Annotated in this window: 38 protein-coding genes and 1 pseudogene (1 of these 39 only partly in view); 26 read left to right on the top strand and 13 right to left on the bottom strand. The window is 60.0% G+C overall.

The features are described from left to right. The 3 genes from B5520_RS17015 to B5520_RS17005 form a co-directional block, all read right to left on the bottom strand. Window positions 1-383 (bottom strand): MFS transporter (locus B5520_RS17015; RefSeq protein ID WP_139386249.1); only part of this gene is annotated, 383 nt, incomplete at its 3' end. A gap of 346 nt (window positions 384-729) precedes the next feature. Continuing rightward, entirely contained in the window at window positions 730-1278 is a 549-nt protein-coding gene (locus B5520_RS17010; RefSeq protein ID WP_079598256.1) for an AAA family ATPase, read from the bottom strand. Next, window positions 1275-1922 carry a bifunctional 4-hydroxy-2-oxoglutarate aldolase/2-dehydro-3-deoxy-phosphogluconate aldolase gene (locus B5520_RS17005; protein ID WP_079598255.1) on the bottom strand — a complete coding sequence of 216 codons (648 nt, stop codon included), beginning with the start codon at window positions 1920-1922 and terminating at the stop codon, window positions 1275-1277. Before B5520_RS17005 ends, B5520_RS17010 begins: the two co-directional genes overlap by 4 nt. 172 nt (window positions 1923-2094) lie before the next feature. On the opposite strand from B5520_RS17005, the gene B5520_RS17000 reads away from it, so the two are divergent. The 6 genes from B5520_RS17000 (at window position 2095) to B5520_RS16970 (ending at window position 7844) form a co-directional block, all read left to right on the top strand. Continuing rightward, a complete protein-coding gene (locus B5520_RS17000) occupies window positions 2095-3075 on the top strand; it encodes a Gfo/Idh/MocA family protein (protein WP_079598254.1) in 981 nt (326 codons plus the stop codon). Beyond that, entirely contained in the window at window positions 3068-4063 is a 996-nt protein-coding gene (locus B5520_RS16995) for a LacI family DNA-binding transcriptional regulator (protein WP_079598253.1), read from the top strand. The genes B5520_RS17000 and B5520_RS16995 overlap by 8 nt, the downstream gene beginning before the upstream one ends. After that, on the top strand, window positions 4060-4644 hold the full coding sequence (locus B5520_RS16990; protein ID WP_079598252.1) for a VOC family protein: 585 nt from the start codon (window positions 4060-4062) through the stop codon (window positions 4642-4644). Before B5520_RS16995 ends, B5520_RS16990 begins: the two co-directional genes overlap by 4 nt. Then, a complete protein-coding gene (locus B5520_RS16985; protein ID WP_254865612.1) occupies window positions 4641-5546 on the top strand; it encodes a sugar phosphate isomerase/epimerase family protein in 906 nt (301 codons plus the stop codon). The genes B5520_RS16990 and B5520_RS16985 overlap by 4 nt, the downstream gene beginning before the upstream one ends. Further along, window positions 5543-6538 carry a Gfo/Idh/MocA family protein gene (locus B5520_RS16980; protein ID WP_079598251.1) on the top strand — a complete coding sequence of 332 codons (996 nt, stop codon included), beginning with the start codon at window positions 5543-5545 and terminating at the stop codon, window positions 6536-6538. Before B5520_RS16985 ends, B5520_RS16980 begins: the two co-directional genes overlap by 4 nt. Before the next feature lie 331 nt (window positions 6539-6869). Next, window positions 6870-7844 (top strand): shikimate dehydrogenase family protein, encoded by a 975-nt coding sequence (locus tag B5520_RS16970; protein ID WP_217700337.1) that lies wholly within the window; start codon window positions 6870-6872, stop codon window positions 7842-7844. A 782-nt stretch (window positions 7845-8626) separates the two neighbouring features. Here the strand turns inward: B5520_RS16970 and B5520_RS16965 are convergent. The 3 genes from B5520_RS16965 to B5520_RS16950 form a co-directional block, all read right to left on the bottom strand. After that, entirely contained in the window at window positions 8627-9412 is a 786-nt protein-coding gene (locus B5520_RS16965) for an SDR family NAD(P)-dependent oxidoreductase (protein ID WP_079598250.1), read from the bottom strand. Between the two features lie 352 nt (window positions 9413-9764). Further along, complete coding sequence (locus B5520_RS16960; protein ID WP_079598249.1) at window positions 9765-10142, bottom strand: hypothetical protein; 378 nt, start codon at window positions 10140-10142, stop codon at window positions 9765-9767. 834 nt (window positions 10143-10976) lie between these two features. Beyond that, a complete protein-coding gene (locus B5520_RS16950; protein ID WP_079598247.1) occupies window positions 10977-12365 on the bottom strand; it encodes an MFS transporter in 1389 nt (462 codons plus the stop codon). An 882-nt stretch (window positions 12366-13247) separates the two neighbouring features. Here B5520_RS16950 and B5520_RS16945 point away from each other — a divergent pair. The 4 genes from B5520_RS16945 (at window position 13248) to pntB (ending at window position 18351) form a co-directional block, all read left to right on the top strand. Next, entirely contained in the window at window positions 13248-14651 is a 1404-nt protein-coding gene (locus B5520_RS16945; RefSeq protein ID WP_079598246.1) for a flavin-containing monooxygenase, read from the top strand. 339 nt (window positions 14652-14990) lie between these two features. Further along, complete coding sequence (locus B5520_RS23270) at window positions 14991-15113, top strand: hypothetical protein (RefSeq protein ID WP_176156901.1); 123 nt, start codon at window positions 14991-14993, stop codon at window positions 15111-15113. A 209-nt stretch (window positions 15114-15322) separates the two neighbouring features. Beyond that, window positions 15323-16876, top strand: coding sequence for a Re/Si-specific NAD(P)(+) transhydrogenase subunit alpha (locus B5520_RS16940; protein WP_079598266.1), 1554 nt, complete (start codon window positions 15323-15325; stop codon window positions 16874-16876). Between the two features lie 71 nt (window positions 16877-16947). Then, window positions 16948-18351 (top strand): Re/Si-specific NAD(P)(+) transhydrogenase subunit beta, encoded by a 1404-nt coding sequence (gene pntB, locus B5520_RS16935; RefSeq protein ID WP_079598265.1) that lies wholly within the window; start codon window positions 16948-16950, stop codon window positions 18349-18351. 482 nt (window positions 18352-18833) lie between these two features. Here the strand turns inward: pntB and B5520_RS23075 are convergent. From B5520_RS23075 to B5520_RS16920, 5 genes and pseudogenes are all read right to left on the bottom strand, one after another. Beyond that, window positions 18834-18932 (bottom strand): annotated as a pseudogene (locus tag B5520_RS23075) (transposase); the annotation flags it as partial. A 1139-nt stretch (window positions 18933-20071) separates the two neighbouring features. Next, window positions 20072-20437 (bottom strand): hypothetical protein, encoded by a 366-nt coding sequence (locus tag B5520_RS22940; RefSeq protein WP_217700335.1) that lies wholly within the window; start codon window positions 20435-20437, stop codon window positions 20072-20074. Beyond that, on the bottom strand, window positions 20434-20700 hold the full coding sequence (locus B5520_RS22935) for a hypothetical protein (RefSeq protein ID WP_217700334.1): 267 nt from the start codon (window positions 20698-20700) through the stop codon (window positions 20434-20436). The genes B5520_RS22940 and B5520_RS22935 overlap by 4 nt, the downstream gene beginning before the upstream one ends. After that, window positions 20701-21315 (bottom strand): MFS transporter, encoded by a 615-nt coding sequence (locus B5520_RS22930; RefSeq protein WP_217700333.1) that lies wholly within the window; start codon window positions 21313-21315, stop codon window positions 20701-20703. A gap of 92 nt (window positions 21316-21407) precedes the next feature. Next, window positions 21408-22409: a phosphotriesterase family protein gene (locus B5520_RS16920; RefSeq protein ID WP_079598245.1), complete on the bottom strand. Its 1002-nt coding sequence runs from the start codon at window positions 22407-22409 to the stop codon at window positions 21408-21410. Between the two features lie 261 nt (window positions 22410-22670). On the opposite strand from B5520_RS16920, the gene B5520_RS16915 reads away from it, so the two are divergent. From B5520_RS16915 to B5520_RS16840, 16 genes are all read left to right on the top strand, one after another. Further along, window positions 22671-23297 (top strand): TetR/AcrR family transcriptional regulator, encoded by a 627-nt coding sequence (locus B5520_RS16915; RefSeq protein ID WP_176156900.1) that lies wholly within the window; start codon window positions 22671-22673, stop codon window positions 23295-23297. Window positions 23298-23498: 201 nt separating this feature from the next. Then, window positions 23499-24278: an HpcH/HpaI aldolase family protein gene (locus tag B5520_RS16910; RefSeq protein WP_079598243.1), complete on the top strand. Its 780-nt coding sequence runs from the start codon at window positions 23499-23501 to the stop codon at window positions 24276-24278. Further along, entirely contained in the window at window positions 24275-25378 is a 1104-nt protein-coding gene (locus B5520_RS16905; RefSeq protein ID WP_176156899.1) for an NAD(P)-dependent oxidoreductase, read from the top strand. Before B5520_RS16910 ends, B5520_RS16905 begins: the two co-directional genes overlap by 4 nt. Before the next feature lie 56 nt (window positions 25379-25434). Continuing rightward, complete coding sequence (locus tag B5520_RS16900; RefSeq protein WP_176156898.1) at window positions 25435-26661, top strand: cytochrome P450; 1227 nt, start codon at window positions 25435-25437, stop codon at window positions 26659-26661. Between the two features lie 55 nt (window positions 26662-26716). Continuing rightward, on the top strand, window positions 26717-26905 hold the full coding sequence (locus B5520_RS16895) for a ferredoxin (RefSeq protein ID WP_079598240.1): 189 nt from the start codon (window positions 26717-26719) through the stop codon (window positions 26903-26905). Window positions 26906-26971: 66 nt separating this feature from the next. After that, window positions 26972-28189, top strand: a complete 1218-nt coding sequence (locus tag B5520_RS16890) for an NAD(P)/FAD-dependent oxidoreductase (RefSeq protein WP_176156897.1) — start codon at window positions 26972-26974, stop codon at window positions 28187-28189. Beyond that, the gene (locus B5520_RS16885; RefSeq protein WP_217700332.1) at window positions 28186-28971 is read left to right on the top strand and encodes an SDR family NAD(P)-dependent oxidoreductase; all 786 of its coding nucleotides are present in this window, start codon (window positions 28186-28188) and stop codon (window positions 28969-28971) included. The genes B5520_RS16890 and B5520_RS16885 overlap by 4 nt, the downstream gene beginning before the upstream one ends. Window positions 28972-29049: 78 nt before the next feature. Continuing rightward, on the top strand, window positions 29050-30714 hold the full coding sequence (locus tag B5520_RS16880; protein ID WP_254865610.1) for a flavin-containing monooxygenase: 1665 nt from the start codon (window positions 29050-29052) through the stop codon (window positions 30712-30714). Window positions 30715-30751: 37 nt separating this feature from the next. Next, window positions 30752-31711, top strand: a complete 960-nt coding sequence (locus B5520_RS16875; RefSeq protein WP_079598237.1) for an alpha/beta hydrolase — start codon at window positions 30752-30754, stop codon at window positions 31709-31711. A gap of 66 nt (window positions 31712-31777) precedes the next feature. Continuing rightward, window positions 31778-33556, top strand: coding sequence for an FAD-dependent oxidoreductase (locus B5520_RS16870; protein ID WP_254865609.1), 1779 nt, complete (start codon window positions 31778-31780; stop codon window positions 33554-33556). 18 nt (window positions 33557-33574) lie between these two features. Beyond that, complete coding sequence (gene acs / locus B5520_RS16865; RefSeq protein WP_079598236.1) at window positions 33575-35545, top strand: acetate--CoA ligase; 1971 nt, start codon at window positions 33575-33577, stop codon at window positions 35543-35545. 45 nt (window positions 35546-35590) lie between these two features. Further along, window positions 35591-35866, top strand: coding sequence for a hypothetical protein (locus B5520_RS16860; protein WP_079598235.1), 276 nt, complete (start codon window positions 35591-35593; stop codon window positions 35864-35866). A gap of 905 nt (window positions 35867-36771) precedes the next feature. Next, complete coding sequence (locus B5520_RS16855) at window positions 36772-39045, top strand: ATP-binding protein (RefSeq protein WP_176156896.1); 2274 nt, start codon at window positions 36772-36774, stop codon at window positions 39043-39045. 818 nt (window positions 39046-39863) lie between these two features. Next, the gene (locus tag B5520_RS16850; protein WP_079598233.1) at window positions 39864-40133 is read left to right on the top strand and encodes a hypothetical protein; all 270 of its coding nucleotides are present in this window, start codon (window positions 39864-39866) and stop codon (window positions 40131-40133) included. Between the two features lie 340 nt (window positions 40134-40473). Next, entirely contained in the window at window positions 40474-41649 is a 1176-nt protein-coding gene (locus B5520_RS23070; RefSeq protein ID WP_079598232.1) for a helix-turn-helix transcriptional regulator, read from the top strand. Beyond that, complete coding sequence (locus tag B5520_RS16840; protein WP_079598231.1) at window positions 41646-42731, top strand: helix-turn-helix transcriptional regulator; 1086 nt, start codon at window positions 41646-41648, stop codon at window positions 42729-42731. The genes B5520_RS23070 and B5520_RS16840 overlap by 4 nt, the downstream gene beginning before the upstream one ends. A gap of 95 nt (window positions 42732-42826) precedes the next feature. Here the strand turns inward: B5520_RS16840 and B5520_RS16835 are convergent, their stop codons facing one another. Both B5520_RS16835 and B5520_RS16830 read right to left on the bottom strand, forming a co-directional pair. Then, complete coding sequence (locus B5520_RS16835; RefSeq protein WP_079598230.1) at window positions 42827-44317, bottom strand: aldehyde dehydrogenase; 1491 nt, start codon at window positions 44315-44317, stop codon at window positions 42827-42829. A 2-nt stretch (window positions 44318-44319) separates the two neighbouring features. Further along, window positions 44320-45128 carry the 3' portion of an NAD(P)-dependent alcohol dehydrogenase gene (locus tag B5520_RS16830; RefSeq protein ID WP_079598229.1) on the bottom strand. 307 nt of this gene lie beyond the right edge of the window, so the window shows 809 of its 1116 coding nt (coding positions 308-1116); its start codon lies off the right edge, out of view — the gene reads right to left on this strand; its stop codon occupies window positions 44320-44322.

Raw genomic sequence — 45128 nt, 5'->3', positions numbered from 1 at the left:
AGAACAGGTGCTGCGTAGCCGATCGTCGCGAATGAAGGGGTGAGGCCGATGATCAGAGAGCCGAGCGCCATCCCGGAGATGGACAGCGTCAGGATAAGCCGGCGGCCGTAGCGGTCGGCCAGCGGCGAAATGATGATTCCGCTGAGCGGGCGTATAACAAAACCGACTGCGTAGGTGAGCAGCGCTGCGACAAGGGACGCGAACGGGTTCTCGCTTGGGAATATCTGTCCCGCGAACACCGCTGCCAGCAGCCCGTAGATGTACCAGTCGTACCACTCCACAAAGTGGCCGATCGTGCCTGCCACCATGTTGACGGAGCGCCGGGGCGGCTCGGGCACTTCCGGAAGGCCCGAGCTGTCGAGCGCATCTTTTGAGGTCTTCATTGAACTCTCCATACTTTCACGTTTGCTGAGGAGCGGTTAGGGGTTGAACCGGAGGCGATCGGTCCTCCGGCTTTTCACCGGAGTCAATAAGATCGATTGCTGAGATCGGTTGCAGAGATCGGTTGCAACAACACTAAGGGCGACAAAAGCGAGTTGTCAACGTTTTTTGTGAGCCGTGTCGCAGGTTCTGGCATTGCAGCCTCTGGGGGAGGGCAACCGCTTTGTGCACTGGGGGCAGACGTGCTGCCTCGGCCGGTTTAGGGGTGGTGTGGCCCATTCATGCTGCGGGCTGCAAGAGCGGCCCGCGTGGAACTGACCGAAATGAGCGGCTCTGGCGGTTGGGCCGTCACCCCTCTGCCGGAAGGGGTGTCTCGTTGTTGAAGTCCAGGTACTGCACGCCGGACCACGCGCATTCCAAACTCCCGTAGACGGACCAGTACTCATCCCAATGGGAAAGTTTCCACTGGTCCCGTTCCAGGCCGCGGCGGATAAGCCGGTCCCGCAGAAGGTCCTGGGGGACCCTCACCCGCACCACCGTGGCCGCAGAGGGTGGCCAATGGAACTTTTCTGCCGCGCGCGTCAGGAAATCCGGTTCGTCGAAGTAGGCTCCGAAGGGGGCATCGAGCACGACGGAGCGGCCCAGGCGAAGGTTCGCCCCGGCGACGTCCAGAAGTGTCTCGTATTCGAGGGGCAGCAGGTTGTCGCGGTAGTAGTCGTTGGATTCCCGGTCGGTGGGGTCGTGTCCGGCTGCCTTCAGCGCGAACTCGACGAAGCGTCCGCATACGCGGTCCTTGTCCAGGTATGCCGCGCTGTGTTCCTTTGCCGTTTTCTGCGCGACCGTCGTTTTTCCGGACCCGGCCGGGCCAATAACAATAAAGACGCTGGGGACTGTCATCGGCGTGCCTCTGCCACTGCTGCCAGGAACTCCTCGGCAGCTTTGGTGACGCGGCTAAAGTCGCCGTCCGGCTGCCATGCTTTTGTCACGTAGCTGCCGACGCCGACACCTGCAACGCCCGCCGCGAACCATTCGCCGACGTTCTGCACGGTCACGCCGCCTGCCGGCATGATCGGCAAATGAGCGAGCGGAGCGAGTACGGACTTGGCGTAGGGGATGCCGCCGGCCTCGGTGGGGAAGAGCTTGAGGATGTCAGCGCCCGCCTCGGCGGAGTTAACCAGCTCAGTGGGTGTGTAGGCCCCGCTAATGGTGGGTATCTGGTACCGGTTTGCTGTCCGGATCATCGCCGGATTCAGCTGGGGACTGACCAGGAATTCAGCCCCGGCGCGGATGCACTCGTAGGCCGAGTGCTCGTCCAGCACCGTTCCGGCGCCGATCGCTACTCCATTGGCCCCATGCCTGGCGGAGAGCCGGCGGATTACATCGACGGCGCCTGGGATCGACAGGGTGATTTCAAGGGCGCGGAAGCCTCCGGCGATGGCAGCTTCCGCAACGCGTTCTGCCACGTCGGCGTTCTCGAGGCGGACGATGAGGACGGCGCCGGATTCATCGATGGTCTGCAGGGTGCGGAGTTTCTTGTACATGTGTGCCTTTCTTGGGGCCCGGGCATGTTGATGCTCAAAGTTGCCTGGGCCACTGTTGAAGTGTCGTTGACAAACTTTCCCACCATCCATACTGTTATTGCAACCGATCTCAGCAACCGATCTCATAGATGCGCTGAGAGCAAGACCCGTACTTAGCAAAGGAGCTGGCAGGGTGAGCAAAACACGCACAATCATTCTTGGTGCTTCACACTGGCACACTCCGCTCTATGCAAACGCCATCGCTGAAGTGCACGACGTCGTTGGCGTCAGTGACGACGACGTATCCCTAGTCAAAGGGCTTGCCGATGCCTGGGAAGCTCCGGTGGAAGCTGACTGGCGCAAGCTGGTTGACCTTCCCAATATTGGGCTCGCCTACGTTTTTGGCCCTCACGATGGCATGGCAGAGAAGTGTCATGCCCTGATCGATCGCGGTATTCCATTCGTGGTGGAAAAGCCACTGGGAACGTCCCTTGCCGAACTTACTGCCGTGCGCAAAGCCGCCGAGGCAGCCGGTGTGCCCGCCACCGTCCCACTGATCCAGCGGGACGGCCCCACCGACCGATGGCTCGCCAAGGCAGGCCGGCCAACATATCAACGGACCTCATTTATTGCCGGCCCGCCCTCCCGCTACCTCAATAACGGCAATAAGTGGATGCTGAACCCGGCCAAGGCCGGCGGAGGGTGCCTGGCGAACCTGGGCCCACACTTCGTGGACCTGTTCCTGCAGGGCTGTAACGCAACCACAGTTCGTGTGCAGTCCCGGCTTTCATCAACGCTGCACGGCGGAGACGTGGAGGACCACGCTAGCCTCATCATCACTACACCGGAGGGACGCGAAGCCATCGTGGAGGTCGGGTACGCCTTCCCGGGCTCGCAGTTGAAGCGTTACTGCAGCTACACCTCGGTCGGTGAGGCAGGATACGCCTCCGTCAACTCCGATGGTTCTGCCACATTCACCGCGTTGGACGGGACAAGCGAGTCCGCCACAATCAACGTGGACAGCGACCCTCTCTACGATCCGTTCGTGCGGCGGGTCGCCCAGACGCTGGAAGATGGATTCCAGGGCTTGCCGACGCTGGCCCAGCTCGAAAACGTCATGCGCCCCATTTGGCAGGCCTATGACGACCAGCACGGAGGAAGAGAACATGCCTGATCTGAGTATCGACGTCGTCGCCAAAGCCGCCGGTGTCCACCGGTCCACGGTCTCCCGGGCATTCTCCCGCCCGGAAGCGGTAAAAACTGAAACCCGCGAGCACATCCTCCGTGTCGCCGAGGGGCTGGGCTACACGATGAGTCCACTCGCCCAGGCACTTCGGACAAAGACCAGCACCTTCATCCCGCTGATCGTCCCTGACATCACCAACCCGTTCTTTGCAGAACTGGCCAAGACGATGACACAGGCCGCCGATGAGCGCGGCTACCAGCTGCTGCTCTGCGTCACCAACGGGGACCCTGCCAAGACCGAGGGATACTTCATCGCCATGCAGGCTATGTATGCCCCCTTCGGGATCGTCGCACCCTCTACAAAGGTCGACACCGCGGCGCTGAAACGCTTCGACTTCGGCCACAAAGTCGTCGTGATCGACCGGGTGGAAGGCGACGATGCGGTCCCAACGGTCACCGTCGACAGCCGCCGCGGAATCATGCTCGCACTGGACCACCTGCATGCACTGGGGCACACGTCGATCGGCTACGTGTCCGGCATCGCCGGAACGCACACCGCCCAGGACCGGATGGACGCGTACCTGGAACTGTCCGCCGAGAGCGGCAGCGCACCAGTCGTGCTGGACAGCGGGTCGGATCTGGATGCGGGCACGCGCGGGGCAGAGCATTTCCTCGAGATGGAGAAACCCCCAACGGCCATCATCGCGGCAAATGACATGGTCGCCTTTGCGGTCATCTCGGCCCTGGGCCGAAGCGGAGTGCGCGTACCCGAGGACGTGTCGGTCATCGGTTTCGACGGCCTGGCCCTGGGCGCCCGGTTCAACCCTCCCCTGACGACCATCCGGCAACCCATCGCCGACATGGGACACATCGCCATCGAACTGGCCGAGAAGCAGAACATCGACGGCTCCGTGGACCACATCGTCCTCGAACCTGAACTTCTGGTCCGTGCCTCCACTTCAGGACCACGCAAATGACCGCGCAGACTAACGGCGCCCCCGCAGAAACACTCCGGCGGTTGCCGGGACTCCAGCACACGGACCACGTCGGCCTGACCGTCCCCAACCTCGAGGAAGGTATCCGGTTCTTCGTCGACGTGCTCGGGGCCGAGGAACTGTACCGCTCCGAACGCGGGCCGGACGAAGAATTCATGCCCACAAACTTCAACGTACCGGCAGATGCGAAACTAACGCTCGCCATGCTCCGCCTGCCCCCGAACCTCAATATTGAACTCTTCGAGTGGAGCAGCGCTGAGCGGCGCGACACCCCGCCACGGCACTGCGATGCCGGCGGACACCACCTGTGCTTCGTCGTGGACGACGTAGACGAAGCGATCACCGTGCTCCAGGAAACACCTGGAGTCCGGGTGCTCGGTGAGCGCAAAGAAGTCGCAGGCGACAGCCCGCGCGTAGCCGGCAACCGCTGGACCTACTTCCTTACCCCCTGGGGCCTGCTGATGGAGATCGTCGACCGGTCCCGCGTCGCAGCCCCACCCCGGCTGGTCGGTCCTGCGGACTGGGCAACGGCTCCAAACACTTCCCGAAAGGACAACCAATGATGCGGCTTGCAGGTCACACACTCGGAACCCCGGACCACACCGTTCCCCAGGCACTGGCGCTCTTCAAAGCCGCCGGCCTCGACGCCGCGGAAGTCATCTACCAGGACGACTACACCTCAGGACTCCCTCTGGGGGACCGGCGCGCCGCGATGGAGGCATTGAAGGCTGCCGACGGCGAAGGCGTGCCGATCGTAGGCCTTACGCCATACACGACAGCCATCAACTCCCTCGATGACGTGGAGTGGCGCGGCGCTGTCGATGAATTCCGGGGCGCCATTGAAACCGCGCACATGGTCGGGGCTGACCGGGTCCGTGTCTACGCCGGGTCCTGGCACGCCGGAGACTCCGACCATCCCCGGCGGTGGGCAAGACTCGTGGATGCGCTGCAAACCCTTGCACCTGAAGCTGAACAAGCAGGCGTACGGCTGTGCGTTGAGAACCACTTCGGCACAATGACCCAGTCCGCGGCCGAGACCGCAGCCCTGGTCCGCGAAGTCGCGCACCCGGCCATCCGCGTTCTGTACGATCAGGCGAACCTGACATTCACCCACGACGAAAAGTTCGAACAGGCCCTCGCTGTCCAAGGCGACCTGATCGGACACGTGCACGTGAAGGACCTTGTCTTCACCGATCCCAACGCCGCGTTCCGCGCAACCGAAACAGCCCGGGTTAACGCTTCCGAGCGGGCCGTACGGTCCCGCGTCGTAGGAAGCGGCGTCGTTCCCTGGCCCCAAATTCTCGCCGGGCTGGTGCAGCACGGCTACGACGACGTGCTCAGCATCGAGCTTGAATACCGCTGGCACCGGCAAGACCTTCCCAAGCCCGAGGACGGATTCAGGGAATCAGCCCACGTCCTGCGCGCCATGCTCTCTGACCCCGCCCAAGTAAGGAACGCCCGATGAACACCAACCGCCTCCGCGTCGGCGTCATCGGCGCCGGAAACATCGCCACCATCGCCCAGCTGCCCACACTCGTCCAGCGCGAAGACGTTGAGCTGGCCGCCCTGGTGTCCCGCCGTGAGGATCCGGGCAGCCTGGTCCGACGCTGGGGCTTCGGCTCCGCATACAAGTCCGCCGAGGACATGCTGGATTCACAGGACCTGGACGCAGTCTTCGTCCTCACACCCCGCTCCGAACACGCCCACGCGGTCCAACTATGCCTCAGCCGCGACGTCGACGTCTTCTGCGAAAAACCCCTCGCTCCGGCAACCGAGGAGGCAGAACGCCTCGCCGACCTCGCCGATGAGCGCGGCCGCATCCTGATGGTCGACTTCAACCGCCGCTACGCCCCCGTTTACACCGCCGGCCGTGAGCTGTTTGGCACGAAAGGTGCTACTTTCTGCGTCGCACAAAAGAACCGCCCAGGATCCGAATACCGCGCAACGTTCGAGAACGCCATCCACATGGTCGACCTGCTCCGCTGGTACTGCGGCGGCGAACCAGTGGACGTGGCCGCACACGCAGCCGGTGACGACCCGTGGGAAGAAGACGGCGTCGCAGCCATGATCCGCTTCAGCACCGGCAACACCGGAGTGCTCATGGCAGCCCGGACAGCAGGAGCCTGGAATGAAAAACTCGACGCCTACGGCGACGGCAAGACCGTGGAAGTCAGGGCACCGGAAACCGTCTCGACCACCGTCCGGGGAGTCACCACCTCACGGGAGCTCAGCGCCGAGGCCTACGGCTGGGCAACAGCAACCGACACGCTCGGCTTCTCCGCCGCCGTCCACCATTTCCTGGACCGGGTCGCCGACAGGGCGCAGCCACTGACCTCCGGCCGCGACGCCGTCCATACCCAGCGGCTGCTCGACCGGATCCTCGCCGCCTCCGGACTGCCCACAGAAGAACAACAAGGCCGGCAATGGGCCAGCCACGCCGTTAGCGGCAACAGCTAGTCAGCACCGGCACGTACGCCACCCTGGACCGGGGGATTGCAGACAACAGGCTTCAACAGTGCAGCAGAAGGTCAGGGCGCGGAGCGACGCCCACTAAAAGCAGCCGCGCCCGGAGCCATGGCACACCCTTTGGGAAACACCTCAAGTAAGGACCTAGAAAGATGAAACGAGCAGACCAAGTCGTTCTGGTGACCGGATCAAGTGGCGGAATCGGCGATGCAGTCGTCAGCGCACTCACAGCCGAAAGGGCCCTCGTCATAGGTGCCGACCGTGGCCCGAAAGAGGGCCAGGAACTCACCGGCTTCTTGTCATCGAAGTCGTCCAGGTCCGCGTGGCTCCCGATATCTTGCAGGACAGGCTGCGCAAGCTCGCACAGTGGGACGAGTACGGGGCTGAGCACGGCGACCAACTCTGCTCCTGGACAGATGTTCCAGTGACGGAGCTGGGTGCACCGCGCGAACGGGCGAACCCGATGATCAGCGGAACGACGACGCTCATCGCGCACCTGGGATATCCCACGCACACGTTCAAGTCGTCTCTGATCTGCAACCCATGGTTTGAAACGCACGCGATCGATGCAGTCGTCGTCCCCATGGGGATCAAACCGGAGGACTACCCCGACTTCTTCCGCTCCGTCTTCACGCTAACCAACATCCGAGGTGCGCTTGTCACCATGCCGCACAAGGTGGTCACCATGAACCTCGTCGACGAGGTCAGCCCAACCGCCCAGATCGCCGGTGCCACCAATGCCGTCCTCAGGCGAGATGACGGATCACTGTTAGCCGAGCAGTTCGACGGAGCAGGTTTCGTCCGCGGCGCGCTGCGCAAAGGATTCGACCCTCACGGCAAGCGGGCCCTGGTCGTCGGCAACGGAGGCGTGGGCTCGCCGATCGCCGCCTCACTGGCGGGCCTCGGACTTGCCGGCATCGGTTTGTTCGACCCCGATACAGGCGCCTCCGACACGCTCGCCCAGCGCATCAGCGCCCACTACCCTGACGTGCAGATCGCCATGGGGTCCAAAGATCCCGAGGGCTACGATCTGATCGTCAACGCCACCCCGCTCGGCATGAGGGACGGTGACCCCATGCCTGTCGACATCGACCGGATCACCCCCGGCTCCTATGTCGGGGACGTCGTGCTGAAGGCCGAAATGACCCCATTCCTGCAGGCCGCCAAGCAGAAGGGATGCACAGTTCAGGTCGGCAGCGACATGCTGTTCGAGATGATCCCCGCTTACCTCGAGTTCTTCGGATTCGGCACTGCGACAGCCGAAGAACTCCGCACAACAGCGCAAGCGCCCTTATGAAGAAAGGCCTCCGTGACGATGAGGTAGGTGTGAGTCGACCCAAGGCATCCCTCAACCGATAAAGATCCCTTGCGGATGACCGCCCGAAGCCGGCCTCGAGTGGCCACCCCGATAGTGGTGGCTTACTCGGTTCGGGCGATCGTCCTAATTTGCATTTCTCGGAGAGGGCACGCGCAGCTCTTACGCTGGTATCAGAATAGAGCGAAATTCCGCTTCCCTGACAGTGGCTCCATGATGTTCTCAGAATCCACCCTGACAGTCGCCGGAAGCTCGAAAACACCGAAAGTCCATGGAATTGCCACCTACGAAGTCCATTTCGGGCAATGGGCGGCCATGTCACCTGATGTAACTGGTCGGACGTCGCAGAACAACCCAGAGCCCACCCCACACGCCGAGTCCTCCCACGTCAGCCCGCTCCGACGTCAGGTTGGGGTGTAGCTCAATCGGGATGTGAGGTTCCACCGGACTGCGCCTGTTTCCGGGAAGCGTGAACTTAAAGGTGTCCCCGACTCTCTTGTGTTGTCGTCAACCGGCTCGTTGCTGGCCTTGGCCAGGCATCCCCGAAGTACCGGTGTCATTACATGCTCACGAGGGCAGGAGAAGGACGCCCACGGCTTGGAACGATTCCCCCGGATCCCGCTGTGTGCAGTCCAGGATCGCGTCACCGCAATCCGGGGGGGAGGCTGAACCGATCGCTGCGTTCAACGCGGCGTTGGGCGTGTGCTGAATGGCTGAAAGTGCCGCCGATTCGTTGCCGGACGGCCACCGAGGAAACAGGGAGGCTATGGGTTGACGGAGACGCCTCCGTCAACGTAGAGATCCGCGCCGACGATGAAGCTGGCGGCGTCCGAGAGCAGGAACGCGGCGGCTTCGGCGATCTCGCCGGGTTGCCCGAGCCGCCCAATGGGCTGCGCCTTCTTCACCACCTCCGCCGCCGCCGGGTTCTTTAGTCCCCCGGCGGCGAGGGGCGTTTCCGTCGAGCCGGGGAGGATGGCGTTGATACGGATGCCCTTGGCGGCGTAGTCCCAGGCGGTCTGTCGGGTGAGACCGAGCGCACCGTGCTTGCTGGCGACGTACGCGGGAAGTCCCGGGTACGCGAAGCGGCCGGCCGTGGAGATCGTATTGACGATGGACCCGCCCCCGTGTGCGAGGAAGTACTGGATCTCGTGCTTGAGGGAAAGGAACACCGCATTGAGGTTCACTGCGATGACCTTCTGCCACGTCTCGAAGCTGGTCTCGGCGATGGACCCGTGGGGACCGATGATGCCGGCGTTGTTGAATGCGCCGTCGAGACCACCGAAGCGTTCCGCCGCGGTTGCGACGAGGTTCTTCACGTCTGCCTCGTTGGTCAGGTCCGTCTTGACGAACACAGCCTCGCCGCCAGCGTCCGCGATGAGGTCCGCGACGTCGTTACCGCCCGTCTCGTTGACGTCCGCGATCGTGACCTTGGCTCCGCGTGCGGCGAACAGCAGCGCAGCTTCCCTGCCCATGCCGGAGCCGCCGCCAGTGACGATGATTCTCTTCCCGGTGAGGTTGAGTCTGCTGTATGCGGAAGAAGGATCAGTCATTATTGTTTTTCCTTAGAGTTTGACCTGGGAGCCTGACGAGCAATAGGTGCTAAAGCAGCCTGAACATCGCATGCGTTGATTAGGGGAATCGGAGGCATAGCCGCTTGTGACGGGTCGGGTGTAGTGCCGTGAAAATATCGAGCAGTAAGGGACGTAGGAGACGTTGAGGAGTCGCAGCGATTGTCGGGAAAAATCATCCTGGACCCCGCTGTAAAAAATATTAATGAACGCGCTTACACGGAGTTTCGAGCTTTAGGTATGCGCTGCGAAGGATTTCTATGGCTCTCTATCGGAAGGAAAATGGTCAAGTGAGCCTCCTTGTAGGAGTTCAGTCCCTGTATCCAAGCGAGTCCTAGGTTGCGGGCATAAAGTAGTCTCGTTGCATCGTAATCTTGCCCGTCTCATCGAACTGCCACACCCACACGAGAATCGCGTGGATGTCGCCAGCCCCGTTTCGCCGTGTGGCTCGCCACTTACATTCAAAGATGCCGGTATCACTGGAAAAATGCGTTCCGATGGTTTCGGTGATTTCTACTCGCTCCATGACGTCCCGGACACCATCTGATGCGGCAAAGTACTCATCCTGCCCACCGCTGCGCCCACCCGGAATCTCCACCCAAATCATCTTGTTCGCATAGAATTGCTTGATGTTGTGTGGCGGGGTGTTATACACGTCAAGGAATTCTTTAACGAATCCTTCGAAATCGCTTGCTGATTGCACTGCTGCCATTTTCTTGGCCTCCTCTGAGGAACTGTTTATTTCCTTTTCGCTTACGTTTTTGCCGTAGCGATATTTGGCGTTCTATACCGAGACGACACCCAGCCGCTGGTATTGAGCGGTCAAGCAACACCAGTAACTTCAGCATTGACAACGCGGATTGTCAATGCTCTATTCTTTTTCCTGGCGAAGAGACCGGGGCGGCGAGGCGAGAGGATCGAATGTGACAATCTAGGTGGCCGGTTCCATGTGGCGGGGCAGGACGGCGGACGAGTGTCGAGCCGCCCGCAGAGGCCAGTCAATGGAAGCGGCCCACCTCGTCACGTCCGGTGGAATAGGCACCCTGGGGGTTCGGGCCACCTGCCGGGAAGCGGACCTCACCGAGCATTACTTTTACGGGAACTCCGAAAACTGTCAACGACCGCATCAGCTACATAGATGACTGCGTCCGGGCCGAGGCTCTTCAGGCCATGCAAGAGGCCATGATAGAGGCCGAGCCGGGACTTCCTGCAGCGGAGGCGGCGATCAGGGCCTTTGTGGACTATCTAACCGGGGGTCCGAGACGTGCGAAGATCTTCCTGATGGAGGCCGGGGTACTCCTGGTCGAGGCGGAGATAATTCGAGACCTGGATACGAGCAGACAGATCAAACCGTTGACGCTCGACTCTAGACACCGGCACCAGCTGAACACGTCGTCATGCGGTAACCAATCCGCTAATATCAGCTGACCTGCCAGGGCCGAAAGGACGGCTCACCACCACTCACACCACGACCGGCCTCCCTAGGATGAGCGGCCCCCGGAACCAAAGCCAGGAGCCGCTTGTCCATTCCTCTTGACAACCGTATCTAAATGTCGGCGGCGATCTCTTCGAGTGAACGATTCTTCGTTTTGACGCCCATCAGGAGGATGGCCGCAGAGACTACCAGGCAAACTATGATCGCCCAGCACGCGGCGACCGCGCCGTACGACGCGAGGACCGGAATGACGACGAGCGGGGCCACGGCGCCCCCTAGGTGTCCGATTCCGTCACAGATTGACGCTGCGGTGCCCCGCACGCTCGTGGGAAACACCTCGGCCGTATACGTATAGGCGGGCGTGACCATTATGGCGATGCCGAGAGTGGTGCCCAGCGAACCAACGGTTGCTGTCCATTCACCCCAGCCAAGGACCATCAGCAGGACGGAGAGGGCAAAAATCATCACACCGGTGATGACGATGTTGCGGCGCTCGAACCTCTCGATTATCGCGAAGACCCCGATCGCGCTGACGATCGGCATGATTCGGCCCAAAACAGTGATGAAGAGCGCATTACTCGTCGTGATTCCCAGACCTTCCAGAATGAGCGTCTGGTAGCTATAGAAGCCGTACATGCCGATATAGAAGATGAACCAGAACGAGAGTACGAGCCACAATCGGGGGAGTAATCCGGAGTTGATTAGGGTTCGGAGCGGGCCCGTCAGAGACTTCTCCTTGGTTTCCTGGAGGTATTCAGCGTCAGGGGAGAGTTCTTCGCCGCCAGCGCCCACATACAAGTGGGAGGCCGCGCTGCGGGCTTCACTGTGGCGTCCCTTTTCTTCTAGCCAGCGAGGGGACTCGATGAGATGGTTTTTGTTGATCAAGGGGACGACCAAAAGGACCAATCCGCCGAAGGCCAGAAGATAGCGCCATGCGGACCCTGGCATGGCGGCCAATATAGGCAACGACACGAGCCCGGCGACGAGCAGCAACGGAGCCTGGAAGAGGAAGATCCGGGCCAGATAGCGTCCTCGTTGATTCGCCGGTGCCACTTCTCCGATGTAGGCCGAACAGATTGCTAGGACTGCGCCCATTCCGCAGCCGGCGAGGAAGCGGAAGAAGGAGAACGACTCAACATTCCACGAGAAGCCGCTGAGCAAGCCTCCGATGCCAAGCGTGATGAAGGTAAGGCGCAATCCCAACTGGCGCCCAAACTTGTCGGCGAGGTATCCGAAGGCATAGGCGCCTACCGCGTAGCCCACAAGGTTCCACACCACAGGCCAGGCGAAGTCTGCAGCAACCATGCCCAGACCGGAACGAAGGCCCGGAATGACGAGGGAAAAGACGGTGACCTCATAATTCGAGAAGAAGTACGCGCAGAATAGCGCGAGCCCCGCCCCTTTGGAAAGGCCGACCCGTGGCATGGAGTCGATAACTTGGCTGATAGTCCGTCTGCCGACGAGTTCGCTGGCAACGGTAAAGTTTTGAGGATTCGACATAAGTTCTCTTCTGCAGGGCCGACGAGTAGTCGGCGGGATGCGGGATGAACGGGAGCGGCAAACTTGTGCCCACCTAAAGCCGAGCAGCGAAGCCGACGCCGTAATGTTTGGCAGCTACGTATTCTCATGAACTCTGTAGAGGCCTGAAACTACGAAGCTTTGGGGAAGAACATCGTCGAGCTTCCTTTAGCCGGCTCGTCTTACGCGACTTTGGTGTTGCGTGGATCACGTGCACGGCTATTCCAACACTGACAATGCGGGTTGTCAAGGCTCTCGTATAGGCGAAAGTTCGGCCGGCAGATATCTCGCTGGCGGCCAGTTCCTCGTGCTGCAGCTGCGGGAGTGTTACAAACTGTAGGACATTGACAACGGACGTTTTCCATGTTGTATTTGTTAGCCAAGGCAGCAACAGGCGGAAGCGTTCGGCTGTATCCCAGCTGACGCCATCCGTGTGGCACTACGCGTCAGGCGGGACGAAGTTCGGCGTCTCGTTCGCTGGCGGTAGCCGTCTACAGCAGAGAGGCTGGAGAAATGGCGAAACCATCTTGGCCCCTTTTCGGGATACATTTGAAGATTTTCAAGTACAAGGCGAAATCGGACGCCGTCTATTTGGATATGCGATGGCAGTGATTGCTGCCAGAACGTGTAATCCTGGCATCACCAACGCCACGCGGCGAAAGTGCGAGACGGTTTGCCGGGATCAAGTAAACAGCAAGAGGTTGACGTGCACGCCGCACCCAATCAGTAGCGGCGGGGAGCATCCGCATGCCGAGAACAGCAGGCAGGGCGCCAGGCCGCTGGATCAGGGAGTCTGTCCTGAGTCGAGTCTCAAGCCTACGGGGCCTATAGCCCACCATCAACACAATCGACAAGGAGTGACCTATGTCTAGGAACAATCAGCGGAACGTTTCCGAGCGATATTGTGTCGTCGGCGCCGGCCCGTCAGGCCTCATCGCGGCTCGGGCGCTCTTGCGCCGTGGCATCGAAGTGGACATCGTGGATCGGAATCCTACAATCGGCGGCGTATGGGAAATTAGTCACGCCGACAGTCCCGTTTACGAATCGTGCAATTTTATTTCGGACAAGAAGCATAGCGGTTTCATCGGTTTTCCCTTGCCCGACACTTACCCCGACTATCCGCGGTGGGATCAAATTCGTGATTACGTAAGGATGTTCGCAGACGCCTATGATCTCACTGGCCGCGTTGAATGCGGGCTTGAAGTGACTTCTGCTGCACCGATCTCGCCATCGGGCCGAGATGGCTGGCGGGTCCGGTTTGCCACGGGGGAGGAGCGTGAGTATCGGGGTGTGATTTGGGCCTGCGGACAGCAGCACACAGCCTACATGCCTACGCTTCCGGGCGCCGAGACATTCACCGGGGAAATCATCCACAGCAGTGAGTACAAGAGCCACGGAACGTTCTCTGGTCGGCGAGTTGTCGTTGTCGGAGGCGGTAACAGTGGTGTGGACATCGCTTGCGACGCAGCCTCCGTCGGAGCCAGTGCAGCGCTCTCTCTGCGCCGTGGCTACTGGATCCTGCCGAAGCGCGTCTTCGGACTCCCATTTCAAAGCGTACTTGATGGGACGATACAGGTGCCGGCTGAGCTCGGCGTCCAAGTGCCCGAGGACCTGGCCGAACGGCGTGCATGGATTGTCAGGACTTTCGGTGACTACGAGAGGATGGGACTTCCCATTCCTGACGAGCCGTTCGGGGCGAGCCATTCCACAGTTAATGACCAGATCGCCCACTACCTTGCGCACGGATGGCTTTCGATCCGGCCGGACATCGAACGCCTCGACGGTAATGATGTCGTGTTTGTCGACGGCACGCGAGAGGCGGTGGACATCATTGTCATGGCGACAGGTTTCACGCTGTCGATCCCGTGGCTGACTCCCGAGCTCGTGGATTGGGTCGAAGACCAGCCATACTTCCACGTTGGTTCCATGTCACGAGTGGTGCATGGGCTATACGCCTGTGGGCTCGTACATTTCGGGGCCAACACATACGTAACCTGGGACCAATTGTTTCAGGTCGCGGTCGCCGACATTGTCGCGGAACTTACCGGAGAAGGCGCGGAGCGTGCGGCTAAGATTCGCGAGGAATACCGACCGAACCTCAAGGGTGACCTCCCTTTGCGGAAGGTACATCGCAATATAAATCATTACGACATCCAGGCTCTGCGGAAAACATTCGCGGAGCTTCGGGACGAGTTTGATATCGAGGTCCCGGAGCAGGGCGATCTCGATTTCTACCCAATGCATCCCGCCCTTGCGGACGTTCATTAGCACCCTGCGTTGCATAAGGTTGCGTCAACCATCAAGCGCCGAGCGCGTAGGTTTACGTTGGTGTGGTCTCATCAAGTCGAGGGCCACTTCCGAAGACGGCGCCAAAATATGAGGACGACGGCAACATCTGGTTGCTCGACACCGGGGTCGACGACGTCTTGAACGTTATTTGGCAGGCTCTCCACGGCAGAAATTGCTTGGCATGCCATCCTCGGCAGCTGAAGCCTCCATCGGCAGTGCCGCTAACTCGACGACTGGTGAAGCCGTCAGCGCGTTCGTGGTGCTGCTGCACGCTAATACCATCAACGACCCAGGGCCGTCGTCATCCTGCGCAACCAGGTGGGCAAGGAGGACGGTCCACTTGCGAAACCGGGCCAAATCCTGGTTGTTCCCGAGTTGCCTAAGACCCGCTCTGGCAGGATCATGCGGCCCATCACTCGAGGACATCACCGAAGAGCGTGAAGTCGGCGAGGCGACACCTTGGCAGACAGCGCAGTCCTAGTCTAGATGGCCAGCTCCTAAGGGGCATAGATACACCTGCAAGGTCTGAATCTGAAATGACAAAATGCTGGATTGCTTGCTGACTGGCTTGAGGAACTGGATTGATGTGTGCCGCTCGGGCGGGGGGTTTTCTCGGCGAGTGATTCGGTTGGATGAAAGAGAGAGTGAACGTGACACGTATTGGCGTCGTGGCCGAGTTGGGTCGCGAGAGCCGGGTGGCGGCGACGCCCACCACGGTGAAGCAGTTGTTGGGGTTGGGCTACGAGGTTGTGGTTGAGAAGGGCGCGGGTGAGTCCGCGTCGTTCCGTGATGAGGCTTATGCCGAAGCGGGTGCCCTGATTGTGGGTGCCGATGAGGCTTGGGGCAGCGAGGTGGTGCTGCGGGTTAATCCGCCCACTGAGGATGAGCTCGGCCGGCTGGCCGTGGGGGCGACGCTGATCGGGTCGTTGAGTCCGGGCTTGCGGCCGGAGCTGGTGGAAGCGTTGGCCGCGCGTCCGATCACGGCGCTGGCGTTGGATGCGGTGCCGCGGATCTCGCGGGCCCAGTCGATGGATGTGCTCAGTTCCATGGCGAACATCGCCGGGTACCGTGCGGTGATCGAGGCAGCGCACGAGTTCGGCCGGTTCTTCACCGGACAGGTCACCGCGGCGGGCAAGGTCCCGCCGGCCAAGGTCCTGGTCGCGGGCGCGGGCGTCGCCGGATTGGCTGCGATCGGTGCCGCGTCCAGCCTGGGCGCGATTGTCCGCGCGACGGACCCACGACCAGAGGTCGCCGACCAGGTGAAATCCATTGGCGGGACCTATCTTAAGGTCGAGGTCGCCGAAGAGATGAAGTCCTCCGACGGATACGCAAAGGCGACGTCCGAGGCGTATAACGCTCGGGCCGCGGAAATCTACTCCGAGCAGGCAGCGGATGTGGACATCATCATCACCACAGCCCTGATCCCGGGCCGTCCCGCTCCGAAGCTCCTCACCGCCGAGGACGTGGCGTCCATGAAGCCGGGCAGCGTGATTGTTGACATGGCCGCTGGGCAGGGCGGCAACGTCGAAGGCTCCGTCGCCGGGGAACGGATCGTGACCGATAACGGGGTGGTGATCCTGGGTTACACGGATCTTCCGGCGCGCCTCCCGGCCCAGGCCTCCCAGCTGTACGGGACGAACCTGGTGAACCTGCTCAAGCTCCTGACCCCGGACAAGGACGGTCAGCTTCGGATCGACTTTGATGACGTGGTGCAGCGTTCGGTGACGGTGGTGCGCGAGGGTGAGAAGACCTGGCCGCCGCCACCGGTCCAGGTTTCGGCCGCACCCGCGGCCAAGACCCAGCCTGAGGTTGCGGAAAGTCCTGCGCCGAAGAAGAAACAGGGCCTCAGCGCCGCCGGTAAGGCCGGGCTGTTCGCCGCGGGCATCGCCGCGCTGTTCCTGGTCAACGCGGTTGCCCCGGCGCCGCTGCCGCAGCACTTCACGGTCCTGATGCTCTCGGTCGTGGTCGGCTTCTACGTGATCGGGAAAGTCCACCACGCCCTGCACACCCCGTTGATGTCCGTCACGAACGCGATCTCCGGAATCATCGTCGTCGGGGCCCTGCTCCAGGTGACCTCCGAGAACATCGTCATGCAGGTGCTCGCCGCCGTCGCGGTGCTGCTGGCCAGCATCAATATTTTCGGCGGCTTCGCTGTCACCCGTCGCATGCTCGCGATGTTCTCGGCCGGGAAGGCACGTTCATGAGCGCCGCCATGCACGCAGCAGCAGCAACGATTACGAGGAGCTCTACCGTGACTGACACCGTCTCCGGTCCGTTGACCGCCGACTCCATTGCGGGGGCGGCCTATATCGTCGCGGCCCTGTTGTTTATCCTCAGCCTCGCCGGGCTGAGCAAGCACGAGAAAGCCCGAGCAGGGGTCATCTACGGCATCACCGGCATGGTCATCGCCCTCGCCGCCACGATCTGGCTCACTCTGCAGGGCGCCTGGGGTGCCGGCGCCGGCCTGACCGGCCTGGTCCTGCTCGTGGCGGCGGTAGTGGTCGGGGGTGCGATCGGGCTCTGGCGCGCCCGGGTGGTCGAAATGACAGGCATGCCCGAGCTGATTGCCCTGCTGCACAGCTTCGTGGGTCTCGCCGCCGTGCTCGTGGGGTGGAACGGACACCTCGAAGCTCCCTCGTTGTCTTCGGAGCTGATGGCGATCCACCACGCTGAGGTGTTCATCGGCGTGTTCATCGGCGCGGTGACCTTCACCGGCTCGATCGTGGCGTTCCTTAAACTCTCGGCACGGATGAAGTCCTCACCCCTGATGCTGCCGGGCAAGAACGGGATCAACCTCGGGGCGCTGGCCGCGTTCATTGCCCTGACCGTCTGGTACGTCAACGACTCCCAGCTTTGGCTCCTGGTCGTCGTCACCGTCCTGGCCCTGGGTCTGGGCTGGCACCTGGTGGCCTCTATCGGCGGCGGCGACATGCCCGTGGTGGTGTCCATGCTCAACAGCTACTCCGGTTGGGCCGCCGCCGCGGCGGGCTTCCTGCTCAACAACGAGCTGCTCATCATCACCGGTGCCCTGGTGGGTTCCTCCGGCGCGTACCTGTCGTACATCATGTGCAAGGCCATGAACCGGTCCTTTATCTCCGTGATCGCCGGCGGCTTCGGCATCGCCGCCCCCGCCAGCAAAGGGGACACGGATCAGGGCGAGCACCGCGAAATCACCGCCGAAGCCACCGCGGAAATGCTGACCAATGCCTCGTCCGTTGTGATCACCCCCGGCTACGGCATGGCCGTCGCGCAGGCCCAGTACCCCGTCGCTGAACTGGCCCACCAGCTCCGTGAGAAGGGTGTGAACGTCCGGTTCGGCATCCACCCGGTCGCAGGGCGCCTTCCCGGGCACATGAACGTCCTCCTCGCCGAAGCCAAAGTCCCGTACGACATTGTCCTGGAAATGGACGAAATCAACGACGACCTCGGCGACACCTCAGTGGTCCTGGTCATCGGCGCGAACGACACCGTCAACCCCGCCGCCGCCGAAGACCCCGGCAGCCCCATCGCGGGCATGCCAGTCCTCAAAGTCTGGGAAGCCGAAAACGTCATCGTCTTCAAACGCTCCATGGCCGCCGGCTACGCAGGCGTCCAAAACCCCCTGTTCTACCGCGACAACTCACAAATGCTCTTTGGCGACGCCAAACAACGCGTCGAAGACATCCTCCGCGCCTTCTAACCGAGACCACCCGACGGAACCGGAACGCTAAAACCACTCAATCCTCCTGGTCGGCAATCAGCCAGCCCCAACGTCTGCTAAGAGGTAAGGCAATGCCCAGACGAACAGATTCTCCGGACAGCCGGGACCAAGACGAGAACCGAATCGACGCAGAAAACCAGATCATACTCCCAGAAAAGACACCACGTAGCAGACTGAGCCTCCACATCGATGACATCTGTTCATCTCCGTGGGTCGGACTCCATTACCGGCACGAGTTTCTCCTCCACCACCGGCACGAGTTGTTGTAGGGGCCATCTGGAGAGGGAATGTCTCTAGCTCCTTTAACGGCGAGGATAAGCGTGCTGGCTGCGGAGGTCTTGGGGTCGTCGATCATGACCCGGTATACAACGTCGGATAGTCGGCGTTGAGGATCGCAGTGCTTCCATGCCGCCGTCCCGCCTGCTTACGGCGGGCTAGGAGTTCCCGCGCGCCGGGCGTGCATGGGTCAGCGCGATCCGGTGCAGCGCCGCGTTCAGCTGTCTATTCCCGGTTCGGGAGAGTCGGTGCCGGGCCTTGTTCGAAGACCACGCTGGCAGCGGGGCAGTGCCGTTATGGCGTGCGCATGCGTCCTCGAGCGGAACCGCGTAACGCCGGCGGTGTCTCCCAGGATCTTCGCCGCCGTCCAGGACCCACAAGACGATCCCCAGCAGTGCCGGAGCGATGACTGGGATCCGGCAGCTGATGTTGGGCAGGTCCGGTGCTTGATCGCCCAGACGAAGAAGGTTCAGATGGCGTGCCTGGTGGTCGGGCCGTCGGCCAGCCATGCTTCGACGTCGCCCTGGAGACAGCGGCGACGGTCCGTTCGTGGTGAGCCGTAGCCAAGTCAGGAATTTGATGGCTTCGGTGATTTCTTGCTTGGCGCTGTGCACGTGCCCCCGGTAGGTTTCCCGTCTGTGGAGAGGGTCCGGATGCCGAAGGCGGTGCCAGCGGTCGAAGGACTCACAGGTCGTCGAATGTCTGGGTCTTCGATGTCGTTCATCTTGCTGGTGAGCCGCCGCTGAAAGAGAGCGAGGTAGTAACCGCGGTCTGGGAGTAGCTTGTGGCGGAGAGCAGGCTGGGGATGTGTTCAACCTCGGGCTGTTTGGATCCCTGTCCAGTGCCGTGTGGTTGAGGGGATCTCGCCGGCAGCCAGCCGCGCTAGCAGATCGCGGACCCCGTCCTTGCGCAACCAGGCCAGGATGCTTTCGGGGCGTTGGGCTCCACAGAGGGCCGTAAGGAGTTTCACCGCTACCGTTTCAGAACTGGCGGCTGCTTCATTCACGCGCAGCAGCACGGTTAGGTCGTCCCGAAGTGAGCAGCCGGGCAGGTGTCCTGGCCGTAGTGTTAAGTTTCCGTGCCGCAGCAGGTGCAGTGGTAGCCCTGCATGATGCCCGCTCATTCAAGCGGACCGGTTCGTTGCCGTGGGCGCTGGGAGTTGCCGAGGAGGGGTCGGGCAACCGATTCCTGCCCAAAGCGGATCGGTAGGCGAACAACAGTCCATGCTGACCAAGCGCTTCCAGAGTTTCAGCCGAAGACCACAACGTCCGGATGACATCGTGGGCCGGTCATGGTCACCGACTGCCCCGGGCAATTGGAGTAACGAAACTACTGCTGAGCCAGTTTGTTTACCCATCTGAAAGGCAAAGAATCTGGTGCGACCAAGATGTCGAGCGCCCGAGTCAATTAACTAGCGTGACCGCTATCGCGCAACGTGTGGCGCATTGTCCTGCTGCGCGTCGAACTGTTGGACCTGGCCGTATTTGAGGGTGAACCGGTAAGGGCCCATGAACAGTAGGCAGACGATGCTTATAGCGATCATCCCCAGGAGGGGAATCAGAGCTGCCGCAGAGGTACCGAAGGCCTGATGAAGCTGACCGAGGATGAAGATCCGGACAGCAGATCCCTGGGCGTATCGGAAATAGATGAATCCAAGAACCCGTCCATACGAGTGCTGGGGGAAGTAGCGACTGGCCATGTAGGCGGCGACATCACCTTCAGCACCGAGCCCTAGCCCGATCAGGACGGCACTCACCATGAGCGTGCCGACATTGATGGAAGTGATCATGAGAAAAGCGCCCACCCCAGCAACGCGAAGATGACGATACCCACAGCCGGGGCGTACAAGCGGTCAAGAAAGTAACCAACAAGCAGGCGGGCACCAATGGAGGACAAGCTCAACGTAGACAGGATGGTGACGGCCGTTGCCTGGTCAATCCCCTTATCTGTGGACATGGCCACAACCTGTGACAGGAGCCCGAACGCGGAAGACGACACCAAGAGAATGGCGATGGAAAGCAACCAGAATTGGCTGTATTTGCGGGCGATCACTCAGAGGCTTTCAGCAGCGGTCCGGCCTTCCTGCCGTGCCTTCACTCGCTCTGCGTCGTGCGCGGCAGGCATTCGCGTAACGAACGCGTAGACGGAACCAGGAATGATGACACACAGCAACCCGATGATGATGAAGGACAGGCGCCATCCACCAATGCTGAGGAGGGAGTTGGCCAGAAACGGCATGACGAATCCACAGGTGCCCAAGCCCGCCATCAGGATTCCCAGTGCAATTCCCCGCTTGTCCGAGAACCAGGCGCTGAGGACTCCAGCGTGGACGACTGGATTCGCCGATCCTGAAGCGAATCCGATCAGGGCACAGATGAGGTAGAAAGCGACTTCCGTGTCTTGTAGTGTGCCGAGCGCGAGGATGCCGAGTCCGAAGATCAGGGCCATAAGAGCGGCCGGAATCCTAGGGCCCCATCTATCCGTCAGGAAACCTAGGATGATGACGCTGATTCCGGCCAGGCCAATCTGGATCGACAGTCCATTGGAAAGGATGCTCCTCTCCCAGCCGAGTTCTTTGACCATGGCCGCGCCGAGAACGTTGAACAGTACGTTCACTGTGGTGGTGCCGAAGACAAGCGTTATAAACCGGTGGCGACGTAGAGCCATCGGCTGCGTGAGGAGTTTTGAAGGCCAGGGCCAGGATGTGCTGGAAACTTCATCGTTTCTTCTTGAAAAATATGCGGTCGGCAGTCTTGGGGTTAGTAAGCGTCGTTGTTTCCCAGCAACCGCGCCGGATTTTTCACCATCATGGTGTCGATCTGCTCATTCGTGAGGCCGTTGGCTTGGAAGGCCGGAATGATGGTGTCGGAGATGTGGGTTGGAACCCATTCAGCAGGCAAATCCTCCCATGTGGGGGGGAAGAGTTCCCACCAGTCGGCGTAGACGACAGAGTCGTGCGCCAGAAGAATTTGATCGGCGTAGCCTTCACGGCAGAGTTCGACCACTGTCTTGACCTTGGCGTCAATGCCGGGCTGGCCCGGGCGGTAATAACCGAAGCGGTCGGCCCCGATGAAGGCCCCGGTGTCAAGGATTCGCCGCAGGTAGTCGAAATCGCTGCTATCGCCTGAATGGCCGATAACCACGCGCTGCGGATCGACCCCCTCCGAACGGAAAATCTCCAACTGGGCCAGGCCGGTCTCATAAGCTGCGTTTGTGTGCGTGGTGATCGGCACTCCCGTCTCGCGGTGTGCCCGGGCTGCTGAACGAAGAATGCGCTCGATGTTGGGCGTGGCGCCCTCGGCGTCAGTGGTGACCTTTATAATGCCGGCTTTGGCCCCGGTGCCCTGAATTCCTTCGGTAATGTCCTGAAGGAACATCTCGAGGATGACATCCTTGCGCGGAACGCCCCCGGCGGTGCGCTCCGGCCTGAATTTGTAGAAAAACGGTAGCTTGTCGTGCGTGTAGAGCCCCGTTGCAGCCACGATGTTGATCGGCACCTGCCTGTTGACCTCGATAAGGGCGGGGAGGTCACGGCCGTGGTCGATGGTCGTGCAGTCGATGATGGTCCCGATGCCGCGACGGGCCACTTCTGCAAGTTTCTCTGCAGCGTATCTGATCGCGTCTTCTCTAGTCCCCTGCCAGCTGAGGGCGGGGAAATCCCGTTGAATCTCAGGAGTCACGCTGAAGACATGCTCATGGGCGAGAGTCGCTCCGAGCTTGTCGGGGCTGACCGGGCCTAGGACCGTCTGGACGTCTCCCATGGTGTATGTGCCTTTCTGTGGGTGGCCGGAAATCCGGTATGCAGATGCAAGCTCGCGCTAAAGAAGCGGCATGCAACGATTAGCCGACTAAATGTGTGCGGGTATGTTTGAAGGCAGCGAGTCTCTAGTATCTCTACTGTTGTGCCCATCACACATAAGCATTCTCCGCAATGACAACGACTGTTGTCAACCATGCGGACAAAGATGCTGCGCGCAGGGCGGAAGCGGGGGGTACTCCGTCAAAGATGAGAGGATCGTATTGTGACGACCCAACAGACGGTAGGTTCAAATTGGCGGGGCAAGACGGCCGGGGAGCGCCAAGCTGCCCGAAGGGTACTCCTGCTGGAGGCGGCACTAAACCTGCTTGGCGCCAACGGCGTCAGCTCCTTGGGTGTCAGGGCCATCTGTCGGGAGGCAGGCCTTACCGAACGCTATTTTTACGAGAGTTTCAAGTCCCTCGACGAGCTGGTGGGGGAAACCTATGATGCGGTAATCGATGGTGCCTACCAGGCCATGCAGGCAGCCATGGTGGAGGCCGGGTCGGGTTATCAGGCTGCCGAGGCCGCAATCCGCTCATTTACCGACTACCTCACCAGCGACCCCAGACGGGCCCGGGTCTTCCTTATGGAAACTGAGGTGGCGGGCACTCTCGCGTCCCAACTGCGGCGGAAGCTCGACCGTAACCGGGGTCTCTTTATCAGCCTGCTGAAGGGCCTCAGCGACGAGCCCATAGATGCCCTCGGCCTGGAGCTGAACGCCAGGGCCCTGATGGGGTCTCAGACAAGGCTCTTCCTGGCATGGATCTCCGGCTCCCTGGATATCTCCAGGGAGCGATTCATCCAACATACCCTCGAGGTCTTTAAGGCTGTCGCCGCCGTCCGTTCCTAAGACGCCCCTCGCCCCCAGCGTCACCCAGTTTTTGTGCTGCCTGCCTACTTTCCTAAGAGTCGTTGGCTAACCGCCGCCTTAGGAATGTGCACGCACTATTGACAATGGCCGTTGTCAATGCTGAGATTACTTGCAAATATGATCTGCATCTCACACCGAGTGATCTGACTCCGATTCCGGATCACCAGGAAGGCCTCTGCTATGAACCCATTTCTTGACAGGCTAAGTGCCAGCCCCGCGTTCGGTGGCTGGATCATGCTGGAATCCGCCCTTGGCGCCGAGCACATGGGCCGGTCCGGCTACGACTTCCTCGTAGTGGACTCCCAGCACGGGGAGGTGTCCTCCTCAAGAATGCTGCAGCTGTTCCAGGCTGCCGGCGCTGCCGGCACTCCCGTCATCTCGCGGGTTATCTCGCCGGAACCGTATCTGATCATGAGGTCTCTGGACATGGGGGCGGACGGAGTGATTGTGCCAATGATCAGCACCATGCAGCAGACTGCAGAGGCCGCGGCGGCCTGCCGCTACGCCCCGGATGGGACGAGGTCCTACGGCCCGGTCCGGCCCGGCGCCGGTGGTGTGGAACAAGCAAATAGGCGCGTGATGTTCATGCCGATGATCGAGACTCTGGAGGCTCTGGATAACCTCGAGGAGATCACGGCAGTTGACGGTGTCGACGCCCTCTTCATAGGGCCGTTTGACCTCGGCCTTCTAATGGGTATTTCTCCCGGGGAAGTGCCACGCGATTCGCAGGTTCTAGCGGCGGTTGAGCGGATCGTTGCCGTAGCAAGCAAGCGAAATATTCCAGTGGGCTCGGTCGCCGCCGGTGAGGAGCATGCCCGGGCCTTGCTCGAGCGGGGAGTCAGCTTTCTGAGTCTCGGTTCAGACTCCACTTTCGTCCAGCAGGGGGCAACAGCGCGCCTTGCATTGGCGGGCCGGCTCCGCTCTCAGCAGTCCGCACTCATGGAAGGACAGGTCGCGTGAACTCGAAGCGGCAAGTACTCATCCCCACGACATCGAACAGCCCTGCGGCGGATCAGCTTTTCACTAACGCGGGGTTTGAGCTGAATTACGGGCTGACGGCAGCCCAAGCCGTCCAAATTCAAGAAGCCCCCGACCGGGATAGCCAGATAGCGGCGGCAATCGAGGCTGCCTTTGGCAGGCATCTGGAAACGGCTTCCGCCCTTCAGGCATTGGGTATCGGCGGCCATATTCCGGTGACGGCCGCAGTCCTGGACCGGGCGCCCAACCTCGAGGTCGTCTATATCGGCGCGGCAGGATTCGACCTGATCGATGTTCCGGCAGCAACCCAGCGGGGCATTCTCGTGGTCAACGCTCCCGGTGGTAACGCAACCGGGGTGGCTGAACATGCGATCGGCCTCATGCTGTCGCTGAGCCATAAGATAGCTGTGGCGGATCGCCAGGCCCACCTGACAGGACAGTGGTCATCCCGTCAGGAACTGAAAGCTGCACACCCACCGCTGAGCGTGCTCGGGGGAAAAACCCTTGGGCTCATAGGATGCGGGCACATCGGCCGCGAAGTAGCACGCCTCGCCCAAGCCTTCGGGATGCGCGTGCGAGCATACGACCCGTTCATGGATGAGTCCGTCGCTGCGGAACTCGGTATTGCCCGCTCGGTAACCCTTGACGCTCTGCTGGGCAGCTCCGACCACATTTCACTGCACACACCACTAAATGACGAGACAAAGAATCTCATCGGCCCGAAGCAGCTGGAACTGATGCTGCCCCACGCGTGCCTCATCAATACCGCACGCGGCGGAACAGTCGACGCCGATGCCCTTGCCGTTGCCGTGGCAGAGGGGCAAATCGGCGGAGCCGGACTCGACGTGACAGAACCCGAGCCGTTGCCGGATGGCCATCCACTGTTCAGCTTGCCCAATGTCATCCTCACCCCGCATATCGGGGGCGCGTCCCCGGAAATGCTCGAGCAATCCGCAGTGACTGCCGCGACTCTCGCCGTCCAGATATTGCAGGGAACGCCTCCTGGCAGTGTTGTAAACCCGGAAGCGCTCGAAGCATATTTCATCAACCGGAGCACAAAGGTCTCGGCCGGAGCTGTCTAGGACCTGCCTTCACCGCGTGTTCGAACCGCCACTCCATGCCAGATAAGAGGTCAGCCATGACTGCAACAACCGAAACCGAATTCGAGTTTGATCCCTTCGATGCAAGCGTCATCGAGAACCCTCTGCCGTACTACCAGACACTCCGCGACAAGCATCCTGTTCACTACATGCCCAAGTACGACACATGGGTCGTCTCCAGGTTTGAGGACGTCTACGACGTCCTCGCGGATCCTGACGGCAACTTTATCAGCACCGAAGGAACCGTTGTCGGACTTGAGGTCCTGACCGCCCACAACCCCCCCGGAACCGTAAAACAGCCCCAGCTGGAGCCTCTGGACAAGTTTCCCCGCCTGAACGACCCGCTATATAGCTCTATCCGCCAGGCCGTGGGTAACCAGCTTCGGCCTCGTGCGGCCCTGCGTCTTGAACCGTTCATCCGGGAACAGGCGCGGCAGCTGCTCGACGAGTTGGTTCCAAAAGGTGGATTTGACCTCACCATCGATTACGGCGGCCAGGTCGCTGCCCGCACCATGTGCCTGATCCTCGGCCTGCCCCTCAGCGACGCTTCCGAGCTGCTGGATGCCGTGAATTCCTATACAAAAAAGGATCCGGTAACAGGTGCGTTCAAGCCCGAAGGCATGGAACGCATTAATCGTCTGGCGTTGAAGACCGTTTTGACCCGGCGTGCGGCCGGTGCCGATGGTGCCGTTCCCGGGGTGGATTCCCTGATCAACTACGACTACAACGGCCGCTTTCTCTCTGACGAAGAAATCGCCAGCCAGCTGGTCATCATGCTCATCGGCGGAAGCGAAACTGTTCCCAAAGTCGTTGCCCATGGGCTCCTGGAGCTGCAGCGCCATCCCGAGCAGCGGCTCGCAGTCGGAAATGACCCGGAGAATCTGAAAACTGCTTTCGAAGAGATGCTCCGGTACTGTGCCCCGGCACAGTGGTTCCTTCGGACGGCAGCCAAACCCGTGACCATCGGCGGCCACAGAATTCAGGTGGGCCAGCGTGTCATGCCGCTAAACATGTCGGCCAACCTGGACGAGCGCGAATTCGACAACGCGTCTGAGTTCATCTGGGACCGGAATGCCAGTCGCCATATCGCTTTCGGGCAGGGCATGAAATTCTGCATCGGCTCCCACGTAGCCCGGCTGGAAGGACGCGTCCTGCTGGAGGAATTCATCACGCGCTGCCCTGACTACATCATCGACGAGGAATCTGCAGTGCGCCCCCCGTCGAGTTTTCAGTGGGGCTATTCACACCTGACCGTGCGCGTCTAGCAATAACTCCGGCCGGCAACCGGCCGGAACTCCCGCTTGTAGAAAGGAAAATCACATGGAAATTCACGTTAATTGGGGGATGTGCGAAGGCAACGGAGTGTGCGCCATTGAAGCGCCCGCCGTGTTCGACCTGGACGATGACGACAACCTCATCGTGCTCGACGAAACCCCGCCGGAATCCCAAAGGAAACCCCTGGAAGCAGCTATCCGGGCATGCCCCAAACGGGCGCTCAAGATCGTCTAACTAGGTCGCCTCCGCAGTTTTGGGGCACCGCAGGCATGCACAAGATAGGTAAAGCAGAAAATGGCAATGGAAAATATTGTTGTTGTGGGAGCATCACTCGCTGGCCTGAGCGCCGTGCGGGAGCTCAGGGCGGAAGGGTTTTCCGGGAGTATCACCGTCATCGGCGACGAGCAAATCAGGCCCTATGACCGTCCTCCCCTGTCCAAGCAGATCATCACCGGTAAGTTGACGGCCAGCGAGATCTCTCTTGAGTCACCAGACGAAGAGCTCTCGGCTGAGTGGAGGCTTGGTGTAACCGCAACGGCATTAGACCTTGCAGGCAAAAGGGTTGCACTGGACTCAGGCGAGTCTTTGACCTTCGATGGTCTCGTAATTGCAACCGGTGCCCGTCCACGGCAAATGCCCGGTTCCAAGCTGCGCGGGGTGTTTACGCTTCGGACGCTGGCTGAAGCAGAGGAACTCCGTCATACACTGACGGAGGGTACCCCGAGGGTCGTCATCGTAGGCGGCGGATTTATCGGCGCAGAACTCGCCGCATCCTGCCGGTCGCTGGGCCTTGAGGTAAGCGTAATTGAGGCGGGGCCCACCCCCATGGGCGCCGTTCTTGGTGACGTGATCGGCTCAGGCCTCGCTGCCCTGCACCGCAACAACGGCGTCAACTTGCTCCTAGGCTTGGGTGTGGAGGAGCTGATCGGTGAAACCGAAGTCCGTGGTATTCGTATGCTCGACGGCTCCACGATTGAAGCTGACATAGTCGTCCTGGCCATCGGAGTGGTGCCCTCAACAGATTGGCTCGTAGGGTCAGGGCTGAAAATGGACAACGGTGTTGTCTGTGACGCTTCCTGTCTTGCCGCCCCCGACGTGGTCGCAGCCGGAGACGTCGCCAGATGGCCGAATCAGCTCTCGGGAGAATTTCGGCGAGTGGAGCACTGGGACAACGCCATCCGGCAAGGCGAGCACGCAGCCCGGCGCCTGCTCGCCGGGAGTGACGACGAGAAGATTTTGGCCTATGAACCAGTCCCGTGGGTGTGGTCGGACCAATACGACCGAAAGTTCCAAATCGTGGGATCACCAGCTGGTCACGACGAAGTCCGACTGGTTCAGGGCACAGAACACGATGAGCGCTTCATAGCGCTGTACCGCAAGGACCGCCACGTCAGCGCCGTCTTCGGATCAAACCAGACGCGGAAGGTGCTGGCCTACCGCAAGCGGATACAGGATCGCTTGTTGTGGGCAGACGCTTTAGCCGAGTTGGATCAAGCCCCGCAGCCGGCGTCGGTATGACTACTGTCCGCGCAAAAGACCTGGCGAAAGAAGCTGAAATGACGTTGGCAGGAAAAACCGTTGTGGTGACGGGAGGCGCATCTGGAATCGGTGCCGCCGTTGCCCGACTACTCGCCAGAGACGGGGCTGCGGTCGTCATTGGAGACTTGTCATCGGACGGTGCATCCGTCGTGGAGTCCTTCGCCCAGGACGGTGCAGTTGTGGATTTCATTCGCACTGACGTTACAGACGAGCAATCGGTCGCCCGGTTGATGGATGACACCATGGAAAAGTTCGGAAGACTGGACGTGCTGGTCGCCAACGCAGGAGTCCCGGAACAGAAGGGGCCAGTACACGAACTGGATCTCACCACTTGGCAGCGCGTCCTCGACATAAACCTGACAGGCGTCGTCCTCTGCAACAAGCACGCCGTTGCAAAAATGCTTCAAAGCGGCGGTGGTTCGATCATCAACATGGCGTCGATTCTGGCGCACGTCGGGCAGGCCAATAGCACTGCCTACTCCGCTGCCAAAGCCGCGGTCGTTAACTTCACACGGTCTGCAGCGCTGACCTACGCCCAACAAAACATCCGCTTCAACTGCGTCTCGCCGGGATACGTCAGTACTCCGCTGCTTGCTGAGCTACCGGCAACAACTCGGGCCCAGATGCTGGGAAAAATGCCCATTGGCCGGCTCCTCCAACCAGATGAAATTGCGGAGGTTGTCCGGTTTCTCGCCAGTGACCGTTCGTCCAGTCTCACAGGCTCTGTCATAAACGCAGACGGCGGATACACCGCCGCGTAGGTCCAGAAGGGCAACGCCCGGGTCGGTGCTGCCGGCAGCCCTTCGCCCTGCATCAAAAAATCTCAACGAGGAGCTAACGTGCAAAATTTTGAAATCGAAACATCAAGGGGCTACGACGCTGTGGTAGTCGGAGCCGGCCTAGCGGGAATATACGCGCTCTACAAACTGCGCCAGCAAGGACTAAAAGTCAAAGTTTTGGAGGCAGGAAGCGGAATAGGCGGAACCTGGTTCCATAACCGCTATCCAGGGGCGCGTTGTGACATCGAGTCCCTGGACTACTCGTACTCCTTCGATAATGACCTGCAGCAGGAGTGGAAGTGGACCGAACGGTACGCATCCCAGCCCGAGATCCTGCGGTACGTAAACCATGTAGCAGACCGGTTTGAATTGCGTGAGCACATCCAACTGGATACAAAGGTTGTCTCCGCCGTCTTCGCAGAGGACGACAATGCCTGGACCCTTACGACGGATTCAGGCCAGGTTTATCAGGCGAAGTATGCGGTAATGGCTACCGGGGTGCTCTCGGTTCCCCAGGTGCCGTCAACCACCGGGCTGGAAGACTTCACGGGGGAGTGGTACCACTCCGGCGACTGGCCCAACGATGGGGTAGACGTGCGTGGCAAGAGGGTGGGCGTCATAGGAACCGGGTCCTCCGGCACCCAGATGATTCCACTTCTTGCGGAACAAGCAGATGAGTTGATTGTTTTTCAGCGGACCGCTAACTTCTGCATGCCAGCCCAGAACCGTCCGATGGATCCGGATGTCGAACAGGAATGGAAAGCGACCTACCCAGAGCGTCGGCAGTTCGCGCGCCAGTCCGGTTTCGGTCACAACCAGGTGGCCAATCCAAAGTCCGGCAAGGACGTCACAGCCGAAGAGCGCCAAGCCGAATTTGAGAACCGGTGGCAACTGGGCGGGCTGTACATGATGAGGGCATTCAAGGACATCCTGACTGATAAGGATGTGAACAACGAGGCCTCGGAGTACGTACGCAGCAAAATCCGCAGCATCGTTGCCGATCCCAAAACAGCAGAAGAACTTTCACCTCGCGAGATGCCCCTCGGCACCAAGCGACTCTGCTCAGGCACTGGCTACTACGAAACATTCAACAGGGAGAACGTCACCCTGGTGGACGTGAAGGAATCCCCAATTGAACGCGTCATACCGACGGGAGTGCGAACCTCCACCGCCGATTATGACCTCGATGTGTTGTGCTTTGCCACTGGTTTTGACGCGATGACCGGGGCACTCAACCGGCTTAACCCGGTAGGCCGCGACGGACGCGAGCTGAGGGATTACTGGGCGGCAGGACCCCGCACTTACCTCGGCCTGACGGTCAATGGGTTCCCGAACATGTTCATCATTGCTGGCCCGGGCAGCCCGTCAGTCTTCAGCAACATGGTCACCTCAATCGAGCAGCATGTGGAATGGATCGCAGACGCTATCGAGTATCTCGAATCGAACGGGCTGACCAGCATCGAAGCAGACTTCGAAGCAGAGGCAGGCTGGATCGAACACGTCAACGAAGTCGCAAACGGAACTCTCTATAGGGACTTCAAGGCCACATGGTTCTACGGGGCAAACGTTCCTGGGAAGCCCGTTGTGTTCATGCCATATCTTGGCGGCGTTGGTAACTACTGGAACCGAATTACCCGCATAGCCCAGGAAGGCTACGAAGGATTCCTGCTCGGAGGGCGCCGTCCAGCGGAGTCAATCTCGAACTCCTCATCGGCAGGAATCTAACTGCTGTCGACTCCGCCAGAAACTTAGAGAGATTTTCATGGACGAAGAACTATATGATCTGCTCGCTTCGATGGCGGCTGCAGGCAGACGCCCGGTCAGCGATGGCACCCCCCAGCAGGCGCGCGACCAGCTAGCGGCCCGCCGCCAGGGTCCATCGCGTGGTTTGCACGGCATCTACGACTGCACGGCAACTGCCGGAGGCTGCAGTGTGCCGGTCCGCATCTATAACCCCGAGCCAAATCCTGTTGGTGTCATCGTTTACGTTCACGGCGGCGGATGGGTGATTGGGAACATCGAGAGCTTCGATAACGTCGCGAGGGACCTCGCCTATCACGGCGGGGCTCGAGTAGTGAGTGTGGACTATGGCCTAGCTCCAGAAAATCCCTTTCCTTCTGCTCTGAATGAGGTACAGGCGGCCATCCAATGGGCAGCTGCCGAGTTTCCTGGAGAGCCCTTGGTGGTGGCCGGCGACAGTGCCGGGGGCAACCTCGCCACTGTCGCCGTGCGCAAGCTTCGTCAGCAAGGAGTGGTCAATGTAGCCGGGCAAGCGCTGATTTATCCGGTCACGGACAGCGATTTTTCGCGGTCTTCTTATCAGGAGATTCCCCCGGTTCCGACACTTCTGTCGAGGCAGGAAATGGAGTGGTTCTGGAACCACTACCTGCCAGACAGCACATTGAGGACGCACCCCGACGTGGCCCCATTACATGCAGAATCACTGAATGATCTCCCCTTCACAATCCTGGTGCTAGCGGGCTACGACCCGCTTCGGGACGAAGGCCTGGCCTACGCCAAGGAACTGCGGAGCCACGGCGTACCAGTGGACTTAAGGATGTACGAAGGGTTATGCCACGGGTTTTTCGGCTTGGCCCAGTTCGTTAGCCAAGCCCAAGACGCATTGCGTGACACTGCTGTGGCGATAGGCAACCTCCTCCGCACCGGGCGGGTACATCATGCTCAAAATGGGCTGACCTCATTTGAGAATTCTGTGAAGTAGGGCCGAACGTTCCTGTTCATGCCCCAATAAATTCCCCCCCCCACGTGGTAGAGGAGCAAAAGGTAGATGAGTGATGAAAATATGAATAATTCGGTTGCTTGTGACGTTCTGGTAGTTGGCTCGGGTGTTGCGGGACTAGCGGCTGCCATCAGGGCAGCAAACCAAGGACTGAATGTCATTGTGTGCGAAAAGGAAAAGTACTTCGGAGGTACAACGGCGATCTCCGCCGGTTGGGCCTGGGTCCCTGGCAACAAGGAGGGACTGGCGCAGGGCGACACTCGGGAAGAGGCTGAAACATATCTCCGCAGTCTGGCCCCGGAGACATATAACGAAAATGGTGTGCGCACCTTTTTGGACACAGTGCCGGAGGCGCTGAAATTCTTCGAGAACGAAACAGAAGTTAAGTTTGTTTACCCGGAGAAGGCTCCCGACTACCAGATGGACCTGCCGGGTGCCCGGATGTCCGGGCGAGCGATAATCCCCCAAGACGTTGATGCGAGAATCCTGGGCGATAAACGCCTGCTCATGCAGCCTTACATGAGTTCTTACACCGTCTTCGGCTACATGCCCCAAGTCGGCCCGGACATCAACGAATTTTTCCACGTGAACCAGTCCGTGAAGTCCTTCGTGTATGTGGCGAAAAAGTTGCTGCGAACGTGGTTTGACGCCGCCCGCTACAAGCGGCCGGTGTTGCGCAGCAACGGTAACTCCATGATGACCCGGATGGTCAAGAGTGCAGACAACCTGGGTGTGCGGATGTGGGTGAACACCCCAGCGCTGTCACTGCACCAGAACGAGGATGGGGTGATCGATGGGGCAACACTTGGAGGCGAACATGCTGTAACTGTGCACGCCAGACTCGGTGTGATCCTGGCCGCCGGGGGCTTCTCAGGCAACGAAAAGCTGCGTCAGGAATACTTCCCGCACGATCCCAGCGGCAAAAACCACTTCACCCCCACAGTAGGTCATGGTGGGGATGCGGTGATGTTGGCACGGAAGGTGGGAGGTTACGTCGACGACTCTGTTTACTCGGTCGGGTCCTGGGCCCCCGTCACAGTGTTCAAGTACCTGAACGGCGGCCAGAGGCTCTTTCCCCACCTTCGAGCGATCGGTCTTCCCGGCCTGATTGCGGTGGACCAGGACGGAAAGCGCTTCGGCAATGAAGCGTTAAGCTACCACGACTTCGGTGGGCAGATGCTCGCCCATATGGCGGGGCAACCGGAGACTTTTGGCTGGGTGATCGCAGATGCAAAGACCATGCACAAGTACGGCATCGGGTACGCAAAACCGTGGCCCATGCCGCGCGGATACTTTTTCAAGACCGGCTACTTGGTCAAGGGTAATTCCCTGGCCGACTTGGCCAATAAGATAGGCGTCGATCCGCAGAACCTGGCCGCTACGGTGCGGGACTTCAACAAAGGCGCAGAGAAAGGGGAGGACCCTCAGTTCGGTCGCGGATCCACCTTGTACAACAACTTCCGCGGCGATATGGAACACAAGCCAAACCCGAACTTGGCGCCCTTGGACCCGGGGCATTTCTATGCTGCAAAGATACACATGGGCGACTTGGGTACTTTCGCCGGCCTGGCTGTCAACGACCGCTCGGAAGTTGTCACCCGTGAAGGTAAGGCCATACCTGGCCTGTACGCCGTCGGCGCAGCAGCCGTAAGCGTTTTTGGGGGCGGCTACCCAGGATACGGTTCACACATCGGACCAGCCTTGGTCTTCGGATACCGCGCAGGGCGTGACATTTCCCGACACGCTGCCGAGCGCGGTGCCAGTCGACCACAACCTACTACGGAGCCGCGGCGATCGTCGCCGATCAACGTGTTGGCTGAGAAATAAGGAGAAACGGTGAGCTCGATGAATGGGAGTAGCCTGGCGGAGGTCCAAACATTTGCGCCGCCGCCGAGGTTCGCCGCTGACGCTGTGGTCAAGGCGGGGGAATACGAGGAGGCCGCCGCCGACCGGCCGGCTTTTTGGGCGAAGCAGGCGCGCGAGCTGCTGACCTGGAGCAAGGACTTTGACCAGGCGCTGGACTGGTCCAACCCGCCGTTCGCCAAGTGGTTCGTTGGCGGGGAAGTCAATGCGGCCTACAACGCGCTGGACCGGCACGTGGAAGCCGGCCGGGGCGACCGGGTGGCCATCTATTTCGAAGGCGAGCCCGGCGACACCCGCACCTACACCTATGCCCAGCTGACCGAAGAGGTGAAGAAGGCGGCAAATGCTTTCGAGTCCCTCGGCGTGGCGAAGGGTGACAGGGTTGCGGTGTACCTGCCGATGATCCCCGAAGCGGTGATTACGCTGCTGGCGTGTGCCCGGATCGGCGCGGTGCACTCGGTGGTCTTCGGCGGGTTCTCCGCCGATGCCCTGCGGTCCCGCATCGAGGATGCCGAGGCCAAGCTCGTGGTCACAGCCGATGGCACCTACCGGCGTGGCAAGCCCAGCGCCCTGAAGCCGGCGGTGGATGAGGCCCTGGCCAAGGATGGGCATACGGTGCAGAACGTGGTGGTGGTCAAGCGCAACGGCCAGGACGTGGACTGGACCGAGGGCCGGGACCACTGGTGGGCCGACACCGTGGAGGCCGCCTCCGCCGAGCACACCGCCATCGGGCATGATTCCGAGCACCCGTTGTTCATTCTCTACACCTCCGGGACCACGGGTAAGCCCAAGGGCATCCTGCACACCACTGGCGGCTACCTCACCCAGACCGCTTACACGCACAAGGCCGTGTTCGACCTGCACCCGGACACAGACGTGTACTGGTGCACGGCCGACGTCGGCTGGGTCACCGGCCACTCCTACGTCACCTACGCCCCGCTGATCAACGGCGCCACCCAGGTGATGTACGAAGGCACCCCGGATTCCCCGCACCAGGGCCGCTGGTGGGAGATCGTCGAAAAGTACAAGGTCTCCATCCTCTACACCGCGCCCACCGCGATCAGGACGTTCATGAAGTGGGGCCGGGAGATCCCGGACAAGTACGACCTGTCCTCCCTCCGCGTGCTCGGTTCCGTGGGCGAGCCCATCAACCCCGAGGCCTGGATGTGGTACCGGAACGTCATCGGCGGGGACAGGACCCCCATCGTGGACACCTGGTGGCAGACCGAGACCGGCGCCCAGATGATCGCCCCGCTGCCCGGCGTCACCGCCGCCAAGCCCGGCTCGGCGCAGGTCCCGCTGCCGGGCATCGCCGTGGACGTGGTGGACGAGATGGGCGAATCGGTGCCCAACGGCCACGGCGGGTTCCTGGTGATCCGCGAACCCTGGCCGGCGATGCTCCGCGGGATCTGGGGCGACCCGGAGAGGTTCAAGGACACCTACTGGTCGCGCTTTGAAACCATGTACTTCGCCGGTGACGGTGCCAAGAAGGACGAGGACGGCGACGTCTGGCTGCTGGGCCGGGTGGATGACGTCATGAACGTCTCAGGGCACCGGCTCTCCACCACCGAGATCGAATCCGCCCTGGTCTCCCACCCTGCCGTGGCCGAGGCCGCCGTCGTGGGAGCCGCGGACGAAACCACCGGCCAGGCCGTCGTCGCGTTCGTCATCCTGCGCGGGGACGCGGTGGATTCCGGGGATGAGATTGTCCAGGAACTCCGGAACCACGTGGGCAAGGAAATCGGCCCGATCGCCAAGCCCAAGGCCATCCTGGTGGTCCCCGAACTGCCCAAGACCAGGTCCGGCAAGATCATGCGCCGCCTCCTCAAGGACGTCGCAGAAGGCCGCGACCCCGGCGACGCCACCACCCTCTCCGACCCCACGATCATGGCCGAGATCACCGCCTCACTACGCAAGGGAGCGGAGCGTCTGTCGAGGGACCACCGCGGCTGATAGGAGGCCCTCATTCATACCCAAAGGGAAGGTATATCGTTCCAAATGACGCTCCACCTCCAACCGGACTGGCATGGGGCCATCGGCCAATTTGTTGAGATACGCCAACACGGAAAAGTCCTCAGAACCGGTGTAGTCGAAGCAGTCATGGCCGATGAGTCGATACTGTGGATTTCAGCCGACGGAATTTACCCACGGGAGATGGTTGAGCGGGCAGACGGGAAAGAGGTGTTTACCCGCTTTGCTTGGAATCAACCGCCCGGAGAAAAAGACGAAACCATGAGAAAGCCAATTATGGTGGCTCTTCGTAAGGGAGGGTAAAACGGGTTCCCTGTCTTGAAAGCCGAAGGGCTCGTAGCCCTGCTGTGATGGATGTTCTCAACGCATTCATCAGATCAGGAGCCACCGAGCCTTGATCGCGCTTACTTCTCCGCGCCCCCCATGCTGCCACCGCGATTTTTTACCAGAACGAGAACTTCGCTGAGGATCCGGACGCGGCATTGACGCTTACCGAGCGGGCCCGGCCTAAGCAACTCGAGCGGATAACCAGGAACTGCGTGCCGAGGCAGTATTCTTTAAAAGCGGCCGCGTACTTCACGGCTGCCTAGCCTCTCCCATAGCCACCGTAAATTGCGACCGCTACCAACCCAAAGCGACGGAGACGCCCAAATCGACGCATCGCTCCTAGTCCTTCGCAGGCGAAATTTATGGCGTAGGACGACGACATGCTGGGAACCGCTCGCAGATTGAAAGCGAGCTGCTGACCAGTGAGGGTTTGCTGCGGCAACAGGCGCATACTGGCGTTAACGGACTTGAACCCGGCGAGCGTCCATTCCTGGCTTGTTCCTTCTGGCTGGCGGAGCAATATCCACGCAGCGGTGATGAAGCGCAAAGCTCGAGAACTGGCGCGTAGTGCTGGCTACCGAATTGCGCCTTCGCAGTTTTGATGTTGAACAAAAATATATGATTGGCAAATACCTGCAAGAACCAAGCCCTTATCGAAGTACACTCCCATCGAGAAAGGCCTTGATTGTGAGACGGCTTGACCATCAATGTTGGGACACCCGTATGGCTCCTGCGCCTTTTACATCTGGGAAACCCGCTGGAGATACTGCAGATGGGCGATGGAGGGGAGGCCTGTCCGCGCCATGACAGGGGCAAGGGGACCGGGCAACTTAAGGCTGCAGCTGACAAGCTTCGTCGGCCGACGGAGGGAAATAGCCAACGTGCGCGAAGCCATGACGGAGTCACGGCTTGTCACCCTCATCGGTCCTGGAGGAGTTGGAAAAACGCGGCTTGCCGTTCACCTCGGGGCGATGGTCAGACAGTCCTTCGAAGATGGCGTCTGGCTCGTGGATCTTGCGCCGTTGAGCAATAGCGCAATGGTACCTGAAGCTCTTTTATCAGCACTAGAGATTCGTACGACGTCGGCACAAAGTGCTGCAGCTCAATTGAGTGCATACCTCTCGGAGCGGAATTTGCTGGTGATTCTCGACAACTGCGAACATGTGTTGCCTGGTTGTCGGTTTCTGGTTGAGGCGCTGCTTGAAAACAGCCCTCGGCTAAGCATTCTTGCTACAAGCAGGGAACGGTTAGGGGTCAAAGGCGAAAGGCTATTGCCTGTCCTACCCTTTGAACTTCCTCAAGCAAATGACGTGTTGGATGAAACAGCCGTCCGTCGGTTCGACTCGTTGGCGTTTTTCAATGACCGGGCCAAGGCCAGCTCTCCGGAGTTCCGGATCACCAATGAGAACGTTGCCGCAGCTGCCGAACTCTGTATCCAACTCGACGGGATACCTCTGGCGCTTGAACTTGCTGCATCGCGCCTTAGATCACTGAGTGTCACGCAACTTCTGAAGCGACTCAAGAGCCGCTTCGCGATTCTGTCCTCCGGGAGTCCGACAGCTCCGCCCCGACAGCAGACCCTGCGTGCACTTATCGACTGGAGTTATGATCTTTGCACTTCAGAGCAGAAGGTTCTTTGGCGGCGGCTGTCCGTATTTGCTGGAAGCACCGATCTCGATGCCATAGAACGCATCTGCTCCGACGAAAACCTTTCCCAGAGCTCGGTTCTCGAGGTGGTCGACTCTCTTGTTGCCAAGTCGATCCTGATTGCGATCGTGACCCCTAATAGTGTCAGGTATCAGGTTCTAGAGACCATCCGCCAGTACGCTCTTGAACGCGCGCAAGACGTCGGTGAGGAGGCAACTCTGCGGCGAAGGCACTGCCAGTACTACTTGGAACTTTCCCAGTCCAGTGCTGAGCAATTTTGGTCGCATAAACAAAACGAGTGGATCAGCCGACTACGTTCGGAGCACGAGAACCTGCGGGCAGCTCTCACATACTGCGTTGCCGGGACGGAGTCGTCAGAAGTCTCGGCTTTGAAGCTCGTAACAGCCCTTCGCTTTCACTGGATGCTCGGAGGCTTCGTCAGCGAGGGGCGTCGATGGTTGGACCTGATCCTGGCGGCATCGACGGATTACGGAACTGAGATGTGCCGCGCCCTCTGCGTCGCCGCTTGGGCGGCAGCGGTCCAAGGTGACTTTGCCGGAAGCCATCAGCGTCTCAGAGAATGCACACTTCTTCTCGAAGAACTGAAGACCGCCGGGAATATCTCGGAAACAGACGTTGACGACATCGAGACCCAGATACAGACCTGGTCCGGCGCCCTCCTTCTCTTTGGCGGAAATCCCTCCTCCGCCGCCTCAATGTTCGAAAAAGCATTGGCGCGGGATCGCGCTGCCAATCGCATCGAAGGCACCATGTTAGTACTGTGTCAGTTGAGCATCACGTATGCGTTAATGGCCGACTTCTCAAGAGCTGAAGAAGTTTCCGCAGAGTCAATAACACTCAGCGACAAGGTCAGAGAGACCTATGTAAAGTCCGTGGCATTGTGGTCCAAGGCTTGCTGTGCCTGGTCGCAGGGAAATCTGAAGCGCGCCCTTGAATACGCACATGAAAGCCTGGGCCGTGCCTTGGTTTTCGACGACAAAGTGATGACGGCACTCAACCTTGAAGTCATTTCCAGTGCACTTGTTGAGCAAACAAAATATGAAGATGCAGCGGTCATCCGAGGCGTCGCGTCCCGCGTCTGGGAGGTTTTGGAAAGCAGCATTGCGTCGTTCGGTCCGCATCTGGCGGGGGCTCATGAAAAATGGGCCAAACGGGCCGACAAGGCGCTCGGTTCTCGTGCCTATCGTGAAGCGCTCACGCGAGGCTACCGGATGAGCCCAGATGAAGTGAGAGCCCGGGTACTGGGCTTGGAGGTTTCCGAGCGAGATGCAGCCTCCGACAGGGATGTCGGCGCGTTGACCAAGAGACAACACCAAGTTGCAGCACTTATCGCGGACGGCCAGAGCAACCGTGAGATCGCAGACAACTTGGTCCTGTCAACTAGGACCGTCGAAGGACATGTCGAGAGCATTCTGGCCAAACTCGGGATGACTTCCCGTACCCAAATTGCTTCGTGGATGAACCGACGATCGATCCCGGATTGCTAGTGTGGCTTGCCAGCTTAATTGGCGGAACTGAAAACCCGTTTGGTGAATCGAGGAGGGTAGCCGAACCAGCAGTCCATATGGATTGCGAGCGTTGTTGGCCAGCGGAGCGGGCAGTTGACCAATGAGCTAAGTTCCTGGCTAACGCCTCGTTCCATTATCTCTGAGCGCAATCGGTCACGAAAGCTGCTCCGGTTCAAAGGCTGCTTCCTTCGGCATGGCCGCCTTGGCATCCTCTTCGCGCCCGTTACAGGCTGAAGCTTTGCGCCTTTGACGGACTGGCGCACTACGACGTTACTCCGACGCGCCGGTTCCCGACGGGAGCACGGCGCACCCAGTCGGAGCGAGATCGGGTAGCCAATCGCGTAGTTTCCCCCCTCCTGAACAAAGCACTGCACGACATCCTGAAGTCCTATGAAACATTCGTAACCTACTAAACGCAGGAAGGGAGTGCTAGGCGATGACACAAGAAGAAGCCTCTGTTCGTTGCCGGCCGACTCGTATCTGGAGTTCTACGGTGGGAAATGGCAGATCGTCGCATACGAGCCAGCACAGTAGCCTCGATTCTTTTCTCATTTTGGCGGTCAAACACACAGAACCGCCCAGGCTCTGTCCGCCAAGGTTTAGTTACCGCTGTACCAATGTCCGTGGCTGCTCCCACCGGACCGGATAGACGGCCAAGAGCGGGCCGCGGCCGAACTGGCGGAGAAGATCTAGATAGACGCGGGGCCCAGATCGTCATGGAGTACAACAATCGCCGACCGGGGCGGAACCGCGCGTTTGGCCGCGGCTCGACCCTATACAGCAACTTCCGCGGAGACATGGACCACCAGCCCAGCCCGAACCTGGTCGCGCTGGGGACGGGACCGTTCTACCGTGCGCAGATTGGCAGGGGTGACTTTGGTAACTTCCCTGGCCTGCACGGGGTCGGCGCCGCCGTCCATGTCTTCGGCGGCTACCCCGGCTCCCACATCGGCCCGGCCCTGATTTTCGGCTACGGCGTGGGATGCGACTTCTCAAACGCGCCACCGAACGCGGCGTCACCAGAATTTGAACCAACGGCGGACATGGAAATCGGACTGGGTTGCTGAGGGACCGTCTCTCTCGGCAGATGGGCCGGATGGTAGAAGGTTTCCTGCACGAGGACCGTCGGCCCCTCCCGTTCCAGGGCGGCGAACGCCTTCGCCATAGCGGCCACCTATCAGGAAGCCGCTGCAGGCCCGCTGGTCTTCTGGGCGAAGCAGGCGCGCGAGTGACGTGGGACGAGGATTTCACCCAGACCCTGGACTGGCGTGAAGGTCCCTCACGAAGTGGTTCGTCGGCGGCACGGGAGTAGCTAGGGATCCAATACACAAACCAATCAATACGCCAGCAAGCGTTTGCGTCGATGCATTCGACGGCTTCGAACAACTTCATCTCAAAGGAGAGAACATGACCACTCTAACGGAGTCGCCGCTGCGGCAGCTTTCCACGGCCGCCGACAGGGAGCCTAACGCACCTGTCTGGATGCTCTCGGATGGGGAAATCATTGAGCACGTTCGGTTTCGACTGTCCGAAGGACGGCACCATGATCTCGTGAGTGGCACGGAAGCTTATTTGGAAAGTGAAGCTTTGATAACCGCTCTTGTAAAGGGGAACCTTGAGTCGAGCCGAGTCGCCGAGGCCGCAGACTTGCTTCTGAGACTCGTGACACAAGGTCGTGAAGTCGCGAAGACCCGTGGTGGCGTTAACCCTGCGACACTCCGTCATCTCCACGCAGTGAGTAGCGCCCTGGGAACCATGGGGAACGAGGATGCCATGACCAAGGCGGCCGGGCTGTGCCACAAGGTCGGTTTTGCGAAGGTACTTATATCAGCTGTATCAGGTTCCGATTGGGTACCTATCGCCTATTCCATTTCGCCTGAGTTACTGGAGGACTTCAGAAACTTGGGCGAGTTCCTTCAAGGAGCTAAGTTTTCCCTCCTTGCTGCAGATCGTGAGGCTGAAATGGTTCGCCTCCAAAGGCCATTCATGGTCAACGGCGCCGACTTGTCTCACCGCACCTTTCCACCGCTCCTCGAGCTCTCTCGACCCGCAGGATATGTGGCAGCCCCACTTGTCTCCCAGGGGCGGGTAATTGGCATGCTGCATGCAGACCGACACGATGATCCGGTCCGTGAATCTGATATGAAAATTCTCGCTTTGCTTTCTGAACAAATCATGGTGGCCCGTGAAAAAATGGAGCTGGCGAAACGCGGACGGGACTGCTCGAGACGCTCTATCCAGCTGCTCAATTCGTTGACCGCGATACTGGAAAACACACCAGGGAAGTCACAGGAGGCGGCAGGAACTTATTCGGCTCACCGTGTCCCGGCCCCCCACTTCGGACCCGTTTGGGGCGGGAGGTCCAGGGATCATTGGGGCCTCACACGCCGGGAGCGCGAGGTCCTTCAAGAGCTGACCACCGGGGCCACCAACTCCACCATTGCACGGCACCTTTCAGTATCTGAGGAGACTGTAAAGTCACATGTCAAGAGCGTCCTGGATAAGCTCGGGGCGACCACGCGGGCGGAGGCCAGCGCGCGCTTCTTGCAGAATCATCCTTCGCCGGAGTCACCGCGATCATGAACATACTTCTGCCAGAGAGGCTCTCTGACCAGGTCGTTGCAGCTCTCACCGCCTACACCAGGCTTCTCGGCGGAGGGGGCGAGCCACCCTTCACGAAAGACCCGCGGGTAGCTCTGGATCTCCTCCACAACGCCTGCAGAGTAGCGTCCGCCCACATTTCGCAGCAGATTGGCAGCGATGAGATCCTTTTCGGCTGGGGGAAAATGATTGCGAGATTGGTCCAGGCAATTTATGAGGTTCAGGCATGGGAGGAACAAGTTAGTCACTGGATCGTGGCGGAAATTTCCGATTCAATAAAGGACCTAAGGTCAGTACGCTCAGTCTCAGAACTCCTGCGGCGCGGCTGCAGTGAAATGGCGCGAATAATATCAGTAGAATCTGTCATGTTATCAAAGTCCGGGTCGAACAGAATCGAACCTGCTGCCTTGCACGGGGAAGGTCTGGACCCGCTGATGTCTTTTCATGCTACCAAGTCTTCCGCCGAACGCCTGGTGATGTCGTCGGGTCTCTCGGTCTCCACATATCAATGTGGAGTTGCTGCATCGGTAGAGGCCACGCGCATTCTCCGAAGCAGCCGACAATTGATCGTCCCGGTATCAGTTGGACGTAAAGTAATTGGCATATTCCATATCGCAGATGAGGATGCGCCTTTGGTCGATTTGCAAAAAGACGGTGCCAATCTCTTTGCCTCCTGCTTTGCCGCAGTAATGGACCGGCTGCTTGTGGAGGATGCGCAGAATCATCGCCTACAGGCTCTGCATGCCGTTGCCAACGATTATTTGAAAACGACGACCTCTGTATCTGCTTTAAATGCTGGGATATTTGCAGAGACAGACATTGCACCTTCAGGGGTCACAGCATTAGAGGATCCTGACCGATACTTACATGCTCCGCCTACTGGGAGGGAGCGTGAGGTCTTGAAGCTCATCCTCGAAGGGGCATCTAATCAGCACATTGCGTCGGAACTGGTCATCAGCATCCACACAGTTAAATCACATGTAAAGAAAATTTTGCGGAAACTGGGGGCTTCCAACCGAACCGAGATCATTTCCCGCTACGCGCACCTCGCGGGTAGGCTCTGAGCTCATCTGATTTGAGAATGGCCGAGATACCTCAGCCAGCGGGCCCCTCCCAAGGCGTGTTTGGGGCCCGCTGAGCATGAGTGGCGGACTATGTATTAGGAACCAGGGGCTGCGGTTGCGGGGAGGGCGTTCCTATCCAGATAGATACTCTTGAATTGCTGGTAAGCGCCCAGTCCCTCCGCTCCTAATTCACGACCGATGCCGCTGGTTTTGATGCCGCCAAATGGTGCCGTCAGGTCGGCCAAATAGGCGTTTATCCCCACCGTACCTGAATGAATTTTCCGCGCGAACGTGTTCCCGCGCTCCGTATCCGTAGTCCAGACCGTCCCGCCAAGCCCGTATGAGCTGTCATTGGCGATGGCAATGGCGTCTGCTTCATCGTGGTAGGGGATTATCGAGAGGACAGGCCCGAAGATCTCCTCCTGTGCGATGACGAAGGAGTTGTCTACGTCCGCAAATACTGTTGGAGTGACGAACCAGCCTGGTCCATCGGGGCGCTTACTGCCGGTTGTCAGGCGCGCACCCTCTTCCTTCCCCTTCTGAATGTAGCCCTCAACGCGCGCACGTTGCTTCGCGGAGACCAGGGGACCAACTTGAGTATCCGCAACGAGAGGATCGCCCACAACCAGGGACCCGGCAAGGTCAGTCACAAAGTCAACCAATTCCTTGTAACGCGACCGGGGAACTAGGATCCGCGTTCCCAAATGGCATATCTGACCATTGTTGAGAAGAGTCGCGGCGAAGAAGTTGTCGACGTTGGCAGCCAAATCTGCGTCGTCGAGGACGACTGCCGCCGACTTTCCGCCGAGCTCCAGGGTAACGGGCCTTAGAAGCTGCCCGCAGGCTTGTCCGATGGACCTGCCTGCTGCCGTGGAACCGGTAAAGGAGACCTTATTAACTCCGGGATGCTCTACAAGATAGGCCCCGATGTCTGGACCACCTGGCACCACATTCAGAACGCCCCCGGGGAGCCCAGCCGCGACGGCGGCTTCTGCCATCAGAAAAGCATCAAGAACGGTCTCGGTTGCCGGCTTCAGCACCACAGTGCAACCTGCGGCCAAGGCGGGAGCAAGTTTCATGAACGTAATGCTCTGCGGAACGTTCCAGGGAACAATTGCGGCAACCACGCCGATTGGCTCCCTGGTCACTAGCGTGGAACCTCCGAAGAAGCCTGACCGGACTTCCTCAGCTTCATTCTTGGAGACCAAATCAGCGTAGAACCGTAGGATTACCGCAGGAAACTGCGCCTCAGCCTGCATTGCAAAGGACGTCGGCATACCGTTCTGTATGCTCACCCTACGGGCCGTCTCGGGTCCCCTGCTCTCAAGTTCGTCGGCGAAGCGGCGCAGCACCGCGGCGCGCTCTGCCGGCGCCCAGCTTGACCATCCAGCAGGGTCATCAAACGCGCCCCGCGCGGCCGCGACGGCACTGTCCACGTCTGCTTTCGCAGCCAACGGCACTTGCCCGACAGGGAGCTCCGTAGTGGGAGATACGACATCAATCAGTCCCTTTGTGCTGGGAATGCTCCATGCCCCGCCAATGTAAAGAGAATCATAATCGGTGTGTGACGTGAGAGTTTCTTTCATTGCTAAATCTTTCCTTCATCAGTCAGGAGCACTACCTTAACCGCTTCACCGCTATGTTGAGCCGAGACGGCCTCATTTATCTTCGAGAGCGGGAAGGTTGTAATGAGTTTGTCGAACGGAAACTTTCCCTCCCGGTGGAGATCAAGCAGATATGGAATGAAAACATCAGGGTCAGAGTCACCCTCAACAATCCCAACTACACTTCCACCAATCAGCTGGATGTATCCAAGGTTGAGCGCCAGCGCGGCCGCGGGATCAGAAGGAACACCCAAAATACCCAGTTTCCCGAGCCTGGCGAGTGAAAGAACGGACTCTTCCAGCACGGGAAGCAAGCCGGTCGTATCGATGATGTAGTCAGCCCCCTCCGGAACGATTTCCCGGACGCTTGCGGACACGGGACCTGCAGCAGGGTCAATGACGTTCGTTGCGCCGAGAGCACGGGCTAGATCACGCCTCCCTTCCTGCGGTTCCACGACAATAATGTGTTCCAGCCCGCGAACAACCCCAGCCATGATTGCTGCCATGCCCACCGAGCCTGCCCCTGTAATCACCAGCGAGGATCCAGGTGCGCAGTCCAGGGAATTGAGCACCGCTCCTGCGCCGGTTTGAAACCCGCACCCCAAAGGACCGATGAGTTCAAGCGGAATATCATCAGCCACTTTTACGACGTTTCGCTCATTTGCCACAGCATGTAGGGCAAATGAGGACTGGCCGAAGAAGTTCCCTCCCAGAGTCTCGGTCCCCCTTGAGAGCACGCCGGTCCCGTCAGGCCGCGTGCCACCAAAATTCAGTGGAGCAAAATCCAGGCAGT

Source organism: Arthrobacter sp. P2b (assembly GCF_900168295.1).
Taxonomy (GTDB): Bacteria; Actinomycetota; Actinomycetes; order Actinomycetales; family Micrococcaceae; genus Arthrobacter.
This window is presented reverse-complemented; position numbering and strand designations above follow the sequence as displayed.

Coding starts and splice junctions, on each gene's coding strand:
- B5520_RS17010 (WP_079598256.1), bottom strand. CDS start 1,278: ATGACAGTCCCCAGCGTCTTTATTGTTATTGGCCCGGCCGGGTCCGGA.
- B5520_RS17005 (WP_079598255.1), bottom strand. CDS start 1,922: ATGTACAAGAAACTCCGCACCCTGCAGACCATCGATGAATCCGGCGCC.
- B5520_RS16995 (WP_079598253.1), top strand. CDS start 3,068: ATGCCTGATCTGAGTATCGACGTCGTCGCCAAAGCCGCCGGTGTCCAC.
- B5520_RS16990 (WP_079598252.1), top strand. CDS start 4,060: ATGACCGCGCAGACTAACGGCGCCCCCGCAGAAACACTCCGGCGGTTG.
- B5520_RS16985 (WP_254865612.1), top strand. CDS start 4,641: ATGATGCGGCTTGCAGGTCACACACTCGGAACCCCGGACCACACCGTT.
- B5520_RS16980 (WP_079598251.1), top strand. CDS start 5,543: ATGAACACCAACCGCCTCCGCGTCGGCGTCATCGGCGCCGGAAACATC.
- B5520_RS16965 (WP_079598250.1), bottom strand. CDS start 9,412: ATGACTGATCCTTCTTCCGCATACAGCAGACTCAACCTCACCGGGAAG.
- B5520_RS16960 (WP_079598249.1), bottom strand. CDS start 10,142: ATGGCAGCAGTGCAATCAGCAAGCGATTTCGAAGGATTCGTTAAAGAA.
- B5520_RS16950 (WP_079598247.1), bottom strand. CDS start 12,365: ATGTCGAATCCTCAAAACTTTACCGTTGCCAGCGAACTCGTCGGCAGA.
- B5520_RS16945 (WP_079598246.1), top strand. CDS start 13,248: ATGTCTAGGAACAATCAGCGGAACGTTTCCGAGCGATATTGTGTCGTC.
- B5520_RS22940 (WP_217700335.1), bottom strand. CDS start 20,437: ATGATCACTTCCATCAATGTCGGCACGCTCATGGTGAGTGCCGTCCTG.
- B5520_RS22930 (WP_217700333.1), bottom strand. CDS start 21,315: ATGGCTCTACGTCGCCACCGGTTTATAACGCTTGTCTTCGGCACCACC.
- B5520_RS16920 (WP_079598245.1), bottom strand. CDS start 22,409: ATGGGAGACGTCCAGACGGTCCTAGGCCCGGTCAGCCCCGACAAGCTC.
- B5520_RS16910 (WP_079598243.1), top strand. CDS start 23,499: ATGAACCCATTTCTTGACAGGCTAAGTGCCAGCCCCGCGTTCGGTGGC.
- B5520_RS16900 (WP_176156898.1), top strand. CDS start 25,435: ATGACTGCAACAACCGAAACCGAATTCGAGTTTGATCCCTTCGATGCA.
- B5520_RS16895 (WP_079598240.1), top strand. CDS start 26,717: ATGGAAATTCACGTTAATTGGGGGATGTGCGAAGGCAACGGAGTGTGC.
- B5520_RS16890 (WP_176156897.1), top strand. CDS start 26,972: ATGGAAAATATTGTTGTTGTGGGAGCATCACTCGCTGGCCTGAGCGCC.
- B5520_RS16885 (WP_217700332.1), top strand. CDS start 28,186: ATGACTACTGTCCGCGCAAAAGACCTGGCGAAAGAAGCTGAAATGACG.
- B5520_RS16875 (WP_079598237.1), top strand. CDS start 30,752: ATGGACGAAGAACTATATGATCTGCTCGCTTCGATGGCGGCTGCAGGC.
- B5520_RS16870 (WP_254865609.1), top strand. CDS start 31,778: ATGAGTGATGAAAATATGAATAATTCGGTTGCTTGTGACGTTCTGGTA.
- acs (WP_079598236.1), top strand. CDS start 33,575: ATGAATGGGAGTAGCCTGGCGGAGGTCCAAACATTTGCGCCGCCGCCG.
- B5520_RS16860 (WP_079598235.1), top strand. CDS start 35,591: ATGACGCTCCACCTCCAACCGGACTGGCATGGGGCCATCGGCCAATTT.
- B5520_RS16850 (WP_079598233.1), top strand. CDS start 39,864: ATGGACCACCAGCCCAGCCCGAACCTGGTCGCGCTGGGGACGGGACCG.
- B5520_RS23070 (WP_079598232.1), top strand. CDS start 40,474: ATGACCACTCTAACGGAGTCGCCGCTGCGGCAGCTTTCCACGGCCGCC.
- B5520_RS16840 (WP_079598231.1), top strand. CDS start 41,646: ATGAACATACTTCTGCCAGAGAGGCTCTCTGACCAGGTCGTTGCAGCT.
- B5520_RS16835 (WP_079598230.1), bottom strand. CDS start 44,317: ATGAAAGAAACTCTCACGTCACACACCGATTATGATTCTCTTTACATT.